Origin of the sequence: Tahibacter soli, from assembly GCF_025717065.2 — a bacterium.
Lineage (GTDB): Bacteria > Pseudomonadota > Gammaproteobacteria > Xanthomonadales > Rhodanobacteraceae > Tahibacter > Tahibacter soli.
In genome coordinates this window covers 287,234-344,904 of record NZ_JAOVZO020000020.1, presented here as the reverse complement: position 1 = coordinate 344,904, position 57,671 = coordinate 287,234, and the positions used below count along the sequence as shown (strand labels likewise).

The 57,671-nt window shown below is 68.9% G+C and carries 43 protein-coding genes, 1 tRNA gene and 1 pseudogene (2 of these 45 running past the window's edge); 29 read left to right on the top strand and 16 right to left on the bottom strand.

Annotated elements, in window-relative coordinates:
• The 3 genes in view from OD750_RS22430 to OD750_RS22420 are tightly spaced (at most 54 nt apart) and all read left to right on the top strand, a layout consistent with a single transcriptional unit that may run on beyond the window.
• Window positions 1-1,078: the 3' portion of a hypothetical protein gene (locus OD750_RS22430; RefSeq protein WP_263544316.1), read on the top strand. 182 nt of this gene lie to the left of the window's left edge; only the last 1,078 of its 1,260 coding nucleotides appear in the window; the start codon falls outside the window, past its left edge; the stop codon is at window positions 1,076-1,078.
• A 4-nt stretch (window positions 1,079-1,082) separates the two neighbouring features.
• Complete coding sequence (locus OD750_RS22425; RefSeq protein ID WP_263544315.1) at window positions 1,083-2,249, top strand: hypothetical protein; 1,167 nt, start codon at window positions 1,083-1,085, stop codon at window positions 2,247-2,249.
• Between the two features lie 54 nt (window positions 2,250-2,303).
• A complete protein-coding gene (locus tag OD750_RS22420; RefSeq protein ID WP_263544314.1) occupies window positions 2,304-8,822 on the top strand; it encodes an NHL domain-containing protein in 6,519 nt (2,172 codons plus the stop codon).
• A gap of 64 nt (window positions 8,823-8,886) precedes the next feature.
• Here OD750_RS22420 and OD750_RS22415 read toward each other — a convergent pair whose 3' ends face one another.
• A complete protein-coding gene (locus OD750_RS22415; RefSeq protein WP_263544313.1) occupies window positions 8,887-9,375 on the bottom strand; it encodes an anthrone oxygenase family protein in 489 nt (162 codons plus the stop codon).
• Between the two features lie 92 nt (window positions 9,376-9,467).
• Window positions 9,468-9,544, bottom strand: a tRNA-Pro gene (locus tag OD750_RS22410).
• Between the two features lie 150 nt (window positions 9,545-9,694).
• Here OD750_RS22410 and OD750_RS22405 point away from each other — a divergent pair.
• The 5 genes from OD750_RS22405 to OD750_RS22385 all read left to right on the top strand — a co-directional run bounded on the left by OD750_RS22405 (window position 9,695) and on the right by OD750_RS22385 (window position 17,801).
• On the top strand, window positions 9,695-10,954 hold the full coding sequence (locus OD750_RS22405) for an NAD(P)/FAD-dependent oxidoreductase (protein ID WP_263544312.1): 1,260 nt from the start codon (window positions 9,695-9,697) through the stop codon (window positions 10,952-10,954).
• 10 nt (window positions 10,955-10,964) lie between these two features.
• Window positions 10,965-12,755, top strand: coding sequence for a CocE/NonD family hydrolase (locus OD750_RS22400; protein ID WP_263544311.1), 1,791 nt, complete (start codon window positions 10,965-10,967; stop codon window positions 12,753-12,755).
• Window positions 12,755-13,546, top strand: coding sequence for an N-formylglutamate deformylase (gene hutG, locus OD750_RS22395; protein ID WP_263544310.1), 792 nt, complete (start codon window positions 12,755-12,757; stop codon window positions 13,544-13,546). The genes OD750_RS22400 and hutG overlap by 1 nt, the downstream gene beginning before the upstream one ends.
• An 89-nt stretch (window positions 13,547-13,635) precedes the next feature.
• Window positions 13,636-16,509, top strand: coding sequence for an ATP-binding protein (locus OD750_RS22390; RefSeq protein ID WP_263544309.1), 2,874 nt, complete (start codon window positions 13,636-13,638; stop codon window positions 16,507-16,509).
• Complete coding sequence (locus OD750_RS22385) at window positions 16,506-17,801, top strand: MFS transporter (protein ID WP_263544308.1); 1,296 nt, start codon at window positions 16,506-16,508, stop codon at window positions 17,799-17,801. Before OD750_RS22390 ends, OD750_RS22385 begins: the two co-directional genes overlap by 4 nt.
• Here OD750_RS22385 and OD750_RS22380 read toward each other — a convergent pair.
• Window positions 17,789-20,122, bottom strand: a complete 2,334-nt coding sequence (locus OD750_RS22380; RefSeq protein WP_263544307.1) for a TonB-dependent receptor — start codon at window positions 20,120-20,122, stop codon at window positions 17,789-17,791. The genes OD750_RS22385 and OD750_RS22380 overlap by 13 nt on opposite strands.
• A gap of 164 nt (window positions 20,123-20,286) precedes the next feature.
• On the opposite strand from OD750_RS22380, the gene OD750_RS22375 reads away from it, so the two are divergent.
• From OD750_RS22375 to OD750_RS22355, 5 genes are all read left to right on the top strand, one after another.
• Window positions 20,287-21,396 (top strand): SMP-30/gluconolactonase/LRE family protein, encoded by a 1,110-nt coding sequence (locus OD750_RS22375; protein WP_263544306.1) that lies wholly within the window; start codon window positions 20,287-20,289, stop codon window positions 21,394-21,396.
• A 37-nt stretch (window positions 21,397-21,433) separates the two neighbouring features.
• Window positions 21,434-21,643 carry a 2TM domain-containing protein gene (locus OD750_RS22370; RefSeq protein ID WP_263544305.1) on the top strand — a complete coding sequence of 70 codons (210 nt, stop codon included), beginning with the start codon at window positions 21,434-21,436 and terminating at the stop codon, window positions 21,641-21,643.
• 57 nt (window positions 21,644-21,700) lie between these two features.
• A complete protein-coding gene (locus OD750_RS22365; RefSeq protein WP_263544304.1) occupies window positions 21,701-22,543 on the top strand; it encodes a VOC family protein in 843 nt (280 codons plus the stop codon).
• A gap of 24 nt (window positions 22,544-22,567) precedes the next feature.
• Window positions 22,568-22,981 carry a putative quinol monooxygenase gene (locus tag OD750_RS22360; RefSeq protein ID WP_263544303.1) on the top strand — a complete coding sequence of 138 codons (414 nt, stop codon included), beginning with the start codon at window positions 22,568-22,570 and terminating at the stop codon, window positions 22,979-22,981.
• A gap of 193 nt (window positions 22,982-23,174) precedes the next feature.
• Window positions 23,175-24,941 carry a CocE/NonD family hydrolase gene (locus OD750_RS22355; protein WP_263544302.1) on the top strand — a complete coding sequence of 589 codons (1,767 nt, stop codon included), beginning with the start codon at window positions 23,175-23,177 and terminating at the stop codon, window positions 24,939-24,941.
• A gap of 606 nt (window positions 24,942-25,547) precedes the next feature.
• On the opposite strand, the gene parE is transcribed toward OD750_RS22355, so the two are convergent.
• The 9 genes from parE to OD750_RS22310 form a co-directional block, all read right to left on the bottom strand.
• Entirely contained in the window at window positions 25,548-27,437 is a 1,890-nt protein-coding gene (gene parE / locus OD750_RS22350; protein ID WP_263544301.1) for a DNA topoisomerase IV subunit B, read from the bottom strand.
• Between the two features lie 80 nt (window positions 27,438-27,517).
• Entirely contained in the window at window positions 27,518-30,271 is a 2,754-nt protein-coding gene (locus OD750_RS22345; RefSeq protein WP_263544300.1) for a TonB-dependent receptor plug domain-containing protein, read from the bottom strand.
• Between the two features lie 170 nt (window positions 30,272-30,441).
• Window positions 30,442-30,852: a group I truncated hemoglobin gene (locus OD750_RS22340; protein WP_263544299.1), complete on the bottom strand. Its 411-nt coding sequence runs from the start codon at window positions 30,850-30,852 to the stop codon at window positions 30,442-30,444.
• Window positions 30,852-31,721, bottom strand: a complete 870-nt coding sequence (locus OD750_RS22335; RefSeq protein ID WP_425508255.1) for a DUF3034 family protein — start codon at window positions 31,719-31,721, stop codon at window positions 30,852-30,854. The genes OD750_RS22340 and OD750_RS22335 overlap by 1 nt, the downstream gene beginning before the upstream one ends.
• 75 nt (window positions 31,722-31,796) lie before the next feature.
• Window positions 31,797-32,546 carry a class I SAM-dependent methyltransferase gene (locus OD750_RS22330; RefSeq protein WP_263544297.1) on the bottom strand — a complete coding sequence of 250 codons (750 nt, stop codon included), beginning with the start codon at window positions 32,544-32,546 and terminating at the stop codon, window positions 31,797-31,799.
• Entirely contained in the window at window positions 32,543-34,789 is a 2,247-nt protein-coding gene (locus OD750_RS22325; RefSeq protein WP_263544296.1) for a glycosyltransferase, read from the bottom strand. Before OD750_RS22325 ends, OD750_RS22330 begins: the two co-directional genes overlap by 4 nt.
• Window positions 34,786-35,868, bottom strand: coding sequence for a hypothetical protein (locus OD750_RS22320; RefSeq protein ID WP_263544295.1), 1,083 nt, complete (start codon window positions 35,866-35,868; stop codon window positions 34,786-34,788). The genes OD750_RS22325 and OD750_RS22320 overlap by 4 nt, the downstream gene beginning before the upstream one ends.
• 38 nt (window positions 35,869-35,906) lie before the next feature.
• Window positions 35,907-37,082, bottom strand: coding sequence for a non-hydrolyzing UDP-N-acetylglucosamine 2-epimerase (gene wecB / locus OD750_RS22315; protein WP_263544294.1), 1,176 nt, complete (start codon window positions 37,080-37,082; stop codon window positions 35,907-35,909).
• Between the two features lie 89 nt (window positions 37,083-37,171).
• Window positions 37,172-38,971, bottom strand: coding sequence for an aminopeptidase P family protein (locus tag OD750_RS22310; RefSeq protein ID WP_263544293.1), 1,800 nt, complete (start codon window positions 38,969-38,971; stop codon window positions 37,172-37,174).
• Window positions 38,972-39,118: 147 nt separating this feature from the next.
• Here OD750_RS22310 and pyrG point away from each other — a divergent pair, with 147 nt between their 5' ends.
• The 7 genes from pyrG to OD750_RS22270 all read left to right on the top strand — a co-directional run bounded on the left by pyrG (window position 39,119) and on the right by OD750_RS22270 (window position 46,054).
• Window positions 39,119-40,774: a CTP synthase gene (gene pyrG / locus OD750_RS22305; protein WP_263544292.1), complete on the top strand. Its 1,656-nt coding sequence runs from the start codon at window positions 39,119-39,121 to the stop codon at window positions 40,772-40,774.
• A gap of 57 nt (window positions 40,775-40,831) precedes the next feature.
• Entirely contained in the window at window positions 40,832-41,653 is an 822-nt protein-coding gene (gene kdsA / locus OD750_RS22300; protein ID WP_263544291.1) for a 3-deoxy-8-phosphooctulonate synthase, read from the top strand.
• Window positions 41,654-41,703: 50 nt separating this feature from the next.
• Entirely contained in the window at window positions 41,704-42,999 is a 1,296-nt protein-coding gene (gene eno, locus OD750_RS22295) for a phosphopyruvate hydratase (protein WP_263544290.1), read from the top strand.
• A 12-nt stretch (window positions 43,000-43,011) separates the two neighbouring features.
• Window positions 43,012-44,016 carry a 2-C-methyl-D-erythritol 4-phosphate cytidylyltransferase gene (gene ispD, locus OD750_RS22285; RefSeq protein WP_425508254.1) on the top strand — a complete coding sequence of 335 codons (1,005 nt, stop codon included), beginning with the start codon at window positions 43,012-43,014 and terminating at the stop codon, window positions 44,014-44,016.
• Between the two features lie 157 nt (window positions 44,017-44,173).
• The gene (gene ispF, locus OD750_RS22280; RefSeq protein WP_263544289.1) at window positions 44,174-44,647 is read left to right on the top strand and encodes a 2-C-methyl-D-erythritol 2,4-cyclodiphosphate synthase; all 474 of its coding nucleotides are present in this window, start codon (window positions 44,174-44,176) and stop codon (window positions 44,645-44,647) included.
• Entirely contained in the window at window positions 44,644-45,684 is a 1,041-nt protein-coding gene (truD, locus tag OD750_RS22275) for a tRNA pseudouridine(13) synthase TruD (RefSeq protein WP_263544288.1), read from the top strand. The genes ispF and truD overlap by 4 nt, the downstream gene beginning before the upstream one ends.
• A 136-nt stretch (window positions 45,685-45,820) precedes the next feature.
• Window positions 45,821-46,054 carry a hypothetical protein gene (locus OD750_RS22270; RefSeq protein WP_263544287.1) on the top strand — a complete coding sequence of 78 codons (234 nt, stop codon included), beginning with the start codon at window positions 45,821-45,823 and terminating at the stop codon, window positions 46,052-46,054.
• Window positions 46,055-46,134: 80 nt separating this feature from the next.
• Here OD750_RS22270 and OD750_RS22265 read toward each other — a convergent pair whose 3' ends face one another.
• Window positions 46,135-46,698, bottom strand: a complete 564-nt coding sequence (locus OD750_RS22265; RefSeq protein ID WP_263544286.1) for a Smr/MutS family protein — start codon at window positions 46,696-46,698, stop codon at window positions 46,135-46,137.
• A 114-nt stretch (window positions 46,699-46,812) separates the two neighbouring features.
• Between OD750_RS22265 and surE the strand changes: the two genes are divergently transcribed.
• The 5 genes from surE (at window position 46,813) to OD750_RS22240 (ending at window position 51,029) form a co-directional block, all read left to right on the top strand.
• Window positions 46,813-47,589: a 5'/3'-nucleotidase SurE gene (gene surE / locus OD750_RS22260; protein ID WP_263544285.1), complete on the top strand. Its 777-nt coding sequence runs from the start codon at window positions 46,813-46,815 to the stop codon at window positions 47,587-47,589.
• Window positions 47,586-48,266, top strand: a complete 681-nt coding sequence (locus tag OD750_RS22255) for a protein-L-isoaspartate(D-aspartate) O-methyltransferase (RefSeq protein WP_263544284.1) — start codon at window positions 47,586-47,588, stop codon at window positions 48,264-48,266. The genes surE and OD750_RS22255 overlap by 4 nt, the downstream gene beginning before the upstream one ends.
• Window positions 48,267-48,303: 37 nt before the next feature.
• A complete protein-coding gene (locus OD750_RS22250; protein ID WP_263544283.1) occupies window positions 48,304-48,909 on the top strand; it encodes a YqaA family protein in 606 nt (201 codons plus the stop codon).
• A gap of 11 nt (window positions 48,910-48,920) precedes the next feature.
• Window positions 48,921-50,024 (top strand): peptidoglycan DD-metalloendopeptidase family protein, encoded by a 1,104-nt coding sequence (locus tag OD750_RS22245; protein ID WP_263544282.1) that lies wholly within the window; start codon window positions 48,921-48,923, stop codon window positions 50,022-50,024.
• A gap of 96 nt (window positions 50,025-50,120) precedes the next feature.
• Window positions 50,121-51,029 carry a sigma-70 family RNA polymerase sigma factor gene (locus tag OD750_RS22240; protein WP_263544281.1) on the top strand — a complete coding sequence of 303 codons (909 nt, stop codon included), beginning with the start codon at window positions 50,121-50,123 and terminating at the stop codon, window positions 51,027-51,029.
• Between the two features lie 7 nt (window positions 51,030-51,036).
• Here OD750_RS22240 and OD750_RS22235 read toward each other — a convergent pair whose 3' ends face one another.
• Together OD750_RS22235 and yhbY are read right to left on the bottom strand one after the other, a co-directional pair.
• Entirely contained in the window at window positions 51,037-51,417 is a 381-nt protein-coding gene (locus OD750_RS22235; RefSeq protein ID WP_263544280.1) for an Mth938-like domain-containing protein, read from the bottom strand.
• 19 nt (window positions 51,418-51,436) lie between these two features.
• Window positions 51,437-51,733, bottom strand: coding sequence for a ribosome assembly RNA-binding protein YhbY (gene yhbY / locus OD750_RS22230; protein ID WP_263544279.1), 297 nt, complete (start codon window positions 51,731-51,733; stop codon window positions 51,437-51,439).
• A 123-nt stretch (window positions 51,734-51,856) separates the two neighbouring features.
• Here yhbY and rlmE point away from each other — a divergent pair, with 123 nt between their 5' ends.
• From rlmE to folP, 3 genes and pseudogenes are all read left to right on the top strand, one after another.
• The gene (gene rlmE, locus OD750_RS22225; protein ID WP_263544278.1) at window positions 51,857-52,477 is read left to right on the top strand and encodes a 23S rRNA (uridine(2552)-2'-O)-methyltransferase RlmE; all 621 of its coding nucleotides are present in this window, start codon (window positions 51,857-51,859) and stop codon (window positions 52,475-52,477) included.
• 11 nt (window positions 52,478-52,488) lie between these two features.
• Window positions 52,489-54,417 carry an ATP-dependent zinc metalloprotease FtsH gene (ftsH, locus tag OD750_RS22220; protein WP_263544277.1) on the top strand — a complete coding sequence of 643 codons (1,929 nt, stop codon included), beginning with the start codon at window positions 52,489-52,491 and terminating at the stop codon, window positions 54,415-54,417.
• 112 nt (window positions 54,418-54,529) lie between these two features.
• Window positions 54,530-55,297: pseudogene (gene folP, locus OD750_RS22215) on the top strand (dihydropteroate synthase); the annotation flags it as partial.
• A gap of 153 nt (window positions 55,298-55,450) precedes the next feature.
• On the opposite strand, the gene OD750_RS22210 reads toward folP, so the two are convergent.
• Window positions 55,451-57,262 (bottom strand): S8 family serine peptidase, encoded by a 1,812-nt coding sequence (locus tag OD750_RS22210; protein ID WP_263544276.1) that lies wholly within the window; start codon window positions 57,260-57,262, stop codon window positions 55,451-55,453.
• A 261-nt stretch (window positions 57,263-57,523) separates the two neighbouring features.
• On the opposite strand from OD750_RS22210, the gene glmM reads away from it, so the two are divergent.
• On the top strand, window positions 57,524-57,671 hold the start of the coding sequence (gene glmM, locus OD750_RS22205; protein ID WP_263544275.1) for a phosphoglucosamine mutase. It continues 1,199 nt past the right edge of the window; only the first 148 of its 1,347 coding nucleotides appear in the window; it begins with the start codon at window positions 57,524-57,526; the stop codon falls past the right edge of the window.

Genomic DNA, 57,671 nt, shown 5'->3' with positions numbered 1-57,671 from the left:
CCCTGTCTACGGCTCCGGTTTCGAGCCGTGCGAAACGACCGGCATTCCGACCGCCGATGCCGGCGACGATCGCGTTTCGGGGCTCGGACAAGAGGTCGTGCTCGACGGACGGCGCTCGTGCAGCCCGCGGCGCGAACCGCTGACGTTCCACTGGTTTCTCGCCGAAAAGCCCGACGGCAGCGTCGTGGCGATCGACGATGCGACGGCTGCGACCGCACGGTTGCGGCCCGACCTGCACGGCCGCTACGGCGTGCGCCTGATCGTCGACGACGGCACGAGCGCGAGCGAACCCGACGAGGCGGCGGTACGCGCGTTCCGCAACTTCGGCGTCGACAGCGACGAGGACGAACTGTCCGACGCGCTCGAACGCTCGCTTGGACTCGACCCGTACGAAGCCGACAGCTTCGGCGACGGCGTGCGCGATGGCAACCGCGATCTCGACGCCGACGGTTTGTCGATCCTGCAGGAACTGCTGCTCGCGACCGATCCGATCAACCCCGACAGCGATGGCGACGGCATCAACGACGGCAGCGAGGACTTCGACCGCGACGGCCTGAACAACGTCGACGAGTTCGCGCTCGGCACGGGACCGATGTTGCGCGACAGCGACGGTGACGGGTGGATCGACGGGTACGAACGTGACGGCGGCGGCAATCCGCTCGATCCGGCGGTCGTGCCGCGACTGTTCGTCGCGTCGGCGCCCGTCGCGTCGCACGAAGTAAAGCTGCCGCTCACGGCGCACGCGAGCGGCCTGCCGTACAACACGATCGCCGCGACGCCGATCGCGCCGCACGAGGCGAAGCTGCCGCTGACGGCACATGCGAGCGGCCTGCCGTTCAACACGATCGTCGCGAGCCCGATCGCGCCGCACGAGGTGAAGCTGCCGCTGACGGGACATGCGAGCGGCCTGCCGTTCAACACGATCGTCGCGACGCCGATCGCACCGCACGAGGTGAAGCTGCCGCTGACGGGGCATGCGAGCGGCTTGCCGTTCAACACCATCGGTGCCGAACCGCCGTCGGGCCACAGCGTGACGCGACCGAGCGCCGAGAAACGCAAACCGCCTGCGAAGGAGTAGCGCAATGTTTACACGTATCTTTTTGCTGATCGCCGTGCTGGCATCGACGGGGACGGGCGCGCAGACGTTCAACTCAGGGAGCACAGGGGCAGACGGGCCGATCGACGTCCCGTACGGGCAGACGATCACTTATACGGTGCCCCCCGACGGGATCATCAATGCCACGACGGTCACCGTTGGCGGCACGTTGCGGTTTACCTGCAACGCAAAAAACACACCGGTCTACCTGTTGGCGACAGGCGACGTCAAAGTAGATGCAACACTGTCAGGCCCTAGCACGATCTCGGTGTCTCCAACGGGCGTTGCCAGTGGTCTGCAAGGCCAGCCGGGCGGTTGCGGCGGCTTTGCCGGTGGCGAGCCGGGAGTGGGCGGCGTAGCGGCAGGTGACGGCTATGGCCCGGGCGCCGGAAAGGGCAAGACGCTCGCGGGACTCGGTGGCGGCAACGGCGCGTATGGAACCGCAAGCGGCGTATCTCCTCCTGCTCAACAAGGTTTGGCTTACGGCACGAACTTGCTTATCCCTCTCGTCGGGGGCTCCGGCGGCGGCGGCGGTGCTTTCTCGGGCGGCGGCGGCGGCGGTGGCGCCATTCTCATTGCAAGCAGTACGCGGATCGTTCTGGGCAATTCTTCCAGACGAATCGAAGCTGGCGGTGGATCGCGCGTAGACAACGACGCCGGGTCCGGTAGCGGTGGCGCCATCAGGTTGGTTGCACCGAGAATCGAAGGCATGGGAACTCTGAGTGTCGGTGGCGGTTCGCCCGGCGGCGGTCTGGGGCGCATTCGTATCGATACGCTCGATCGCTCAGGCTTCTTCCTTCAAGGACTGAATGCGGGAACCTATTCCATCGGTTCGTTTATGGAGGTATTCCCGGCAAATTCGCGGGCGCTCGATTTCACCGAAATCGCCGGCACGCCCATTTCCGACGGCAGCAACCCGGTCCCGGTCCTGCTGTCGCCAAGCGCTTCGCCGAATCAGTCGCTGACGCTGCGCGCGCGCAATTTCGAAACGACCGCGATCGTCCCCGTCCGCGTCGTCATCACGCCTCCGAGCGGCCCGCGCATCGTCCTCGACGACACCGTCGACATGGCCGGGCAGACCACCGCGACGAAGATGTTCAACTTCACGATGCAGCCCGACACGCTCTACCGCGTCCACGCGTGGACGCGCTGACCGTTTGCGCAAAGTAGCCGTATCCATATCGGGAAATCCGGGCAGGGACGTGTCATGAACCGACGTCGCTACGCGTGGCTCGCCGCCGCGCTTCTCGTTTCCGCCGCGATCGTCGCGGCCGGTTCGGGCTACCCGCTCGATCGCCTGTTCAAGAGCGGTTTCAACAACGCGCGGCCCGTCGCGGACGCGGGCGTCGACCGCTACGCCACGATCGGCGTGCCGACGGCGCTCAGCGGCGTCGGCGTCGATCTCGACAACGAACCGCTGCTGCTGCGCTGGCAGATCGTCGCGCAGCCGGCCGGCAGCGCGGTCGCATTGAGCGACGTCAACTCGCCGACGCCGTCGTTCACGCCGAGCCATCTCGGCGAGTACCGCTTCGGCCTCGTCGCGACCGACGGCGAAATGCCGAGCGCGCTCGACGAACAACTCGTCACCGTCATCGCGCAGGTGCTGCCGCCGGTCGCCGATGCCGGCGATGCGCTGACGGTGCGGCGTGGCAAACCCGTGTCTCTCGACGGCAGCGGGTCGAGCGATCCGCAGGCGCGACCGCTCGGCTACGCATGGACGCTCGTGCTTCAACCCGACGGCAGCGCCGCGGCGCTGACCGGTGCGAACACCGCGACGCCGCAGTTCGCACCCGAAGTCGCGGGCCTGTATCGCGCGCAGCTCGTCGTCAACAACGGCAGCCACGACAGCGAGCCGTCGCTCGTCGACGTCGTCGCGCTGGCGCCGCCGCCGAGCGAAACGGCGAGCGCGATCGACCCGACCGAGGTCACGCCGGTCGGCGCGTCGACGCAGTTCCTGTACACCGGCCCCGACGCGGTGCAGACCGGCGTCGCGCCCGACGCGATCGACGCCGAACGCGCCGCCGTGCTGCGCGGTCGCGCGGTCGACCGCGACGGCTTCGCCATCGCCGGCGCGACGGTGCGCGTGCTCGGCCGGCCCGAGTTCGGCGAAACGTTGACGCAGGAAGACGGCCAGTTCGATCTCGCTGTCGACGGCGGCGCGCGGCTCGTCGTGGAATTTTCGCGCGACGGGCTCCTGACGGTGCAGCGGCGCGTCGGCGCCGAGTGGAACGGCGCGCGGCGACTGGACGACGTGATGATGCTCGCGCCCGATCCGGCCGCGACGCGCGTCAACCTCGATCGCGCGAGCGGCATCAGCGTCGTGCGGGGCAGCGCGGTCGACGACGGCGACGGCCTGCGCCGCGGCACGCTGCTGGTACCGCCGTCGCTGCGCGCGCATATGCGCACGCGCGACGGCCAGCGCAGGGCGCTGTCCGGCACCGCGACGTTCCGCATCACCGACTACACCGACAAGCGCTACGGCACGCGCGCGATGCCGGGCGAACTGCCGCCAACGACGTCGTTCACGTATGCCGCGGAACTGAGTCTCGACGAAGCGCTCGCCGCGCGCGCGACGCGCGTCGACTTCGATCAGCCGATCCCGTTCTATATTGAAAATTTTCGGGAATTTCCGGTCGGCGGTGTCGTGCCGTTCGCGTACTACGATCGCGAAACCGCCGAATGGGTGCCGGCGGCGAACGGCCGCGTCGTCAAGATACTCTCGATAGCCGCGGGCCAGGCGACGCTCGACGTGACCGGCGCGGGCACGCCTGCGACGCCGGCGCAGCTCGCGGAACTCGGCATCGACGAGGCGGAGCTGACGCAGCTCGCGACGCTGTATCCCGCCGGCAGGAGCTTGTGGCGCACGCGCGTGGATCATTTTACGCCGTGGGACTGCAACTGGCCGCGCGTGCCGCCGGCAGGCGCGGCGCCGCCGCGACTGCCGGCGCCGGTCGTCGGCGCGAATCCGGCGCGCACGTCGCCGGACCGGCCGGCCGGACAGGAAGCGCCGGGCGAATGCGCGAGCGCGCCGGGCTCGGTGATCCAGTGCCAGAAGCAGACGATGCAGAAGGCGCTGCCGGTCGCCGGCACGCCGTACGCGTTGCACTACAGCACCGAGCGCACGGCGGGCTGGCAGGCGAACAACACGATCGAGATTCCGCTGACCGGCGCCGTCGTTCCGCCGGGCCTCAAGGGCGTCGAACTCGAGATCCGCATCGCCGGTCGCGCGATGGCGCAGGCGTTCGGAACCGCGCCGAATCAGACGCACACGTTCCCCTGGGACGGTCTGGACGCCTACGGACGCCGGCTCAGCGGCAGCCAGGAAGCGCAGGTGCGCGTCGGCTACACGTACGACGCGCTGTACTCGCAGCCAGGCGCGTTCGCGCAGGCGTTCTCGACGCTGAGCGGCGTGCCGATTACCGGCAACCGCGCGCGCAACGACATCACGCTGTGGCAGGAGTTTCGCTTCACCGTCGGCGCGCCGCTCGTCGCGCAGGTGTTCGGCATCGGCGGCTGGAGCCTGACGCCGCACCATTTCTACGATCCGAACCGCCGCACGCTGTTCCAGGGCGACGGCGAACTGCGCGAGGCGGCGGCGCTGGTCACCGATTTCTCGGTCAGCCGCTACGCCGGCGCCGCGGGCGGTTTCGGCGGCGACGGCGGCCCGGCGCTCGCCGCCGCGCTCGACAATCCGCGCGGCATCGCGATCGGCGCCGACGGCAGCGTATACGTTGCCGATTCGTACAATCATCGCATTCGCCGCATCTCGCGCGACGGCACGATCGCGACCGTCGCCGGCGGCGGCGCGACGCTCGGCGACGGCGGCCCGGCCGTCGCGGCGCGCCTGTATGCGCCGACCGACGTCGCGGTCGCGCGCGACGGCAGCCTGTACATCGCCGACTCGTACCAGCACCGCGTGCGCAAGGTCGCGCCGGACGGCACGATCGCGACGATCGCCGGCGACGGCATCGAAGGCTACGCCGGCGACGGCGGGCCGGCCACGGCCGCGCGCCTGGCATATCCGTCGGGTGTCGCGCTCGGGCCCTACGGCGACGTCTACGTCGCCGACACGTTCAACCATCGCATCCGGCGCATCGGCGCCGACGGCATTGTCACGACGACCGCCGGCACCGGCGTCGCCGGCTACAACGGCGACGCGCAGCCGGCGATCCAGGCGCAGCTGCAGTATCCGCTCGATCTCGACGTTTCCGCCGACGGCGAGCAGTACATCGTCGACAACGTCAACCATCGCATTCGCAAGGTGGACACCGGCGGCGTCATCGCCACCGCGGTCGGCAACGGCACGCAGGGATCGGCCGGCGACGGCGGCGCCGCGACCGCCGCGCAGCTCGCGTTTCCGCGCGGCGTCGCGCTGCTGGCCGACGGCACGCTGCTCGTCGTCGACGGTTCGAACCGGCGCGTGCGCCGCGTCGACGGCGAAGGCACGATCTCGACGCTGATCGGCGGCGGCACCGGCGTCGACGACGGCAGCCTCGGTTTGCAGTACCGCCTGCAGTTTCCGAGCGGCGTCGCGGTGGGGCCGGACGGGCGCGTCGTCGTCAGCGACACCGGCGCGCAGCGGCTCGTCGTCGGCGCGCGCTTCCTGCCGCAATACTCGTCGGACGAACTCGTCGTCGCGTCGAACGACGGCCTCGAGCTGTACCGCTTCGGCGCGACGGGCCGGCATCTGGCGACGATCGACACGCTGACGCGCGCGACTGTGTTCCGCTTCGAATACGACGAGGCCGGCCGCCTCGTCGCCATCGTCGACGCCGACGGCGATCGCACGACGATCGAGCGCAACGCGGCGGGCGTCGCGCTCGCCATCGTCGGTCCGTTCGGCCATCGTACGGCGCTCGGCATCGTCGCGGGGCAGCTCGCGAGCGTCACGAATCCGAACGACGAGACCGACACGTTCGTCTACGGCGCGGGCGGTCTGATCACGACGGCGACCGACGCGCGGCTGCACGCGTCGACGTACGCGTACGACGCGCGCGGTCGGCTGCTGACCGCGGCCGACGCCGCGCTCGGCGGCGTGACGCTCGCGCGTACCGCGTCCGCCGGCAGTTATACGGTCACGCGTACGTCGGCGCTCAATCGCGCGACGCGCTACGACGTGACGACGAACGCCGACGGCAGCCAGACGCGCAAGAGCACGTTCCCGGACGGGACGTACACGCAAAGCCTCGCGGCGCGCGACGGCAAGTACGCAAGCACGTTGCCGGACAATACCGAGCAGACGCATCGCGTCGCCGGCGATCCGCGCTTCGGATTGCAGTCGGCCTACGCCGCATCGAGCGAAACGAAGACCGGCGGCCGCACGCTGCGGATCGCCACGCGGCGGCAGGCGACGCTCGCCACGGCGAACGATCCGCTGAGCCTGACGTCGCTCGTCGAAACCGCGACCGTCAACGGCCGCACCGGCACCAACACGTACGACGCCGCGGCGCGCACTTGGACACAGCGCACGCCGCTGGCGCGCACCTCGACGACGACGCTCGACGCGCTCGGCAGGCCGGTGCGCGTCGCGACGCCGGGCCTTGCCGACACGGTGATGACGTACGACGCGCACGGCCGCCTCGACACCGTCGTCGCCGGCAGCGGCGCGGACGAGCGCCGTGTGCGCTACGGCTACGGGGCTGACGGTCATCTCGCCTCGGTGACGAACGCCGTCGACGAAACCGTGACGTTCGCGCGCGACGCGGTCGGCCGCGTCAAGTCGATCACGCGGCCCGATCTCGCGGTCACACTGTTCGACTACGACGCCGCCGGCAACCTCGTCGGCGTCACGCCGCCGGGCCGGCCGGCGCACACGTTCGAGCACACGCCGGTCGATCTCGTCGCGCGCTATCGGCCGCCCGTCGTTGCCGGCAGCGGCGCGAACGACACGGTTTACGGCTACAACCGCGACCGCCAGGCGACGACGGTGACGCGCGCCGACAATCGCCAGCCGATCTACGGCTACGACGCGTTCGGGCGCCTGGACACGCTCACGATCGCGCGCGGCACGTTCACGCTGTCGTATCTGCCGGCGACAGGGCAGGTGTCGCGCATCGTGGCGCCGGGCGGTTTGAACCTCGATTACGGCTACAGCGGCGCACTGACCACGAGCGTGGCGTGGACCGGCGGCGCTCGCGTCGACTACGGCTACGACGACGACCTGCGCGTCGCCTCGATCGGCGTGAAAGGCAACAGCGGCGCGACACAGACGATCTCGCTCGGCTACGACGACGACGGACTCGTCGTGACCGCCGGCGCGCTGTCGCTCGACTACGACGACGCGAACGCGCAGCTTACGTCCACGACGCTCGGCGCGACGAGCGACGCATACACGTACAACGCGTTCGGCGAGGTTGCTTCGTACACCGCGAAGCACGGCACGACGACGCTGTTTGCGGAAACGTATACGCGCGACAGGCTCGGGCGCATCGCCGCGAAGACGACGACGATCGGCGCCGTCTCGCACGCGTACGACTACGCGTACGACGCGGCCGGCCGGCTGCGCGAAGTAAAGACCGACGGCGTCGTCACGGCGACGTACGCGTACGACGCGAACGGCAATCGCCAGCCCGGCACGTACGACGCGCAGGACCGCATGCTCGCCTACGGCGGCGCGACGTACACGTACACGGCCGACGGCGAACTCGCGACGCGCGTCGTCGCCGGCCAGACGACGACCTACGATTACGACGAACTCGGCAACCTGCTGTCGGTGGTCAAGCCGGGCAGCCCGACGATCGCCTATCGTGTCGACGCGCAGAACCGGCGCATCGGCAGGCTCGTCAACGGCGTGCTGTCGCAGGGTTTCGTGTATCAGGACCAGCTGCGGCCGGCGGCGGAGCTGACGTCGTCGGGGACGATCGCCGCGCGGTTCGTGTACGCGGAGAAAGTGTCGACGCCGAGCTACATGGTCAAGAGCGGGCAGACGTACCGCTTCGTGACGGACCAGATCGGCAGCGTGCGGCTCGTGGTCGACACGACGAGCGGTGCGGTCGCGCAGCAGCTCGACTACGACGCGTTCGGCAACGTCACGCTGGACACGAACCCGGGGTTTCAGCCGTTCGGGTTCGCCGGCGGGTTGTACGACCGCGATACGGGGCTGGTGCGGTTCGGGGCGCGGGATTATGACGCGGGGGTGGGGAGGTGGACTTCCAAAGATCCGCAGGGATTTTCTGGCGGAACGAACTTGTACAGCTACGCGGAAGAGGATCCACAGAACGTCGTCGACCCGACGGGCAACTGCCCAGCGTGCGTCGGGGCTGTTGTTGGATTCGTTGTTGATCTCACAATTCAGCTGGCAACGACCGGCTGTATCGACGGTCGTCAACTGTTGCTGGCGACCGCTCTCGGGGCCGTTGGCAGCCTTGCCGGTGGGCCAGGTCTTGTGTACTTCATGAAGGGGTTGCCGAATTCTGTAAAGGGAAAAATAGGGGAAACTTTGTCATATGCAAAAAACCGCATGATTGGCAGCCGGATTAAAGACCCGAGCGCTCTTATCAAGAAGAAGAGGCTCACGACCATCGTCGACAGTGCTTGGAAGACCAAGTCCGGAACGTACTTCGTTGAGTCGAAATTTGGGAGCGCCAAATTGACAGGGCCACAGCGAGCGGCGGCAAAAAAACTGAAGGACGCATATCACGTCGAGCGTTGGGGATATCCGTTCTTTGAACGATTGGGGAACTACGGTGGTGGCGTGGCAGGAGCTGAAGCTGCTGATCATCCGTGACGTAAGGCGGAACGACATCGTTCGGGCGGCGGGTTTGGCGTGATCTTGGTTGGTGTCACTTGGTTCAGCTGCGCCAAATCAATGCCGAAACGAACAGAACACACGCTCCACCCGAAGCCACCGTCCGCACATGATTCCAAAACGTCCAGTCGACGAGATATTTCGACCATAGCGGCAACGCCGCCGGATCGTTCGCATCGAACGCCGCGAGCCCGTCGTTCAGCGGCACGTTGAACGCCATCGTGCAGCCGAACGAGCCGACGACGTAGACGATCGCGCCGGCGAGCATCGCAAGACTCGCGGCGCCGTTCCACGGCAGGAACGCGAGCACCGCGAGCGCGACGCCGGCGACGGCCGTGCCGACGAATACCGGAATGAAGGCCGAGCCGAGAATCGTCGTGTTGATCGCGTTCATCGCGGCGATGCCCTGCGCCGGTTCGATGCGCGCGAACGAGGTCATGACGAACGTCGAGAATGCGAAGAACGTGCCGGCGATCAGCGCGGAGCCGATCGTCGCCAGCCAAAGCAGGATCGTCGTCGCGGTGTCGGTCATGGCGGCTCCGTCGCATCGCAGATCGCGCAAGCATAGGACGGAGGCCTGAAACGACAAAGGCCCGCACGAGGCGGGCCTTTGTGGACCAAGATTGGTCGGGGAGACAGGATTTGAACCTGCGACTTCTACGTCCCGAACGTAGCGCTCTACCAGGCTGAGCTACACCCCGAAGGAGCTGCGCATGATAGCGGCGGTTTTTCGGGTTGGCAACAGGTTTGTCACGTTTCGTCCGACGGCTGCGCTCTCGTTCGCGCCCCCTCGACGAATGGCCGCGAGCCCGGGCGGCCACAGCGCGCGCGAAAGCCGCTAGCATCGCCGGATGTCCGATTCCCGCTCTCCCGACGTACTCGTTCTCGGCGCCGGCGTCGTCGGCCTTGCGTGCGCCTGGTATCTGCTCAAGGCCGGCCGCAGCGTCGTCGTGCTCGATCACGGTCGCGTCGGCGGCGGCGCGTCGCACGGCAACTGCGGCACGCTGACGCCGAGCCACGCCGCGCCGCTCGCGATGCCCGGCATGGTCGGCAAGGCGCTGCGCTGGATGCTGCGCAAGGACGCGCCGTTCCGCGTCGCGCCGCGCTTCGATCCCGAACTCCTCGGCTGGATGCTGCGTTTTGCACAACGCTGCAACTGGACCGACTTCGACGCCGCCAACCGCGCGAAGGCCGCGATCCTCACGCATTCGCGCGCGCTCATCGCGGGGCTCGTGCGCGACGAGGGGCTCGACTGCGACTACGCCGAACACGGCACGATCTACGCGTTTCGCGATTCCGCCGCGCTCGGCGCGTTCGGCTGGCACGCGCGCTCGCTGCGCGACGTCGGCATCGACGTCGTCGAGAAGACCGGCGACGAATTGCGCGCGCTGGAGCCGTGCCTCAACGACGAGATCGTCGGCGGCGTATTCCATCCCGGCGACGCGCAGGTGCGGCCGGACCGCTACGTCGCGGAACTCGCGCGCATCGTGCGCGCGGCCGGCGGCACGATCGTCGAGGATTGCGCGGTCGAAGGCTTCGCGGTCGATGCCGGTCGCGTCGCCGCGGTGCGCACGTCGCGCGGCGAGTATCGCGGTCGCGACGTCGTGTTCGCGCTCGGCGCGTGGTCGCCGGCGCTCGGCCGGCAGCTGGGCCTGCGCATTCCGGTGCAGCCGGGCAAGGGCTACTCGATCACCTACACGCGGCCGGCGTCGTGTCCGCGTACGCCGATCGTGTGCAAGGAGGCGAGCGTGTGCGTCACCGCGTGGGCCGACGGCTATCGCCTTGGCAGCACGATGGAGTTCGCCGGCTACGACACGAGCTTGAATCGCGTGCGCCTGGACGCCCTGAAGCGCGGCGCCGCGCTGTACCTGCGCGAGCCCGAAGGCGCTCATGTGCGAGAGGAGTGGTACGGTTGGCGGCCGATGACCTATGACGACCTGCCTATCCTCGGACGCGCGGCGTCTGCCGATAATCTGGTGCTGGCGACGGGTCACGGCATGCTCGGGGTAAGCATGTCGGCTGCGACGGGGCACCTCGTCGCCGCGCTCGTCGCAGGTTTGCAACCTGCTATCGATCCCGCGCCCTACGGTCCGACGCGTTTTCGGCTTTGAGGAGAAAGGCATGAGCAAGGCGATAGGGTGCGCGGCGCTTCTTGCGCTCGCGGCGGGCGCGACGACGACGGTTCGCGCCGCGGACGAGGCGGAAGCGACGCCGGTCGATTTCCAGTGGGGCGTGAAGATTCCGCTGCGCGACGGCGTCAAGCTGAACGCGACGCTGTATCGTCCACAAGGACAAAAAGACGCGCTGCCGTGCGTGTTCACGCTGACGCCGTACATCTCGCAGAGCTATCACGACCGCGGCATGTATTTCGCCGCGCACGGCTACGTGTATCTGACGGTCGACGTGCGCGGCCGCGGCAATTCCGACGGCGAGTTCACGCCGCTCCTGCAGGAAGCGCGCGACGGTCACGACATCGTCGAATGGCTCGCCGGGCAGCCGTACTGCAACGGCAAGACGAGCATGTGGGGCGGCTCGTACGCGGGCTACAACCAGTGGGCGACCGCGAAGGAGTTTCCGTCGCACCTGACCTCGATCGTGCCGGTGGCGTCGCCGATGCCCGGCGTCGATTATCCGATGCGCAACAACATTTTCTATCCGTACGACATGATGTGGCTGACGTTCGTCAGCGGACGCGCTTCGCAGGACAAGATCTTCGGCGATCGCGCTTTCTGGGCGAAGAAGTTCCGCGACGGCTACGAGGCGTACGAATCGTTCGCGACGCTCGACGCGCGCGTGGGCAATCCGTCGACACATTTCCAGACGTGGATTTCGCATCCCGCGCAGGACGCGTACTGGGACAGCTTCAGTCCGACGCCGGAGCAGTACGCGAAGCTGAATCTGCCGATCCTGACCGTCACCGGCCAGTACGACGGCGACCAGCCCGGCGCGTTCGCGTTCTACGACGCGCACATGAAATACGGCAACGCCGCGGCGAAGGCGCAGCACTATCTCGTCATCGGGCCGTGGGACCACGCGGGCACGCGCACGCCGCAGGCGGAAGTCGACGGCGTGAAGTTCGGACCGGCGAGCCTCGTCGACATGAACGCGCTGCACAAGGCGTGGTACGACTGGACGTTGAAGGGCGGCACGAAACCGGAGTTTCTCAAGGCGCGCGTCGCGTACTACGTCGCCGGCGAGGAAGCGTGGCGCTACGCGCCGACGCTCGAGGCGATCACCGCGGAAAAACGGCCGTACTACGTGGGCTCCAACGGCAACGCCGCGAACGACGTGTACGCGTCGGGCGCGTTGACGCCGGACAAGGGCGCCGCGCGCGCGGGCAAGTCGCGCTATGTCTACGATCCGCTCGACGTGTCGAGCGCCGACGCCGACACGGCCGACAACGGCGGCAAGGACCTGATCGACCAGCGCGCGCTGATCGCGCGCAACGGCAAGCAACTCGTGTTCCACACCGCGCCGTTCGAGAAGGACACTGAAATTTCGGGCTTCTTTTCGTTCAAGGGCTGGATCTCGCTCGATGCGCCGGACACCGACATCGGCATCGACGTCTACGCGATCGACGACGCCGGCGGCAGCCTGTTCCTGTCGAGCGATCTGATGCGCACGCGCTACCGCAACAGCCTGCGCGAGCCGAAGCTCGCCGTGCCGGGCAAGGTCGAGGAGTACACGTTCGACCGCTTCACGTTCGTCTCGCGCCTCGTCAAGAAGGGTTCGCGCCTGCGCGTCGTGATCCATCCGATCAACAGCCTGTACTCGGAAAAGAACTACAACTCGGGCGGCGTCGTGGCGCAGGAAACCAAGAAGGACGCACGCGCCGTGACGGTGACGCTGCACCACGACGGCGGCAAGCCGAGCGCGCTGTACGTGCCTATCGGCAAGACCGCGAAGGAATAATGTTGAACGTCTGCACCTTGCATCGCGGCACCGCGCCGCTCCTGGTCTCGCTGCCGCACGACGGCAGCGAGATTCCCGATGCGATCGCGCAGCGGCTCGTTCCGTACGCGCGGCGCGCGCCGGACACCGACTGGCACGTCAGCCGCCTGTATGCGTTCGCGCGCGACCTCGGCGCGTCGATCCTCGTACCGCGGTTCTCGCGCTACGTCGTCGATCTCAACCGCCCGCCGGACGACGTGTCGCTGTACCCGGGCCAGAACACGACGGGGCTGTGTCCGATCGTGCAGTTCAGCGGCGAGCCGGTGTATCTCGACGGACAGAACCCGGCGCACGAGGAAGTGCTGGCACGCGTCGAGACGTATTGGCGTCCATATCACGAGACGTTGCAGGCGGAGCTCGCGCGTATTCGCGCCGAGCACGGCCGCGTCGTGCTGTGGGAAGGGCATTCGATCCGCGCGGTCGTGCCGTTCCTGTTCGAGGGGCGATTGCCGGATTTCAATCTCGGCACGGCCGCGGGCGCGAGTTGCGGCGCGGAACTGCAGGCGCGGCTCGCGGCGATCCTCGCCGCGCAGAACGAATTCACGCACGTCGTCAACGGCCGCTTCAAGGGCGGCTACATCACGCGCCAATACGGCAAGCCGGACGAGGGCGTCGACGCGGTGCAACTGGAGCTGGCGCAGCTCAACTACATGGACGAGGACAGTTTCGACTACGTCGAGGAACGCGCGGTGCGCGTGCAGGCGCTGATCCGGCGGCTGCTCGAAAGCACGCTGCCGTCGGCGATGCGGTGATCGCGACGATGTAGCCGGCCGGCCGGACGGGCGTGTTCTCGTCGATCCGTTCGTGGCAAAGTGAACAACTCCGGTTTGCAGGAAAGCTTGTGACGGACGAACTCGTCCAGCGGCGTCCGCGGTCGTTCGCTTTCGGGCCGTTCGTTCTCGTTCCCGAGCGGCAGCTGCTGCTCAAAGACGAAGCGCCGGTCAGGATCGGCGGCCGTGCGCTCGACCTTCTGACCGTGCTCGTCGAACGTCCCGGCGAGCTCGTGAGCAAGCGCGAGCTGCTGTCGCGCGCCTGGCCGAGCACGGTCGTCGAGGAGGCGAACCTCAAGGTCAACATGGCCGCCTTGCGTCGCGTGCTCGGCGAGGGGTCGGGCGCGGAGCCGTACATCGCGACCGTGGTCGGCAGGGGCTATCGTTTCGTCGCGCCGGTGCAATTTTCCTACGCGGCGGGACCGCTCGCGGATACCGCTGCCGCGTCTTCGCCCGGGCACAATCTTCCGGTCGGCATCGTGCGCATCGTCGGCCGGGCGGACGCGATCGACGCCGTCGGCCGGGAGCTTGCGGAATCGCGCCTCGTCTCGATCGTCGGACCCGGCGGCATCGGCAAGACGACCGTCGCGCTCGCCGTTGCCGAACGGGCCGTCGGTTCGTGCAGGAACGGCGTCTGGCTCGTCGATCTGGCGCCGCTGAAAGATCCCTCGCTCGTCCCCAACGCCGTCGCGACCGCGGTCGGCCTCGCCGCGCACTCGGCGAACATGCTCGCCACACTGTGCGCGTTCCTGCGCGGTCGCGAGATGCTGCTCGTGCTCGACAGCTGCGAGCACCTCGTCGAGAGCGCCGCCGTGTGCGCGAGCCGGATACTCGCGGATGTCGAAGGCGTGAAGATACTGGCAACGAGCCGCGAGCCGCTGCGCGTCAAGGGCGAGCGCGTGCGCCGGCTGGCGGCGCTGGGCACGCCGCCGCAGACCCGCGGTCTCACGGCGGACGAGGCGCTGCGGTTTCCGGCGATCGAACTCTTCGTCGACCGGGCGACGCAGCGGCTCGAATCGTTTCGCCTCGACGATGCCGGCGCACCGGTGGTCGCGCAGATCTGTCGACGGCTGGACGGGCTCGCGCTGGCGATCGAACTCGCCGCCACGCGCGTCGACGCGTTCGACGTCGTCGAACTGCTGGCGCAGCTCGACGACCGGCTCGGGCTGCTCGCGGGGCATCGCGGCGGCGTCGAGCGACATCGTACGCTGGCGGCGACGATCGACTGGAGCTATGCGCTGCTCTCGGACAGCGAGCGCACGATCATGCGCCGTCTCGCGATCTTCGCCGGCGGATTCAGCCTCGCGTCGGCCTGCGCGGTCGCCGACGGCGAAGGCCTTTCGCGGGCGCAGGTCGTCGAGGACGTGGCGAGTCTCGTGGCGAAGTCGCTGCTCGCGACCGAACCGCGCGACGTCGGGATGGAATACCGGTTGCTGGATACGACGCGCGCCTATGTGCTCGAACGGCTGGCGGTCGCCGGCGAGACCGCGGACGCCCGGCTGCGGCACGCGCGGCATCTGCTCGACCTTGCGAGGCAGGCGGGCGCCGATGCGGGCGCGCTGCCGAGGGACGAGTGGCTCGGCCGCTACGCGGCGAGGATCGACGATCTGCGCAGCGCGCTGGCCTGGACGTTCGACGGCATGGCCGACGTCGCACTCGGACTGGCGCTCACGGTCGCGGCGATTCCTTTCTGGGAACAGCTGTCGTTGCTGGAGGAATGCAGGGTCGCGGTGGCGCTGGCGCTCAAGCGCCGTTTCGACGCGCATCGCGACGAGCGCCAGGCGCGCGCCCTGTGGCTCGCCCTGGGCGCGTCGCTGCTCTACACCCGCGGTCCGCTGCCGGAAGTGAAATCGGCGCTGACGAAGGCGCTCGAGATCGCCGAACGCACGAATGACGCCGGCAGCCAGCTCGAATGCCTGCGCGGACTTTCCGAATACGAGCTGTGGAGCGGCAACACGCGCGCGGCGCTTTCCGCGTCCGACGCGATGCGTTCGATCGCCGCGGCCAGCGGCGATGCGAAGGCCGTCGAGAACGCCGATGCGCAGGCGGGATCGGCGCTGCGCTACCTCGGCGATCTCGCCGCGTCGCAGCGGCATCTGGAGCGCATCGTCGAGCACCCGCCGTGCCGCGGCTGGCGCTCGGCCGCGTCGCGCTTCGAGTTCGACCAGCATCTGGCGGCGCGCGGCTCGCTCGCGTCGGTGCTCTGGCTGCGCGGATTTCCCGACCAGGCCGTGGCGATGGCGGCGCGCCAGCGCGAGGAAGCCGAGGCGTCGCATCACGCGGTGCCGCTGTGCTCGGCCATCATCCACACGACCGTCGGCATCGCGCTGTTCGTCGGCGATCTCGACGACGCGGACCGGCTGCTGCGCTTCATCGAGCACTACGCGACCGAGCACCGGCTGACCGTCTGGCGCGCGATGGCGACGTGCATGCGCGGGCGCTGGCTGCTCGACCGCGGCGAACCTTTTCAACTCGTGCCGTTTCGCGAAGCCGTCGCAGAACTCTACGATCACGGCCTGCGCATGCGCTATCCGTCGTACCTCGCCAATCTCGGCGAAGGACTCGCGCAGCTCGGCGACATCGACGGCGCGCATGCGAGCATCGACCGCGCGCTCGCGCTGTCGCAGAGCAGCGGCCAGGTCTGGGGCATGTCGGAGATCCTGCGCATGAAGGGGAACCTGCTGCGCCTCGAAGGGAAGCCCGGGTCGCTCCACGACGCCGCCGATCGCTACGCCGAATCGCTGCGCTGGGCGCGCGAACAGGGCGCGCTGTCGTGGGAGCTGCGCACCGCGGTGAGCCTTGTGGAATTGTGGCGCGAAGCCGGCGGCAACGCGCAGGCCGAAGCGATACTGTCCGATGCCTGGCGGCGTTTCGAAGAAGGTTACGAAACGCGCGACCTACGGCGCGCACGGACACTGCTGACCGATATCGGGAGCGGCCCGTGAGCGATGCCGCCGCGACCGGCGCGTCGGCGCGCCGGCGCTGGTGGACCCTTGCGGTGCTGGCCCTCGTCGCGTTCATCGCCACGGTCGACCGCCAGGCGTTCGTCGTGCTGCTCGTACCGATCCAGAAGCAGCTGCAGGTCGGCGATGCGGCGATGGGGTTTCTCATGGGCAGCGCGTTCGCGCTCGCGCAGGCGGCGTTCAGCCTGCCGATGGGACGGCTGGTCGACCGCACGAACCGGCGCAACCTGCTCGCGCTCGCACTGGCGGCGTGGAGCCTCGCGACCGCGCTCGGCGGCCTTGCGAGCACGTTCGCCGCGCTCGTCGTCGCGCGGCTCGTCGTCGGCGCCGCCGAGGCCGCGCAGACGCCCGCGACCGCGAGCCTCGTCGGCGATCTGTTCGATGCGAACCGGCGCGGCGCCGCCTTCACGTTCTGCTCGGTCGGCATGGGCCTGGGCGTTTCGTTCGGCGCGTACGCCGGCGGCAAGCTGAGCGATCTGTACGGCTGGAACGCCGCGCTGTTCGCGGTCGGCGCTCCGGGCCTCGTCGTCGCGCTGATGCTCTACCTGACCGTTCCCGAGCCGCGCCGTGCCGGGGCGCTCGATACACGTCCGGCCGTCGCGTTGTCGCAGATGCTGCGGGCGTGCCTGGCGATCCGCACGCTGCCGCCGTTCGTCGTCGCGTTCGCGGCGCTGCAGGGCGCCGTGTTCGCGTGGTTCGTCTGGTTTCCGGTGCTCCTGATGCGCGTGCATGGCTTGAGCGCCGCGCAGATGGGTTCGATCTTCGGCACGGTCGTGTTGTGCGGCGTCGCGTCGGCGTTGTGGATCGGGCCGGTCAGCGACGTCTTCGCGCGCCGCGGCGCGCGTCGGCGCGTGCAGTTCCTCGTCGCGATCGCGGCGCTGTCGGCGCCGCTGATGCTCGCCTCGGCGCTCGCGCCGTCGCTGCAGGCCGCGACGTGGTGCGCGATCGGCTTCACGTTGATTGCCGGCGGACATCATCCCGTCGCCATGGCGACGTATGCGTCGCTGTCGCCGCCGCGCGTGCGCGGCTCCGTCGCGGCGGTCGTGTATCTCGTCGTGACGCTCGCCGGCGGCGCCGGCGCGCCGTTCGTCTTCGGCCTCGTCAACGACGCGCTGAGCGCGCGCTACGCGGAGCAGACGGTGCGCTACACGCTGCTGCTCGCGCCCGTGCTGCTGGCCGTCGCGGCCGTCTTCTTCCGCATCGCCGCGCGCACGGTGGACGACGACACGGCCGCCGCTGAGAGACCGGAGCCCGGGCGGATTCAGTTGCTGTAGCTCAGCAGGATTCCGTACGTCGCCGGCCTTGCCGCGTAGGCGTTGAACGTATCGCCGACCCGCATCGCGGTGGTCGCGTAGTACGCGTCGGTGACGTTGTTTCCCCACAGCGTGACCTGCCAGCGGTCGTCGCCGGATCCGATGCCCGCGCGAAGATCGAGCGTCGCCCAGGCGTCGATGTCCGCGGGCCGGTCGCGGCCGAGAAAACCGGACGTGCGGCTGCGCCACGCGATATCCGCGCCGGCGAACGCCTTGAGGCCGCCGCGCAGGTTCCATTCGTAGCGGCCCGCGACGTTCGCGGACCAGGGCGGGCTGAACGGCAGCGTCTGACCGGCGAAGTCCTCGGTCCGGCCGTAGAGGTTCACGCCGACGAATTCTTTCACTTCGGTATCGAGCCACGCGACGGCCGACTGCAGCGTCAGGCCCGGCAGCGGCGATGTTTCGAGATTGAATTCCGCGCCCGTGACGACCGAGCGCGGAATGTTCACGAGCTTCGACAGGTTGCCGACGACGGGATCGAGCACCCGACCGCGAAACTGCTTGTCGCGATAGTCGTAGCGGAAGAACGCGCCGTGCACGCGCAGACGCCGGTCGAACGCCGCGGCGTTGAAGCCGGTTTCGACGGCGTCGACGCGCTCCTGCGTCGCGGGGTCGTATCCCGGCGCGAATACGGTCGACAGCGTCGGGAACGAACCGGCCTTGTAGCCGCGCGAGAAGCTTGCGTAGACGAGCGAACGATCGGTCGCCTTCACGTTGAGCTGGCCGCGGAACGCGACGTTGTCCTCGACGAGGCGGCCTTCGACGATGCCCGGCGTGAACGTGTCGGTCGACAGCGTGACGCATTCGCCGGCACCGATCGGCGGCAGCGGCGGCAGTCCGAACTGCGCGCGGTACGTGTTCGACAGATAGGTGTAGACCGCGGACGTCTCGCCGTCGCCGTCGTCGCAGGTCGATCCGGAAAAATCGCGTTGGTCCTTTGTATACCGGACGCCGGCCAGCGCCGACAAGCGCGGCGTCAGGCGCAGTTCCGCGTCCGCGAATGCGGCGTGGGTCTTCACGTTCTGCGCCGACCAGAAGTCGACCGTATTGAGCTTCATGCCCGCGATGAACGTGTTGGTCGCGCGGCTCACGTCGGCCGACTGGAAATCGCGGGTGCGGTCGCGGCGGAAGTTGCCGCCGGCGCTCCACGCCATCGCGGCGGTGTCGTCCGACACGCGCAGTTCCTGATACGTCGATTCGATGCGTCCGGTCGTCGCGAATTCGAAGTTCGCGGGCGCCATGCCGTCGCGATCGTTGAACGCGCGCGTGTCGTAGTCGGAATAGGCCGTGATCGACGTCAGGGTCGTGCCGGCGCGCAGGTCGTAGGCGACCTTCAGCGACATCTGACGGAAACGGTCGTCGCGTGCGTAGTCGCGGTCCGGATTCCAGTTCGCGGCTCCTGCGTCGGCGGGCGGGATCGGCGACGAAAACACGTCGGGCACGCGCGGCGCGTTGGCGGCCACCTGCGGGCGAAACGCGACGATCTGCGTGGCCTGCGTGTCGGAGCGATCGACCCATCCGTTGATGGCGAGATCGACGTCGAGCCGGTCGTCGGGCCGCCAGTTCAGCAGCGCGCGCGTCGCGCCTTTGTCGACGCGGCCGAGCGCATCGTCGCGCGTGAAGTTCTTCTGCCACGCGCCGCCCTGCGTCGCGCCGACCGCGACGCGCGCCGTGAGCGTGTCGCCGACCGGAACGTCGACGTAGCCTTCGCCGGCGACGCCGTCGAAACGCGCAAGGCCGAGGCTGCCGCCGAACGACGCGGCGTCGCCCGGCCGGTTGGCGACGTAGTTGATCGCGCCGCCGGTCGCGTTCTGCCCGTAGAGCGTGCCCTGCGGCCCCTTGAGCACTTCGATGCGCCGCATGTCGAGGATCCGTCCCTGCGACATCGCCGCGTACGGCAGCGGCACCTCGTCGACCGATATCGCGACGGTCGAATTCGACGCGAGGCTCGGATCGTTGAGCCCGATGCCGCGGATCGAGTACGCCGGCACGTTCACGCCGGTGTCGGCAGCGGTGAGTCCCGGCACGAGCTTGTGCAGGTCGGCCGTCGACGTCACGCCGCGCGCCTTGAGCGACGCGCCGTCGAGAACGTCGACGGAAGCGCCGACGTCGTCGGCCGGCTGCGCGCGGCGGTTCGCCGTCACGACGATCTCGTCGAGCTGCGCCGCGCCGCGCTCGCCGTCCGCATCCGCCGCATCGGCGGCATTGTGCGCGTTTGCCGCAAATGTCGCGGAGACGACGAGCGATGCGCAGCGGATGAAACGACCGGCAGTGGCTCGCATCGGGTGCCTCTCGAGGTGATCGCTTTCGCCCGGCGGCGGTACGGCACGCGGCGGGCGCCCTACCGTTTTTTACCACGCTTGACTCGCGCCGCCGACCGCCCGCGCGGAATCTATGCCGCACGGTCGCAGACCCGCATTCGCTCGCACGGCGCCAGGCAACGGACATGAGATTCCTCCGAAAACTCGTCGGCATCGCGGCACTGGTCCTCGCCGGCATCGTCGCCTGGCTGTGCTTCTGGCCCGTGCCCGCCGAGCCCGTGGCATGGCCCGCGCCGACACCGCCCGGCTACGTCGGCGCGCATGCGCCGAACACGCGGCTGGCCGACCTGCGCACGATCGACCTCGGCGGCGACTTCGGCCCCGAGCACATCGCGTTCGGACCGGACGGCAAGCTGTACGCGGCGATGACGAGCGGCAACGTGCTGCGCATGGATGCCGACGGTACGAACCGCGAGATCTTCGCGAAGACGGGCGGTCGCGTGCTCGGCTTCGATTTCGACGCGGAGGGCCGCATGGTCGCCGCGGACGCGATGATCGGACTGCTCGTCATTTCAGCCGAAGGGCGCATGCGCGTTCTCGCCGATCGCGTCGGCGCCGACGATCCGGTTCGCTACGCCAATTCCGTCGTCGTGGCGGCGGACGGGACGATCTACTTCACCGACGCGTCCGCGCGCTTCTCGCCCGCGCAATGGGGCGGCACCTACGAAGCGAGCGTGCTCGACATCCTCGAGCAGGCGGCGACCGGCCGCGTGCTCGCCTGCGACCCGGCGACCGGTAACACGCGCGTCGTCGCGCACGGCCTGTCGTTCGCCAACGGCATCGCGCTGTCGTCCGACGGGCGAGCGCTGTTCGTGGCCGAGACGGGGCGCTACCGCATCTGGAAGATCGACGCGGCGGCGCGCGACGTCGACGTGCGCGGCGGCTCGCCGCAGGCGCGCGCGCTCATCGAGAATCTGCCGGGTTATCCCGACAATCTGATGCGCGGGCGCGACGGCCGCGTGTGGGTCGGGTTGTTCCGTCCGCGCAACCCGGCCGCGGACGCGCTCGCGCAACGGCCGTTCCTGCGCAAGGTCCTGCTGCGGCTGCCGCGCGCGATGCTCCCGACCGGCGCGCCTTACGGCCACGTCTTCGCGATCGACGAAGACGGCCGCGTCGTCGAAGACCTGCAGGACCCGCGCGGCGCCTATCCCGAGACGACCGGCGCGACCGAGACCGCGGACCGCCTTTACATCCACAGCCTGCATGCGCGCGTCATCGGCTGGCTGCCGCGATGACGCCGCGTGCCCACGACCACGATCCAGGGCGAACGCCATGAAAAACGCCACGCCGGCGCAGAAGCAACTCGGGTTCCGGATTCACGCGATCGCGTTCGTGCCGACGCTCGTCGTGCTGGCGATCGTCAATCGCCTGACCGGGCCGCCGTACTGGGTGCTGTGGGTGCTGCTCGGCTGGGGCGTCGGCCTGTTCTGCCACTGGTTCTTCGTGCTCGGCCCCGGCGCACGCACGAGCGAGACGTCGTGACGCGACCGCCGGTCGCAGCGACACGCGGCACTTTGTGTTCATTCCAGGAGACGCGATGTGAGCAACCACAGAAATATCGACGGTACGGATCTCGATCGGCGCGGCGCGCTGCAGCTCGGCGGGCTCGCGCTGGTCGCCGGGCTGGCAGTGCCGGCGCTGGCCGGTACCGCCGCCGCGCAACCCGCGACGCGCAGCGGCGCATCGCTCGGCGCGCGGCTGCAGGGCGTGCAGCATTTCGGACTGACCGTGCAGAACATGGATCGCGCGTTCGCGTTCTACACCGAGGTGCTGGGCGGCACCGAAGTGATGCGCGACGGCGACTTCCAGGGCGAGCGCATCCACAACACGCTCTTGACCGACCAGGAGATCGTCGCGCGCGAACGCCGCGTCAATCCGCGCACGCTCGGCGTTCCCGATCTCAAGGGCGGTGCGCAGCGCCTCGACGTGCGCTTCATCCAGTTCGACAACGTCGTGATCGAGCTTCTGCAGTATCGCGACGCCGAGCAGCCGATGGGCAGCGGCGCCGCATTCGCCGAGCCGCTCGATCACATGAGTCCCGCGTTCCCGCGGATGATGCATATCTGCTTCCACATTCGCGACGACGTCGATTTCAACCGGTTCATCGCCGATCTCGAAGCCGAGTCCGCACGGCGCGGCATGACGCAGGTGCGCGCCAATCGCGTGCTCACGGTGACGACGGAGAAGGACCGCCTGGCCGCGCCGCTCGATGCGAACAGCAACGGGATCACCGAGGGCAAGTCGAACGGCTGGCGGCTGATCTACTGCAAGGGCCCGGAAGGCGAGCAGCTCGAATTCGTGCAGGCGCTGGGGCCGGTGAAGCGGACGTTCGACGACGCGCGCGAAGCGCGCCGCCGCGCGGTAGCCGCGAAGACTTCCTGAGTGACAAAGCCGAGGAGACGAGTCATGCGTCGTTCGTTGTCGTTCCTTTTTGCCAGTGTTCTCGCCGGCGCGGGGCCGGCCGTGGCGCGCGATGCCGCCGGCGTCGCGTATCGCGACATTCCCGCCGACGCGTATGCGGTGGTCGCCGAAGTTCGCGCGAAGGCGGGCAAGGCGCAGGCGCTGCGCGAAGCGACGCTGCCGCTGGTCGCGCAGGTGCGCGCCGAGCCGAACAATCTTGCGTACTTCCTGCACGAAGATCGCGAAGCGCCGGGCCACTTCGTGTTCTACGAGATCTTCGCGAGCCAGGCCGACTTCGAGGCGCACAACGCGACGCCGCACGTACAGGCGTGGTTCGCGAAACTGCCGGAACTGGCCGACGGCGGAGTCAAGGTGATGCGGATGGGGATACTCGGCAATCGGGCGCCGTCGCGGCCTTGAGTCGCGAACCTCGGTTCCTCGTCGGGCCGGTTCGAAGCGTGGCGCATCGACAGGCGTTCGATCCGCCGTAAACGTTTCGCGTATGCGCTCGCATCGGACGTCGAGCGGGATGCCGATCTGCGCCGATACGATGCGCGTGGATCGCGAGCATCCCGCTCGCCTCCCGACCGTAGCGCAACCCGAGGTCCCAACGATGAGCTTGCCGCGCCTGTGCATCGCGTTGTTCCTGTTTCTCGCTTCGGCCGCGTTCGCCGAAGAGACGCTCGCCCCGATCGAGGTCAGGATCGACGTCGCCGTCCCGCTGCGCGACGGCGTCGAACTCAAGGCGACGGTGCACCGCCCGCAGCGCCAGGCGCAGCCGCTGCCTTGCCTGCTCACGATGACGCCGTACAACGCGCAGGACCTGCACGACGTCGGCGCGTACTTCGCCGCGCGCGGCTACGTGTTCGCCACGGTCGACGTGCGCGGTCGCGGCAATTCCGGCGGCACGTTCACGCCGTTCGCGCAGGAGGCCGACGACGGCTACGACGTCGTCGAGTGGCTCGCGCGTCAGCCGTGGTGCAACGGTCGCGTCGGCATGTGGGGCGCCTCGTACCTCGGCTACGCGCAGTGGGCCGCGGCGAGCCGCGCGCCGCCGCATCTGGCGGCGATGGCGCCGTCGGCGTCGCCGATGCCGGGCCTCGACTTTCCGATGCGCCACAACATCTGGCGGCCGTACGTCGTGCGCTGGCTGATGCTCGTGGCCGAACGCACGGCGCAGGTGCGGCTCTTCTCCGATCACGCGTACTGGAATCCGCGTCTCGCGGAAGCGTTCACGGCGCACGCCCCGTACGCCTCGCTCGACACGCTGTTCGGCAGCGCGAATGCGACGTTTCAGGAATGGATTGCGCACCCGCTGCTCGATGCGTACTGGCGCGGTTTTCGTCCGAGCGACGCGCAGTACGCGCGCATCGACCTGCCGGTGCTGACGATCACCGGGCAGTACGACGCCGACCAGCCCGGCGCGCTGACGGCGTATCGCGAACATCTGGCGAACGCGACGCCGCCCGCACGCGCGAAGCACTGGCTCGTGATCGGCCCGTGGGATCACGCGGGCGTCGCCGAGCCGCAGGCGAAGGTGCGCGGCGTCGACGTCGGCCCGGCCGGCGTCGTCGACATGAACGCGCTGCATCGCGCGTGGTACGACTTCACGCTGAAGGACGGCCCGAAGCCGGAATTGCTCAAGGCGCCGGTCGCGTACTACGTCGGCGGACTGGAACAGTGGAAATATGCAGAGTCGCTGGCGGCGATCGGCGACGAGCCGCAGGCATGGTATCTGTCGTCGGCGAACGGCCGCGCGAACGACATCTACGCGTCGGGCGATCTCGTCGGCGAACGCGCGAAGCGCTCGGGCGCCGACTGCTACGTCTACGATCCGCTCGACGTTTCCGACGCGGCGCTCGATCCGCTCAATACGCCCGAGCGCGAATTCGTCGACCAGCGGCGCGTCGCGTTGCGGGGCGGCAAACAGCTCGTCTATCACACGGCGCCGTTCGACGCGGACACGGAAATCGCGGGGTTCTTCCGTCTGAGTGCCTGGATCGCGATCGACCAGCCGGATACCGATATCGAAGCGGCGGTGTACGCGATCGCGCCGGACGGCGGCAGCATCCTGCTGAGCTTCGACCGCGTACGCGCGCGGCATCGCGGCGGTTTGCACCAGGCGACGCTCGCGACGCCGGGGAAGGTCGAGCGGTACGATTTCGAGCGCTTCGCCTTCGCGGCGCGCGTGGTGCCGAAGGGCGCGCGGCTGAGACTGGTCGTGGGGCCGGTGAATTCGCCGCACGTGCAGAAGAACTACAACAGCGGCGGGGAAGTGTCGCGCGAGACGGCGAAGGATGCGCGGAAGGTGCGGGTGACGGTGTATCACGACGCGCGGCGTGCGAGTGCTTTGTATGTGCCGGTTGCGGCGAGGCCGTGATTGGGGGCACGAGAGGGTGCAGACCGAGCCGGTGCGGCGTTGCGCTCGTCTCGCGACGAAAACCGGAACTCGACGTGCCGTGGTCGCCGCCCCCTCATCCCGGCCTTCTCCCCCAACGCGGTTGGGGGAGAAGGAGCCGAGGGTTCCGGCGTTGCGGCGCGTGCTTTGGAGAACGGAGCGACATTTCAACGTCGGCACGCAATTTCTTTAGCCCTCTCCCCCAAGCTCGCTTGGGGGAGAGGGTTGGGTGAGGGGGCGACACCGAGGTTTTCGTTGCGCCCGCAGCGGAAGACCGCGCGGTCGTTGCGCGCCACGCAGCCGCAACCGCTCAAACCTCCAAAGAAGCCAGGTCGCCCTTCTCTTCGAGCCAGCTCATCCCGGCCTTCTCCCCCAACGCGGTTGGGGGAGAAGGAGCCGAGGGTTTCGACGTTGCGGCGCGTGCTTTGGAGAACGGGGCGACATTTCAACGTCGGCACGCAATTTCTTTAGCCCTCTCCCCCAAGCTCGCTTGGGGGAGAGGGTTGGGTGAGGGGGCGACACCGAGGTTTTCGTTGCGCCCGCAGCGGAAGACCGCGCGGTCGTTGCGCGCCACGCAGCCGCAACCGCTCAAACCTCCAAAGACGCCAGGTCGCCCTTCTCTTCGAGCCAGCTCTTGCGATCCGAAGCGCGCTTCTTCGACAGCAGCATGTCCATCACCTTGTTCGTGCCGTCGTCGTGCTCGACCGTCAGCTGCACGAGCCGGCGCGTATCGGGATGCACGGCCGATTCGCGCAGCTGGCTCGGGTTCATTTCGCCCAGGCCCTTGAAGCGCGTGACCGACACCTGTCCCTTGATCTTCTCGCGCTCGATCTTTTCGAGCATCGCGCGCTTTTCGTCCTCGTCGAGGCAGTAGAACACCTGCTTGCCCACGTCGACGCGGAACAGCGGCGGCATCGCGACGAACACGTGGCCCTGCCGCACGAGCGACGGGAAGTGCTTGAGGAACAGCGCGCACAGCAAAGTGGCGATGTGCAGTCCGTCGGAGTCGGCGTCGGCGAGCACGATGACCTTGCCGTAGCGCAGGCCGTCGATGCGATCGACGCCGGGATCGCAGCCGATCGCCACGGCGAGATCGTGCACTTCCTGCGAGCCGAGCACCGAGCCCGATTCGACTTCCCAGGTGTTCAGGATCTTGCCGCGCAGCGGCAGGATCGCCTGGAAATCCTTGTCGCGCGCCTGCTTGGCCGAACCGCCGGCCGAGTCGCCTTCGACGAGAAACAGTTCGGTGCGCGACAGGTCGCTCGACGCGCAGTCGGCGAGCTTGCCCGGCAGCGCGGGGCCTTGCGTGATCTTCTTGCGGACGATCTGCTTTTCGGCTTTCAGGCGCGCCGACGCGCGCTCGATCGCGAGCTGCGCGATGCGCTCGCCGAGTTCGACGTGCTGGTTGAGCCACAGCGAAAAGCCGTCGTGCGCGATGCCTTCGACGAAGCCGGCGGCGTTGCGCGACGACAGGCGTTCCTTCGTCTGACCCGAGAACTGCGGGTCCTGCATCTTGAGCGACAGCACGAACGAGAGGCGGTCCCACACGTCTTCCGGCGCGAGCTTCACGCCGCGCGGCAGGAGGTTGCGGAAGTCGCAGAACTCGCGCAGCGATTCGGTGAGACCCGAGCGCAGGCCGTTGCAGTGCGTGCCGCCTTGCGCCGTCGGAATGAGGTTGACGTAGCTTTCCTGGACCAGCTCCCCCTCGGGCACCCACGCGATCGCGAATTCGAGGCCTTCGGTTTCGCGCTGCACCGAATGCACGTACAGATCCGGCGGCAGGCATTCGTTGCCGGCGAGCATCGAGCGCAGATAGTCGGAAAGACCGTCTTCGTAGTACCACTGATCGGTTTCGCCGCTCGCCTCGTCGGTGAGGCGCACCGTGAGGCCCGAGCACAGCACGGCTTTGGCCTGCAGGAGGTGCTTCAACTTCGACAGCAGAATCTTCGGCGTGTCGAAGTATTTCGGGTCGGGCCAGAAGCGCACGGTCGTGCCGGTCTGCTTCTTCGGCACGGTGCCGATCGATTCGAGCTTCGTCGCGCGATCGCCGTTCTTGAACGTCATGCGCCAGATCTGCGCGTCGCGGCGGATCGTCACTTCCACCTTCGTGGACAGCGCGTTGACCACCGACACGCCGACGCCGTGCAGGCCGCCGGAGAACTGGTAGTTCTTGTTCGAGAACTTGCCGCCCGCGTGCAGGCGCGTGAGGATCAGCTCGACGCCGGGGATGCCTTCCTCGGGATGGATGTCGACCGGCATGCCGCGGCCGTCGTCGGTGACCGTGACCGAACCGTCGCCGTGCACGATCACTTCGACGGTTTTCGCGTGGCCCGCGAGCGCCTCGTCGACCGAGTTGTCGATGACTTCCTGCGCCAGATGGTTCGGACGCGAGGTATCGGTGTACATGCCGGGCCGGCGTTTGACCGGGTCGAGGCCGGACAGAACTTCGATATCGGCGGCGTTGTAGCGACTGCTCATGGACGGATCACGCGATGAAGTAGCCGCCCATGGTGGCCGGAACGGCCGCGGCAATCAAGCCGCGGCCGTTCCGGCCGCGGTCAACCCCGGCCCGCGCCGAATCGGTAGTTGAACTGCACCCAGTACTGCCGCCCGAACGCGTCGTACCACGCGCTCGAATAGTTCGGCCAGCCCGCGCTCTTGTCGACCGGCGACGAGTTGCGCAGGTTGTTGACGCTGACCAGCACGTCGGCGCGCTCGTTCAGGCGGTAGCCGACCGAGCCGTTGACCAGCGTGTACGGACGCCGGCGGCGATCGCCGCTGTTGTCCGGAATGCCGGCGTAGCGCGTGCCGTCGAGCGTCGCGCTCCAGTCGCCGTTCTGCCATGACACGGACGCGTTGATCTTCTTGCCCCAGTCCGACTGGTACGCGGTGTCGTTGAGATAGTCGTAGACCGGGTCGCCCGGAAACTGCTGGTACTTGTGTTCGAGCACGTGCGTGTACGCGCCGCGCACCGAGAACCGGCCGATGCCCTCGAGCGCGAAGCGGTAGCTCGCGCTCAAGTCGATGCCCGACGTGACTTCGGTCGCGGCGTTGACCGGATTGACGCGGATCAGCGTCACGTCGTTCGGATTGACCGGCGCGTTCGCCGCGTTGCGCACGACGCGCGCGAACGCGTCGCGGCAGATCGACGAGTTCGCGTCGACCGGCGAACCCGAGAGCGTCTGGCCGATGCGGCAGTCGGCTTCGGTGCGCAGGATCTGCTGCTCGTCGAGGCTCGTCACCTGGTCGGTGATGCGGATGCGGTAGTAGTCGGCCTGCACGTCGAAGTCGGCGCTCGGCGACCAGACGAAGCCGTAGGTGAACGAGCGGCCGCGCTCGGGCTTGAGCTGCGTATTGCCGCCGCGCGTGAAGTCCATGTTGTAGAACTCGTCGCAGCTCGAATACGGCTGGCCGGTGAGGCGGCACTGGTAGTAGTCGGTCACGCCCGGGTAGTAGCCGCGCGTGTTCTTCGCGAACAGGTACGTCATGTCCGGCGCGCGGAACGACGTCGCGAGCGTGCCGCGCAGCAAGAGGCTGTCGACCGGGCGGTATTCGAGACCGAGGTTGTACGTGCTCTTGCCGAGCGATTCGCCGGCGTAGCTGTAGCGATCGTAGCGGCCGGCGCCGGTCGCGGTGAGGCTCGAGAGGATCGGCACGTTGAGTTCGAAACCGGCGGCGTAGCGATCGCGTTCGCCGTTCTCGACGTTCGCCTGCGCGGTGTTCCAGTACGCGCCTTCGTTGATGCGCGGGTCGGGCGTGTTGGAGAAGCCCTGGCTGCCCGCCTCGACGACGCCCGCGAAGCCGACCGTGCCGGCCGGCAGTTCGAACAGATCGCCATTGACGCTGGCGCTCACATCCTGCGTCCAGGCCTTGTCGTGCTTGACCGACTTTGCGGTCAGACGGCGGAAGTCTTCGGGCGTCAGCGCCGTTGCCAGGCGCGCAGGATCGGCGCTGTACGACGGAAACAGCGTGCCCTGGTAGTCGTGCGTGCCGGTGCGCTGGCCGAGGAAGAACGCGTCGACGCCGGTGAGGAAACGGATGCGGCCCTGGTCGCTTTCGTAGTCGGAGCGGTTCGCGACCACTTCGTAGCGCCAGCCGTGCGTGCCGAGATCGCCGCGCACGCCGACCGTCGCGGTCGTCGAGCGCTGCAGATAGGTGCTGTTGTCGGCGTCCTTCCCGCCGGTTTCTTCGGGCGTCAGCACGCGCGTCCAGTTTTCGAGGCGGCCGGTCGCGTCGTTCCAGAACGCGCCGCCGGGCGCCGACCACGTCGTCGAGCGCACGTTGTTCTCGATGTCGGAGAAGCCGAACATGAAATCGCCGAACAGCTCGGTGGTGTCGTTCAGCGCGTAGGTGAGGTTCGCGTAGCCGGTCGCGAGTTTCTTCGCGGTCTGGATAGTGCGGTTGTTGTAGTAGCCGTCGCTGCTGCAATACGTGCCGTCGTACGCGGGATTGCGATACGCGCGCAGCGTGCCGCCCAGGAGATGCGACAGCGCGTCGCAGCCGCCGGGCAGGTCGTAGTAGTCGCCCGACGCCGGATCGCGCAGCGCGACGATCGCGCCGGGCCGGCGGTTCGGCGCGTACTGCGAAAAGCTGTTGGTCAGGCGCCGGTCGCCGTAGCGGATCGGATCGCGCTGCGTGAGTTCGAGGCCGAACACGCCGGAGAAGTCGCCGCGCGTCGTGCCGCCGATCAGCTGCACGCGCTGGTTCGCGCCGCCGCCCTGCTGCGTCGTGCCGACCTTCACCGACAGGTCGACGCCTTCGTGTTTTTTCTTGAGCACGATGTTGACGACGCCGGCGATCGCGTCCGAGCCGTACACGGCCGACGCGCTGCCGGAGAGAATTTCGATGCGGTCGATCATCACGCTCGGGATGTTCGCGAGGTCCACCGCGCCGACCGAGCCGTTGTAGGCGACCGGATAGTCGGCGACGCGATGGCCGTTGACGAGAACGAGCGTGTGATTGGGGCCCAGGCCGCGCAGGTTGATGACGTTGGCGGCCGGCGTGAACGTGCTGCCGAAGTCCTCGCCCTGCACGAGGCCGACGTTCTGCGAGATCGAACTGACGATGTCGAACACGCTGCGGAAGCCGCCGGTGTCGATTTCTTCGGCCTTGATCACGGTGACCGGCGCGGCCGTTTCGATGTCGGCGCGCGGGATGCGCGATCCGGTGACGGTGATCGCTTCGAGTTTGGCGGCTTCTTCGTCGCCGTCGGCGGTCGACGCGGGCGTCTGTGCGAAGGCGGAACTGTGGAGCGCGAATGCGACGGCAAGAAACAGCGGTGATGCGGTACGGCGACGAACGTGAGCTTTCATGCGGACTACCGGGAGGAGGAGGGCGCGAACCTTCGCATCGCGGGGCCGGCGCCGACAATGGCGCGGCCATGACGATTCGGTTCGTACTTATGCCTACTCGGAAGTTCGCGTGCGTACGCGCTGTGTAGAAAGGTCGGAATGTTCAGCGCGTTGTGTGACCCGTGTTGCGGTTACTGATCGATGATTTCGGCGCGCATCGGCGCGAAGTGCTTGAGCATGCGGTTCTGCGTGCGCGTCGGCAGGTCGAGCGCTTCCATCGCGTCGACGAGATCTTCGACGAACGCGTCGAACTCCTTCGCCTTGATCGCAAGGCCGCTGTGCGTGTCGGTCATGCTGCGGCCGGTGTATTCGCACGGTCCGCCGGTCTCGTGGCAGAAATGCTCGCCGACGAGCCGCGCCAGGTCGGGCCGGTCGACGTGCTTGAACAGGTCGTTGATGCGCGGGTCGGCGTAGACGCGATCGAGCAGCGCGTCGACGAGCCGCGCGATGCCTTGCTTCTCGCCGAGCGCGCGGTACAGCGAGTCGTCGGGCGAGGGCGCTGCGGCCGCGAGCGCGAGCAGCATCGCGAAGATCGTGCGCATCAGAACGCTCCTTGCACCGAGAGGTACCAGCCGGTCTGGTCGGGCAGCGTCGCGACGGTGCCGAGATCGGCGTACGCGACGACGACCGACACGTGCCGGTTCGGAAACCATGCGACGAACAGGTCGCGCCACGCGCTTTCGCGCACCGCGTCGAGGCTGCCGGACTTGCCGCGATACTCCGCGCCGATCGCGAAGCGGCGCGACAGCAGCACGCCGCCCGACGCTTCGAGCGCGACGCGCCGGCCGTTGCGGCCCTCGCCGCCGAAGCCGAGCAGCCCGGTTTCGTTCGCGCGCGTCAGCCGCGCGGTGCCCGACAGAAACGCGTTGTAGCCGCCGACGCCCGCGAGAAACACCTTCGTGGCGGAGAGGTAAACGTCGACGTCGGCGTCGTCGCGCGCGCCGAGCGCGCGTGCCAGCGCGAAATCCTGCTGCTTCTTGTACTGCACGCCGAGCGCGATCTGCGGCATGCGCGTGTACAGCACGTCGCCGGCGAGGCGCACCTTGGCGCCGATCACGTGCTGGCGCAGATGCGCGCCCGGCAGTCCGAGCGCGGGGCCGAGCGCGACGAGGTCGAGTTCCTGTCGCGACGCCGACAGTTCGATGCGGTTGAACAGGCCGACCGCGGCGCCCTGCACGTCGAGGCGGTAGTCGCCGGTGTTGATGCGCGTGGCGAATGCCGTCGCGCCGATTTCCTCGCGTGCCCCGTAGCCCGTGATCGCCGCCCACGGCACGAGCCCGCCGCCGGCGCCGCCTTCGATCGTGCTCGCGCCGCCGGTCGCGAGCTGGCGCGAGCCGGCCGCGTGCGCCGCCCCGCCGGCGGCGAGCGCCAGCGCCAAAGTGAATCCTTGGATTTGTCGAAACGATCGCATCGCGGCTCTTCCCCTCGATCGACGCATACGCGTGCACGGCGGCGCGCGGATGCGGTGCGGCGAGTGTAGCGCGCGTCAGCGCAGCACGAAGCTTGCGAACTTCGCGTTCGTGCGGTCGGCGCTCGCGCCGTAGTCCCACGCCGTCGCGTGCACGCGCCAGCCGGCGGCTAGCGCCAGTTCGACCAGCGCCTCGGGCGCGTACGGCCGCACGGTTTCGTCGGTCAGGAATTCGTCGACCGGCGTGCCGGCGGCGTCGAGCACGCGGTAGCGCCGCTCGATGCGGTTCGTGCCGTCGGCGTTCGCCGCGATGCGCTTGGAACGTTCGAGCGTGCCGTCGCCGTGCGCGCGGCGGTAGTCGAGGCGGAAGTCGGCGAAGCTCGCGACCGGCTGCGGCACGAACGCGTCGAGCACGAGCGAGGCGTCGGCGGCCGCGAGCGCGCGCAGCTGCGCGAGCACGCGCACGGCGACGGCGGGGTCGACGAGGTAGGTGATCAGCGAATACGGCAGCAGCATCACGTCGAACCGCGCATCGAGCGCCAGCGCGGCGAGGTCCATCTGCGCGAGCGGCGCGGCGAGCCCGCGCGCGGCCGCGTCGGTCTTCAGGCGCTTCAACATCGGCAGCGAGCGGTCGACGCCGAACGCGTCGACGCCGGCCGCGACGAGTTCGATCAGGATGCGCCCGGTGCCGCAGCCGAGTTCGAGCGCACGGCCGCCGTGCGCGAGACAGACGCCGCGATACCAGCCGACATCGTCGAACGGCATGCTGCGGCCCATGTCGGTCGCATAGACGTCGGCGATCGCGTCGTACGACCAGGTGCCGCTCACGACGCGGCCTCGACGTGGGTGCGCGGCGCCTGCGGCGCGGGCGACGCGCCGTTGCCGTTCGGGCCGAGCAGCTGGCGGTACAGCGCGAGCTGGCGGTCGGCCATCGCGTCCCAGGTGTAGCGGTCCAGGCGTTCGTCGTCGGCGCGTTCGCGGCGGTGCCGCTCGGCGTCGTCGAGCACGAGCCTTGCGATCGGTTCGGCCATCGCGGCGATGTCCGGCGCGGTCGCGAGGCCTTCGAAGCAGGCGTTGGCGAAGCCGCGCGCGCCGTCGGCCGTGCTGACGCAGACGCGGCCGGCGAGCAGCGATTCGATCAGCTTGATCGACGAGCCGCGGATGTCGATCTGCGGATTGATCGTCAGCGTCGCGCCGGCGAGCCACGGTTCGGGATCGACGAATTCGCTGACCACCGTGACGCCGGGCTGCGCGAAGCGCGCGTCGTCGCGCGCGATCGCGGCCGATTCGGCGCCGCCCAGTATCGTCAGCCGCAGGTCGGGAATGCGCGCTTTGAGCGCGGGCCATGCGCGGTCGAGAAACTCGCGGATGCCGGCGAGGTTCTGCGCGTAGCGGAACGGTCCCATGAACAACAGGTGCGCATGCGACGGCGACGGCGTGCGGCGCGCGCGGCGGTCGACCGCGCCGTTGCCGATCAGCGCGACGTGCGGATGCGTCAGCAATGCCGCGTCCTCGGCCGAGCAGGCGGTGACCGCGTCGTAGCGCGCGATCGCCGCATGCTGGATCGCGTCGGTCCACGCGTAGTCGGGCGTGCCCGTGAGGTACACGTCGTGCAGCGCGAGCAGGCGCCGCGCGCGGCCGGTGTCGACTTCCGCGAGGCGCGCCAGTTCCATGAATTCGACCTGCACGATGTCGATGTCGTACAGCGCGGCGAGGCGCGCGACTTCGCCGCGCAGGCGCGGCCACGCGTGGCTGTCCATGCGCTGCACGAGGCCGCTCGGCGTCGCGTCGCCGCCGCAGCGGCCGCGGCCTTCGATCAGATGCGTCGCGTACAGCTTCTCGAACCACGGCTCGGACGCCGCCGAGTACAGCGAGCGTTCGTCGCCGAGCAGCACGAAATCCACTTGTGGCGAAAGCCGCTGCACGAGTTCGGCGATGCGCCGCGCGCCGCCGTGCGCGGGCGGGAACAGCGCGAACGGCGACACGAGCAGCACGCGCGGCCGGCGTGCGGCCGGCGCCGGCGGGGGCGCGTAGTACTTGTCGGTGGCGATATGCGCGAACGCGAAACCGCGGCGCTGCGCGCGCCGCGTCGACAGGCGCGCCCTGAACGCGCGCCAGGCGAGGCCCGGGCCGCGCAGTTCGGCCTGCGTCGCGGCGTCGCACTGCGCGATGCGCGTGAGCAGCGCGCGCGCGCCGCGGCCGGTCCAGCCGTGGCGCAGGTCGAACAGCAGCGCGTTGCGATGGATCACGCGCTCGACTTCGCCGGGTTCGTAGTAGCGGTTGACCGTGCCGCGATGGCGATGCCACGCGTGCGATGCCGGGCAGAACAGCACTTCGTAGCCGTCGCTCCAGGCGCGGATGCCCCAGTCGGCGTCTTCCCAGTAGAACGGCGCGTAGTCGCGCGAACCTTTGACGTAGCGGCGCAGCGGCGCGGTGCGGCACAGCGACGAGCCGCCGCCGGGATACAGATTGCCGCGCGCGAGCGTGCCCGGCTCGGGCGTGCGTTCGTAGACTTCCGGCGCGTAGGCGTTCGCATGGAAGTCGGACCAGCCGGTTTCCTCGCGCCGCCGCGCGGGATCGGCGAAGAAGATCTGCGAGGTGATCGCGAACACGTGCGCGCGGCGGTAGCGCATCGCTTCGGCGAGCGCGTCGGGGTCCAGGCGCATATCGCTGTTAAGGAGGTACGTCCAGTCGTGGCGTACCGCCTTCAAGCCGTCGTCGATCGCGCCGTTGTAGCCCAGAGGCCGGTCGTGGAAGCGCCATTCGACGGCCGGATGGCGCGCGGCGAGTTCGCGGTAGTCGTCCCGCGGCGCGCCGTTGACGACGACGATCGTCTGGTGCGGCTCGTCGATGCGGGCGAGCGCCGCGGCGAGCGCGGCGAGCGTTTCGTCGAGGAGATCGGGCGTGCCGCGTTCGGGCACGATCACCGAAATGCCCGGCTGCGCGCCGTCGTCGCGCGGCCGCGCGCGCCAGCGGCCCGGAAAAAACCGTGCGATCACGCTTGCCGCATTCGTCGCAAAGTACAGCGGTGCAAAAGGCAGCAGTTTCGCGAGCATCGCGAGGCGGCTCATACGAGGCCCTCGGCAGCCGGCAGCGGCAGTCCGCGGCGCGCGCGCGCATGCCACCGCAGCGCCTGTTCGGCGAACATCGCGCACCAGGCGTTCGGCTGCGGGTCGGGCACGTCGGGGCGGAACGGCAGCGTGCCGTCGGCGCGCACGCGCGCGACGAGCGCCGCGGCGAGGCGATCGAGCGTCGCCTCGTCCGGTGCGCCGTCGACGCCGCGCAGCAGCAGGCCCACGCGCAGCGCCTGCGCGATGATGTCGCTGCGCGGCACGTCGGAATCCTCGGCTTCGGGCAGGCTGCCGTCGACGCGCGCGAGCCGCAGCAGCCGCGCGAGCAGCGCGGCGATCGCGGGCGCCGCGTCGGGCTCCGCCACGAGCATGCCTTCGGCGAAGTACAGCGTCGGATGCAGCATGTCGAGCGGTATCGCCGCGGCGGTGTCGACGTAGCCGGCGGCCAGATTTCGGCAGGCCTCGGCCAATGCGGCCGGCAGCGCGACGTGGCGCGCCGCGAGCGCGGCGCGCGAACTCGCCTTGACCTCGAACGGACCGCCGAGCGTCGACCAGCGCCGCGGCAGACGCGCGTCCGCCGCGAGCGACCGCGCCGCGACGATGCCGCCGTCGGCGTCGACGAAGCGCGCCAGCTCCTCGACGAGCCGCGCGATCGCGCGCGAGGGCGTCGCCACGACGCCGGCTTCGGCCACGGCGCACAAGCCGCGCACGAGCATCGCGAGGTCGAAGAAGAACACGGCGTCGTTGCGCCAGTCGCGTTCTTCGTCGGCGACGAGATACGCGCGCGTCGCCGGCACGCGGCCGTCCGCGAGCACGCGGTCGGCCCAGTCGGCGGCGGCCTGCGCCGGCGCGCGGACGCGTTCGACGCCGGTCTCGTCCGAGACTTCGGCGAGCCAGTGCAGGTAATAGCCGGTGATTTCGGGATAGACGTAGCGCGCGCGGCCGTCGGCGGCGATCGCGCCGACGATGCCGCCGGCATGTTCGCCGCCGGCGCATTGCACGGCGCCGCCGAGCAGCCAGTCGCGCAGGCGTTGCGCGGCGGCGGCGGTGTCGTCGGCCGTCACGGGGGCGGGATTCATTCCGGTGGATTCCTTGGTGGGAGCCGCGGCGAACGCGATCAGGCGGACACAGGCGACGGCCGGCCGGCGCGCATCGTCGCAGGGGCGCACAGGCGTTCGACGAGAATCGATGCGATGCGCTCGCCGCTGCGCCCGTCGCCGTACGGCGCCTCGGGCGTGAACGGCAGGCGTCGCGGCGCCGGCAGCGCGAACAGGCGCTGCGCTTCGGCGACGATGCGGTCGGCCTTGAGCGGCACGAGCGTCGCCGCGCCGATCGCGACGCTTTCGGGCCTTTCGGTGTTTTCGCGCACGACGAGCACGGGCGTGCCGAGGTACGGCGCTTCTTCCTGGATGCCGCCCGAATCGGTGATCGTCAGGCGCGACTGCGCGAGCAGCGCGATGAACGGCCGGTAGTCGAGCGGATCGACGAGCGCGATGCGCGCGCGGCGGGCGAGGTGCCGGCGGATGCGGCTGCCGACCGCCGGATTCGGATGCACCGGACAGACGACGCCCAGGCGCGGCCGCTGCCGCACGAGTTCGAGCACGGCCTCGCACACGACGTCGAGGCCGCGGCCGTAGTTTTCGCGGCGATGCAGCGTCAGCGTCACCAGCTCGTCGGTGTCGGGCAGGCCGTCGTTGGCGAGAAACGGCAGCAGCAGCGGGCGCGTGTCCTCGAGCTGCGCGCGCAGGAGGTCGACGACGGTGTTGCCGGTGCGGTGGATCGCCTCGGGCGCGATCCCTTCGCGCAGCAGGTTGCGTTCGGCGCTCGCCGTCGGCGCGAAATGCAGCTGCGCGATCGGCGCGATGCGGCGGCGGAACAGTTCTTCCGGAAACGGCCGGTACGGATGGTCGGTGCGCAGGCCCGCCTCGACGTGCGCGAGCGGCAGGGCGAGATCGCGCGCGGCGAGCGACGCGGCGTAGGCGCTCGAGGTATCGCCCTGCGCGACGATCAGGGACGCGCGGCGTTCGGTCGCGATCGCGCGCAGGCGTTCGCGCAGGCTCGTCAGCGCGTGCGACAGCGATGCCGGATCGATCGGGCCGGGCGCGACGTCGGTCGTCATCTCCAGATGCGCGAACGTGCGCTCGACCATCGCGTGATGCTGGCCGCTGTTGACGAGCAGGGTTTCGACTTCGCCGCGCGCGCGCAGCGCCGCGACGAGACTGGCGAGCTTCAGGCACTCCGGCCGTGTCCCCGCGACGATGAGGATGCGAGGACGTTGGGAAACTGGAAACATGGATACGCCGCCCCGGACGGCGTCTGACGTGAATGGAAGCGCGAACGGAGACGGCCGGAAGCCGTCGGGCGTTGCAACGACGGCGCAGCTTACAGCGGCGCGCAGCGCCGGGCCAGCCATTCGCGCTCGTGGTCGTCAAGGAGCGGCGAGAGCCGTTCGCGCACGGTCGCGTGGTACGCGTTCAGCCAGCCGCGCTCGGCCGCATCGAGCGCGTCGGCGACGATCGGCCGCCCGTCGATCGGGCACAGCGTCAGCGTCTCGAAGCGCAGGAACTGCCCGAACTCGCCGTGCGCCGCGGGCGTCGCGACGATCAGGTTTTCGATGCGGATGCCGTGGCGGCCCGGCCGGTACAGGCCCGGCTCGTTCGACACGATCATGCCCGGCGCGAGCGGTTCGGCCGTTTCGCCGGCGAGCGGCGGCCGGATCGCCTGCGGACCTTCGTGCACATTGAGAAAAAAGCCGACGCCGTGACCGGTGCCGTGGCCGTAGTTCAGGCCGTGCGCCCACAGCGGCGCGCGCGCGAGCGCGTCGAGCTGCTGGCCGGTCGTGCCGGCCGGAAACCACGCGCGCGACAGCGCGATCATGCCCTTGAGCACCAGCGTGTAGTCCAGGCGCTGCTGCGCCGTCGTTTCGCCGAGCGCGATCGTGCGCGTGACGTCGGTCGTGCCGCCCTCGTACTGGCCGCCGGAATCGACCAGCAGCAGGCCCTCGGGCGCGAGCGCCGCGTGGTGGTCCCCGGTCGCGCGGTAGTGCGGCAGCGCGCCGTTGGCCTGGTAGCCGGCGATCGTCGCGAAGCTCGCACCGGCGTAGTCGGGCTGCGCGCCGCGCAGTTCTTCAAGTTTCGCGGCGACGTCGAGTTCGGTCAGTCGCCGCGTACCGACGGTCTCTTCGAGCCAGATCAGAAACCGCACGAGCGCCGCGCCGTCCTTGCGCATCGTCCCGCGCACGTGGGCGAGTTCCGCGTCGGTCTTGGCCGCCTTGAAGCGCTGGCTCGGGTTCGGCGCGCGCACGAGCGCGACGCCGGCCGGCACGGCGTCGGCGAGCGCCTTGACCGTGCGCTGCGGATCGACGAGCAGCCGCGCGCCGGCCGGCAATGCCGCGAGCGCGGCGCCGGCCTCGGCGTAGCCGGCGAGGTCGATGCCGTCGGCGGCGAGGCGCGCGGCGAGTTCCGCGCCGATCTTGTCGGTACCGATCTTGTCGGCACCGACGAAGAGCGTCGCGCGTTCCGGCGACAGCAGCAGATGCGCGACGAACACCGGGTTGTACGGCACGTCGGTGCCGCGCAGCGACGCGATCCAGGCGATGTCGTCGAGCGACGAGACGAGGTGATGTGTCGCGCCGGCCTGCGCGATCGCCCGGCGCACGCGCGCCAGACGCTCGCCGCGATCGCCGGCGAATTCCGGCCGGTGCTCGCGCACCGGCGAGTCGGGCAGCGGCGGCCGGTCGGTCCAGACGCAGCCGGCGAGGTCGAGATCGGTGCGCAGGACGATGCCGGCCGGTCCGAACCGCTGTTCCAGCGCCGCCTGCTGGGCGAGCGACAGCACGTCGCCGGCGACCGCGACGACGTCGCCGCGCGCGAGCGTCGCGGCGAGCCGGTCGTAGTGCTCGGGCACGCCGGGGCGCGCCAGCTTGAAAAGGTCGATCCCGCTGCCGGCCAGTTCGCGCTCGGCCTGCTCGAAATAGCGCGAATCGGTGGCGAGGAACGCGGTTTCGTGCGTCACCACGAGCGTGCCGGCCGAGCCGGTGAACCCGGACAGGCGCTCGCGCGTCTTCCAGCGCGCCGGCAGGTATTCGGACGAATGCGGGTCGGCCGACGGCACGACGACGGCGGCGACGCCGTGTTCGCGCATCGCCGTGCGCACGGCGTTCAGGATGGCGCAAATCGGCATGGCGTCTGGGCTTGCATCGCGAAAGGACCATCCAAAATACCAGCGGCGGCCCGCCGGCCGCCACCGCGCCGCGGCTTTTCGCTCGCCGAACACGGGTCGCATGCGTAAAATGCCGGCTTTACCAGCATAGGCAATGCTGCGCACACCATGACTCCCTTGATTTTCGTTACCGGCGGCGTCGTCTCTTCCCTCGGAAAAGGCATCGCGGCCGCTTCGCTCGCGTCCATCCTCGAAGCGCGCGGTCTGCGCGTGACGATGATGAAGCTCGACCCCTACATCAACGTCGATCCGGGCACGATGAGCCCGTTCCAGCACGGCGAGGTGTACGTCACCGACGACGGCGCGGAAACCGACCTCGACCTCGGCCACTACGAGCGCTTCGTGCGCACGCGCCTGACCGGCCGCAACTCGGTCACCACGGGCAAGATCTACGAGGCCGTGATCCGCAAGGAACGCCGCGGCGACTATCTCGGCGCGACCGTGCAGGTGATTCCGCACATCACCGACGAGATCAAGCACACGATCTACGAGGCCACGCGCGGCTACGACGTCGCGCTGGTGGAGATCGGCGGCACGGTCGGCGACATCGAATCGCTGCCGTTCCTCGAGGCGATCCGTCAGATCCGCATCGAACACGGCGCCGAGAAGGTGATGTTCATGCACCTGACGCTCGTGCCGTACATCAAGGCCGCCGGCGAAATCAAAACCAAGCCGACGCAGCATTCGGTCAAGGAGCTGCGCACGATCGGCATCCAGCCCGACGTGCTGCTGTGCCGCTGCGAGCAGCCGCTGCCGGAAGCCGAGCGCCGCAAGATCGCGCTGTTCACGAACGTGCCCGAGCGCGCGGTCATCAGCGCGATGGACGTCGACACGATCTACCAGCTGCCGCTGTGGCTGCACCAGCAGGGCCTCGATCGCCTCGTGATCGACCACCTGCGCCTGGACGCCGGCCCCGCCGACCTGTCGTCGTGGGAGCGCACCGTCGCCGCGGTCGAAAATCCGAAAGACGAAGTCACGATCGCGATCATCGGCAAGTACGTCGAGCACAAAGATGCCTACAAGTCGCTCGGCGAAGCGCTGCGGCACGGCGGCATCAAGCAGTCGACGCGCGTGAACCTCGAGTGGATGGAGTCCGAGCAGATCGAAGCCGAAGGCGGCGACGTGCTCGCCGGCGTCGACGCGATCCTTGTCCCGGGCGGCTTCGGCAAGCGCGGCTTCGAAGGCAAGATCGCGGCGGCGAAGTGGGCGCGCGAGAACAAGGTGCCGTATTTCGGCATCTGCTACGGCATGCACGCGGCGGTCGTCGATTTCGCGCGGCACATCGCGGGCCTGGAAGGCGCCAATTCGAGCGAGAACGAAAAGAACTGCGCGCATCCGGTGATCGCGCTGATCACCGAGTGGACCACCTCGGCCGGCGACGTCGAAAAGCGCACCGAGGAATCCGACCTCGGCGGCACGATGCGTCTGGGCGCGCAGGAGTGCCGCCTGAAGGCCGGCACGCTCGCGCGGCAGCTGTACGCGCAGGACGTGATCCGCGAGCGCCATCGCCACCGCTACGAGTTCAACAATCTTTATCGCCAGCAGTTCGAGGACCTCGGCCTCACGATCGCCGGCAAGTCGATGGACGACCTCCTGGTCGAAATGGTCGAACTGCCGAACCATCCGTGGTTTCTCGCGTGCCAGTTCCACCCCGAGTTCACGTCGACGCCGCGCGACGGCCATCCGCTGTTCATCGGCTTCGTGCAGGCCGCGCGCGAATACAAGGCCGTGCGGACGGCGCCGCGCCTCGCGGCCGCCGGTTGATGTTTGTCCCGGAAAGCGCCCCCATCTGGGGCGCTTTCCCGATGGAAGGATTGCGTGATGAAACTCTGCGGTTTTGAAGTGGGGCTCGACCGGCCGCTGTTCCTGATCGCCGGACCGTGCGTGATCGAGTCGGAACAGCTCGCGCTCGATACGGCCGGGCAGCTCAAGGAAATCACCGGCAGGCTCGGCGTGCCGTTCATCTACAAGTCGAGCTTCGACAAGGCGAACCGCACGTCGGTGTCGGGCCATCGCGGCCCCGGCATGGAAGAAGGCCTGCGCATCCTGGCCGAGGTGAAGCGCCAGATCGGCGTGCCGGTGCTCACCGACGTGCACGAATACACGCCGATGCACGAAGTGGCGGCGGTGGTCGACGTGCTGCAGACGCCGGCGTTCCTGTGCCGCCAGACCGATTTCATCCAGAACGTGGCGAGGGCCGGCAAGCCGGTCAACATCAAGAAGGGCCAGTTCCTCGCGCCGTGGGACATGAAGCACGTCGTCGACAAGGCCAAGGCCACCGGCAACGACGACATCATGGTGTGCGAGCGCGGCGCGAGCTTCGGCTACAACAACCTCGTTTCCGACATGCGCTCGCTCGCGGTGATGCGCGAGACGCACTGCCCGGTCGTGTTCGACGCGACGCATTCGGTGCAGCTGCCGGGCGGGCAGGGCGGCAAGTCGGGCGGCCAGCGCGAATTCGTGCCGGTGCTCGCGCGCGCGGCCGTCGCGGTCGGCATCGCCGGTCTCTTCGCCGAGACGCATCCCGATCCGGACAAGGCGCTCAGCGACGGGCCGAACGCGTGGCCGCTCGGCAAGATGGCGGCGCTGCTCGAGGCGCTGGTCGAACTCGATCGCGTTGCCAAAAGACACGGTTTCGAATAGCCGTTGAAGATTTCATTCTGTCTACAATTGCCCATCGGCCCGGAAAACTCATGACCACGATCACCAAGATCCACGCCCGCGAAATCCTCGACTCCCGCGGCAATCCCACGCTCGAAGCCGAAGTGACGCTCGACAGCGGCCACACGGGCCGCGCCGCCGTGCCGTCGGGCGCGTCGACCGGTTCGCGCGAGGCCGTGGAACTGCGTGACGGCGACAAGACGCGCTATCTCGGCAAGGGCGTGACGCGCGCCGTCGGCAACGTCAACACGACGATCGCCGATGCGCTGAAGGGCTTCGACGCCGCCGACCAGGCCGGGCTCGACCGCAAGCTGATCGCGCTCGACGGTTCGCCGAACAAGAACCACCTCGGCGCGAACGCGCTGCTCGGCGTGTCGCTCGCGAACGCGCACGCGGTCGCGGCGGCCAAGGGGCTGCCGCTGTGGAAGCACTTGGCCGGATCGCGCGCCGCGCGCCTGCCGGTGCCGATGATGAACATCGTCAACGGCGGCGCGCACGCCGACAACAACGTCGACATGCAGGAATTCATGGTGCTGCCGATCGGCTGCGCGAGCTTCTCCGAAGCGCTGCGCTGCGGCACCGAAATCTTCCATGCGTTGAAGAGCGTGCTCAAGGGCCGCGGCCTGTCGACGGCGGTCGGCGACGAGGGCGGCTTCGCGCCGGATCTGAAGTCGAACGAGGAAGCGATCGAAACGATCCTCGAAGCGATCGGCAAGGCCGGCTACAAGGCCGGCGAGGACGTATGGCTCGGCCTCGACGTCGCGAGCTCGGAATTCTTCGAGAACGGCAAGTACAACCTCTCGGGCGAAGGCAAGCGCCTGACCTCCGAACAGTTCGCCGACTTCCTCGCCGACTGGAGCGCGCGCTACCCGATCGTCACGATCGAGGACGGCATGGCCGAGGGCGACTGGGACGGCTGGAAGTACCTCACCGACAAGCTCGGCAAGAAGGTGCAACTCGTCGGCGACGACCTGTTCGTGACGAACACGGCGATCTTCAAGGAAGGCATCGCCAAGGGCATCGCGAACTCGATCCTGATCAAGGTCAACCAGATCGGCACGCTGACCGAAACGCTCGAAGCGATCGCGATGGCGGACGCGGCGAAGTATTCGTCCGTCGTTTCGCACCGTTCCGGCGAAACGGAAGACACGACGATCGCCGACATCTCGGTGGCCACCACCGCGACGCAGATCAAGACCGGCTCCCTGTGCCGCAGCGACCGCGTGGCGAAGTACAACCAGCTGCTGCGCATCGAAGAAGCGCTCGGCGCGCAGGCGGTCTACGCCGGCAAGCACGCGTTCCCGAACCTGCCGGGCATGTTCGCCTAAGCCCGTGCCGACGTGCTGCGCTACGCCGCCCTGATTCTCCTGATCCTGCTGATCGGTCTGCAGCTCAAGCTATGGACCGGCGCCGGCGGCGTGCGGGAGGTCGAGCGGCTGCGCGCGACCGTGGCCGAGCAGAAGCACGAGAACGAAACCCTGCGCGCGCGCAACGAAGCGCTCGCGGCGGAAGTGCGCGACCTGAAGGAAGGCCGCGAGGCGATCGAAGGCCGCGCGCGTTCGGAGCTCGGCCTCGTCAAGCCCGGCGAGACGTTCTACCAGGTGGTCGAGCCGACGCCGGGCGCGGGCGCGAAGCCGGCCGCGGCCGACAAGGAAAAAGTGAGCGGGCACTGGTGCGTCGTGCCGGCCGCCGGCCGCGGGCGCCGTTTCGGCGGCGACACGCCGAAACAGTACCTGCGCATCGGCGACAAGCCGCTCGTGACGCATACGCTCGAACGGCTCGCGGCGCATTCGCGCGTCGCGGGCTTCGTGCTCGTGCTCGCGCCCGACGACGCGACGTGGACGCGCGGACTGATCGAAGTGCTCGGCAAGCCGCTGCTCATCGCGAACGGCGGTGCCGAGCGTGCCGATTCCGTGTTGGCCGGACTGCGCGCGCTGCCTGCGTCGGTCGCGATGGAGCATTTTGTACTCGTGCACGACGCGGCAAGGCCGTGCGTGCGCGCCGAAGACGTGACGCGGCTGATCGAGCGTGCGGTGCCGGCAGGCGGCGGGCTGCTCGCCGCGCCGCTGCGCGACACGTTGAAGCGCGCCGACGGGCAGGGACGGTCGAACGGCACCGAGCCGCGCGAGTCGCGCTGGCGCGCGCTGACGCCGCAGTTGTTCCGGCGCGGCGAACTCGATGCGGCGCTCGCCGCCGCGCTCGCGGCCGGCGTCGCGATCACCGACGAGGCGATGGCGATGGAACGCGCGGGACACGCGCCGCTCCTGGTCGAAGGCGCGGAAGACAATATCAAGGTGACGACGCCGGCGGATCTGGCGTTGGCGGAGTTTTTGTTGAGTCGTTGATTTTCTCCCTCTCCCCCAACGTCGTTGGGGGAGAGGGTAGGGGTGAGGGGGCGACGCCGGATTCTGCCTCGACCTCGACGCAGCGCGTGCGTCGCCCCCTCACCCAACCCTCTCCCCCAAGCGCGCTTGGGGGAGAGGGCTTGAACCAAAGGAACTTATGCGCATCGGCCAAGGCTACGACGTCCACGCATTCGGCCCCGGCGACCACGTCGTGCTCGGCGGCGTGTCGATTCCGCACGACCATGGCGTCGTCGCGCATTCCGACGGCGACGTCGCGATTCACGCGCTGTGCGACGCGATTCTCGGCGCGCTCGCGCTCGGCGACATCGGCAAGCATTTTCCGCCGAGCGACGAGCGCTGGCGCGGCGCCGACAGCCGCGTCTTTTTGCGTCACTGCCGAATACTGATGCGCGAACGCGGCTATGCGCTCGGCAACGCCGACGTCACCGTCGTGTGCGAACGTCCGAAGGTCGGTCCGCACGCCGAGCGCATGCGGGCGCTGCTCGCCGACGATCTCGGCGTCGAAGCCGACGCGATCAGCGTCAAGGCGACGACGAGCGAAAAGCTCGGATTCACCGGCCGCGGCGAAGGCATCGCCGCGATGGCCGTCGTCTTGCTGGTGCGCGCATGAGCGACGCGCCCTACGCCCACGGCGGCCCGCCGCTGACCGCGCGCCTGCGCGCCACGCCCGAAGACTTCGTTGTCGACGAGGACCTCGGCTTCGCGCCCGACGGCGCCGGCGAGCACGTATTCGTGCGCGTCGAGAAGCGCGGCGCGAACACCGACTTCGTCGCGCGCGAACTCGCCAGATATGCCGGCGTGACGACGGACGCGGTCAGCTACGCCGGCATCAAGGATCGCCACGCGCTCGCGCGGCAGACGTTCTCGGTCGCCGTGCCGATCAAGCGCGAGGTCGACTGGCCGGCGCTGACGCACGCCGAATTCCGCGTGATCGAGGCGCGCCGGCACGGCCGCAAACTCAAGCGCGGCGCGCTCAAGGGCAATGCGTTCGTCATCGTGCTGACCGACGTCGTCGGCGATCGCGACGCGGCCGGGCGCGTGCTCGCGCGGATCGCCGCGCACGGCGTGCCGAACTACTACGGCGAGCAGCGGTTCGGCCGCGATGCCGGCAACGTCGAACGCGCCCGCGCGATGTTCGCGGGACGACGCGTGCAGCGCCACGAGCGCAGCCTGCTGCTGTCGTCGGCGCGCTCGCACCTGTTCAACGAAGTGCTCGCGCGCCGCGTCGCCGACGGCGACTGGAATCGCGCGCGCGACGGCGACGTATTCATGCTCGAGGGCAGTCACAGCATCTTCGGACCGGAGCCGGCCACGCCCGAACTCGTCGCGCGCATCGACGGCCGCGACGTGCATCCGACCGGCCCGCTGTGGGGCCGCGGCGCATTGCGCACGCAGGGCAACGCGGAAGCGCTCGAACGGTCCGTCGCCGACGCCGGACGCGAACTCGCCGACGGTCTCGAACGCGCCGGGCTCGATCAGGAGCGGCGCAGTTTGCGACTGTGTGCACAACGCCTCGAATGGGAATGGGTTGCCGAATCGGCGTTGCGCATCGCGTTCGCGCTGCCGGCCGGCTGCTATGCCACGACGATCCTGCGCGAACTGGCGCGCCACGACCTCGGCGAGGCGATCGCGGCTATGCAGGAATAGCCGCCAGCGGGCGGCGCTGTGGCGGAAATCGCGAGTTGGCGCGTCCGGCGTTCCGCGGTTGGCGGGGCTTCCTATACTGAATTCGTGGGCCGCGCGGCGAGCGCGTGACGCCCGCACTCAACCATAGGAGTCCGCCATGAAACGTGTTCTCGTAACGGCTGCCGTGCTGATCGCCGGGGTTGCGCTGGGCGGTTGTGCCGCGTCCGGTGGCGCGCGCACCCATACCGCGGCGTCGGTAACGAAGTACGACAGCGACGTCGACTACAGCAAGGTCGTCTCGGTCAACCGCTGGGCCACGATGCGCGGTTACGGCGTCGAATGGGTCAATCTGCCGCGCAAGTCGAAGGCGCAGAAGACCAAGGACGACTGAGCGCGCGGCGCCGGACGGCAGCGGTGGCGAACCCGGGGGACGCCACCTCGCCGGCATTTCTCCCCGGTTCCCGCGCCACGCTAGCCCCGATAGCGCAGCAGCACCACGGTCGCGCCGGTTCCGCCGTGTTCCGAACGCGCCGACGCGAAACCGACCACGTCGTCGCGCTGGCGCAGCATCCTGTCCACCAGCCGCTTGATCACCGGACCGCCCGCGCGCGAGCGCAGGCCCTTGCCGTGGATCAGCTTGATGCAATGCAGGCCGCGCCGTTTGGCCTCGCCCATGAATTCGACGATCGCCGAGCGCGCGACCTCGGCGTTCATCTGGTGCAGGTCGATCTCGTCCTCGATGCTGAAATGGCCGCGCTTGAGGCGCTTGAGCAGGTCGGGCCGATAACCGTCGCGCAAGTACGACAGTTCTTCGCCGACTTCCATCTCGCCCGGGTCGATCGGCATGTCGAGCAGTTCGTCGCGCACGCGCGCCTCGTCGAGCAGAAACTGCCGCGGCTCCGGCGCGGGCTTGTCGATCGTATTGGCCGGCGCCGTATCGTCGACATGCCGGCGCACCGGGCCGATCGCCTCGTGAAACAGGCGGATATCGTCGTCGCTGACGGGATCTGGCGGTCGGGCGGGGCGCTTGCGCATCGGGCGTCATCGTAACCGACGATCGCGTCATGCAGCGGTGCGCCGGCGGATTCCGCTAAACTTGCGGCTTGCCTCGCGTTTCTCCGCGCGACCCTGCAAGGATTCATACGTTCGATGCGCGTTCTGGTTTCCAATGACGACGGCGTGGACGCGCCGGGCATCCGTGTTCTCGCCGACCGCCTCGCCGCGGTCGGCTCCGTGACGATCGTCGCGCCCGACCGCGACCGCTCCGGCGCCAGCAATTCGCTGACGCTCGACGCGCCGATCCGCGTCGCGCGGCTCGACGACGGCCGCTACCGCGTCGCCGGCACGCCGACCGACTGCGTGCACCTCGCGCTCGCGGGCCTGCTCGACTTCCAGCCCGACATCGTCGTCTCCGGCATCAACAACGCCGCGAACCTCGGCGACGACGTGATCTATTCGGGCACCGTGTCGGCCGCGATGGAAGGCCGCTTTCTCGGCCTGCCGGCGATCGCCGTGTCGCTCGTGAGCCGCGATCACGATCCGCAGCATTTCGAGACGGCCGCGAACGCCGCGCTCGTGATCATGCAGCGGCTGCTCGTCGACCCGCTGCCGGCCGACACGATCCTCAACGTCAACGTGCCCGACCGCCCGTGGCACGAATTGCGCGGCTTCGCGGTCACGCGCCTGGGCCGCCGCCATCGCTCGGCGCCGTGCATCCGGCAGCACGATCCGCGCGGCCGACCGATCTACTGGATCGGCCCGCCCGGCGAAGCCGAGGACGACGGCCCCGGTACCGATTTCCACGCCGTGCGCGAAGGCTCGATCTCGATCACGCCGATCCAGGTCGACCTCACGCGCTACCAGGCGCTCGAGAAGGTGGCCGGCTGGGTCGAAACCCTGCCCATCATCGGCGGCGAACCCGCATGACGGCGTATTCGCGCCTGACGCCCGAAGCGCGCGGCCTCGGCATGACGTCGCAGCGCGCGCGCGACCGTCTGATCGAGCGCTTGAAGGCCGACGGCATCGCCGACCGGCGCGTGCTCGACGTGGTGCGGCAGCTGCCGCGGCATCTGTTCGTCGAGGAAGCGCTGGCCACGCGCGCCTACGAAGACACGGCGCTGCCGATCGGGCAGGGCCAGACGATCTCGCAGCCGTGGGTCGTCGCGCGCATGACCGAGGCGCTGCTCGAACACGGCGTGCCGGCGCGCGTGCTCGAAATCGGCACCGGGTCGGGCTATCAGGCCGCGGTACTCGCGGCGCTGGTCGAAAACGTCTACACCGTCGAGCGCATCGAGGAACTGCTGCGCAACGCGCGCCGCCGCTTCCGCAAGCTCGGCATCGACAACGTCCGTTCGCGCCACGACGACGGCCGCCTCGGCTGGCCCGACGAAGCGCCGTTCGACGCGATCGTGCTGACCGCCGCGGGCGCCGAACTCGAGCAGGCATTGCTCGCGCAGCTCGCGCCCCACGGCGTGCTCGTCGCGCCGGTCGGCCCGGCGGGACGCCAGCAGCTCGTGCGCATCCGTCCGGGCGCCGACGGCGCGCGCATCCGCGAAGTTCTGTGTCCGGTGAGTTTCGTGCCGCTGCTCGGAGGTACGCTGTGACCGGCTGCACCGTGCGTTTCCAGGGAAGGACCATTCCGTGAAGCTGTTCAAGCCGCTGTACGAAAAAGCGCTCGCCTGGGCCGCGCATCCGAAGGCCGAAGCGCTGCTCGGGGGCCTGTCGTTCATCGAGGCGATCATCTTTCCGGTCATGCCCGAGGTGATGCTCGCGCCGATGACGCTGGCGAAACCGCACCACTGGTTCCGCTACGCGACGATCAGCATGGTCTGCTCGGTGATCGGCGCGGTGGTCGGCTACGCGCTCGGCCACTACGCGTTCGACGCCCTGCGGCCGCTCCTCGAGGCGCTCGGCTGGCTGCCGCGCATCGACGCGCTCGTGGCCGAACTGCGCGCGACGGTCGCCAACAGCGCGTGGACCGCTTTCTGGCTGCTGGTTCTGGCCGGGTTCATGCCGGTTCCTCTCAAGATCTTCACGTGGGCATCGGGCATCGTCGGCGTGCCGATGCTGGCGTTCGTCGCGAGCATGGTGGTCGGGCGCGGCAAGCGCGTGTACCTCCTCACCGGCCTGATCCGCCTCGGCGGCCCGAAGGCCGAAGCGGCGCTGCACAAGTACATCGAGTGGGTCGGCTGGATCGCAGTCGTGCTGGTGCTGGGCCTGATCGCCTGGCTGAAATTCAGACATTGAGGTCGAACGGCGTGGAGTACGGACGAGGCAAGGCGAAGGAACGGACGGGTCGGCGCGCAAGGCGCGCGTGGCCGCTGCTCGCCGTCCTTGCCGTCCTCGCCGGCTGCGCATCGACGCCGCCGGCGCCGGTCGAAGACATCGCGATCGACGATCGCGCGCCGCCGCCGCGCGTCGTCGAACGCGTACCCGCGCCGTCCGCCGCGACGCATCGCGTCGTCGCCGGCGACACGCTGTACTCGATCGCGTTCAAGAACGGCCTCGACTTCCGCGAGATCGCGCGCATCAACCGCATCGAGCCGCCGTACCGCATCTATGTCGGGCAGGAACTCGCGCTCGCCGATGCGCGTGTCGAGCGCGAACCGGTCGCGAGCGCGCCGCCGCCGGTGGCGCCGCCTGCCGCACCGTCGCCGGTCGCGTCGTCGCCGCCTGACGCGAATCCGCGCTTTCGGGTCGAAGAACTGCCGCCCGATTCGAGCCGGCCGGTGGCGAGCGCGTCGCCGTCGCCCGGCAAACTGCTGCCGCCGGCGCCGCCCGCACCGGACAAAGGCACGCCGATCGCGAAACCGCCGCAGCAGAGCGCGAGCGTCGCGCCGGTACCCGGTGCGGTGCCGCCCGCGCCGCCGCCGGCCGTGCCGCCGCCGTCCGCCGCCACGGTCGAACCGAAGACGCCGGCGCTCGCGCCGGGCGCGAACACCGCGGCCGTCGCCGCGCCGGGACCGAGCGCGCCGACGCTCACGAGCGGCGGCATCACCTGGCGCTGGCCCGCGTCGGGCAAGGTCGTCGGCACGTTCGTCGGCGGCGACCAGACGCGCCAGGGCGTCGACATCGCGGGCAACGCCGGCGCGCCGGTGCTCGCCGCGGCCGACGGTTCGGTCGTGTACAGCGGCAACGGCCTGCTCGGCTACGGCGAACTCATCATCGTCAAGCATTCGTCGGCGTTCCTGTCCGCGTACGGCCGCAACCGCAAGCGGCTGGTCAAGGAAGGCGACACGGTCAAGGCCGGCCAGCCGATCGCCGAGATGGGCTCGTCGGGCACAAACCGCGACATGTTGCATTTTGAAATTCGCCGCAACGGCAAACCCGTCAACCCGCTCGAATTCCTGCCTGCGCGCTGACCCTGCCGCGGCCACACAGTTTTACGATGCGGGTTTGACGCGTCGTTGCCGCGCGTGCAGCATGCACGCGCACGATCCCGCGCCGAACCACCGGCAATGACCCAGCCTCGCGAAGACTCGCCGCTCGACACCGACGACATGCTGGCGCTGCTCGATGCGATCGAGCCGCCGCAGGGCGACGACGCGCGCAATTCGACCAGTGCGTACTTGAACGAGATCGGCCTGATCCCGCTGCTCGACGCGCCCGGCGAACGCGATCTCGGCGAGCGCGTCGCGCACGGCGATGCCGACGCGCGCCGGCAGATGATCGAGGCGAACCTGCGGCTCGTCGTGGCGGTCGCGCGCAACTACGTCGGCCGCGGCGTGCCGCTGCTCGACCTGATCGCCGAAGGCAACCTCGGCCTCATCCGCGCGGTGGAAAAGTTCGACCCCGCGCGCGGCCTGCGCTTTTCGACGTACGCGAGCTGGTGGATCCGCGAATCGGTGCAGCGCGCGCTGATGCAGCAGGGCCGCACCGTGCGCGTGCCCGTGCACGTGCTGCGCGAACTCGCGCACGTGCTGCGCGCGCGGCGCGAACTCGTGATGGGCCTGGGGCGCTATCCGACGCAGGAAGAACTCGCGCACGCGGTGCACAAACCGGTGACCGACGTCTCGGCGCTGTTCTGCGTCACCGAGGAAATCCGCTCGCTCGACGCGCCGATGTCCGACGACGACGACCGCGCGCTGGTCGAACAGATTTCCGCCGAGACCGACGCGTCCGGCGTCGGCGGCGGCTTCGCCGAACTCGCCGGCGGACGCCTGCCCGACTGGCTCGCCAAGCTCACGCCGCGCCAGCGCATGGTGGTGGAGCGGCGCTACGGTCTGGCCGGCCACGCCGTGCAGACGCTGGCCGAGATCGCGGCAGAACTGGGCCTCACGCGCGAGCGCGTGCGCCAGATCCAGGTCGAGGCGCTGGCGCGCCTGCGCCGGATCGGCGAATCCGAAGGCGTGGGGCGGAAGAACTAGGCCGGAGTCAGGCAGCCAGCGGCAGCACGAACGCGGCGACCACGCGCCGGCCTTCGCTGACGAGCACGTTGTACGTGCGCGCCGCGGCGGCGTTGTCCATCACTTCGATGCCGATGCCGCGCTTCAGGAATTCCGCGAGCACGGCCTGCGACGGAAACACGATGCGCGGGCCGCTGCCGAGGATCACGACGGCCGGCGCGAGTTCGAGGATCGGCGCGATCGCCGCCGCGTCGATCGCCGCGACATCGTTGACCGGCCAGTTTTCGATCGCGCGGTCGGGCGCGAGCACGAAGCTGCGGTCGAGCGGACGGTCGACGACGGTGATCGCGTTCGCGCCGACGGCGCGTACGAACAGGTATTCGCCGGGTCGGTTGAGCGTGAGCTGCATATCGGTGTTCCGGACGGCGCTACTTCGGCAGCGCGATCTTCGGCTCGTCGGCGTTGCGGCGGAAGAACACCGCGGTGCGGCCGATCGTCTGTACGGTTTCGGCCTTGGCGGCCTCGCCGAGCTGGCCGGCCTGCGCGGCGAAATCCTCGCGGTCTTCGGCCGGAATGCGCACCTTGACTAGCTCGTGCTGGTCGAGCGCGTTGCCGAATTCGGCGATCAGGGCTTCGGTGACGCCCTTGGCGCCGACGAGGATGACGGGTTTCAAATCGTGCGCGAGGCCGCGCAGGTAACGGCGCTGGCTATTGGTCAGAGGCATCGGATTTTTTCGCTGGACGGAACGTCGCGGGGCGGCCTTGAGCCGCAAGACAAGCCGACAGGGTATCATGCGGCCATGAATCCGACGATTTTATCGGCTGCCGAGCCGGGCCGCGAGTAAGCCATGGCCCGCAGCAAAAGCAGTACGCGCTGGTTGCAGGAGCATTTCAGCGATCCCTACGTCAAGCGCGCCCAGGCCGAGGGGTATCGCTCGCGCGCGGCGTTCAAGCTCGACGAGCTGATCGAGCGCGACCATTTGCTCAAGCCGGGCATGGCCGTGGTCGATCTCGGCGCGGCGCCGGGCGGATGGTCACAATTGGTGAACGAGCGGCTGCGCGGCAACGGCCGGGTCGTGGCGCTCGATATCCTGCCGATGCAGGGCATCAGCGGCGTGACGTTCATTCTCGGCGATTTCCGTGAAGAAAGCGTTTTAAAGCAACTGGAAGAGCAACTTTCCGGTGCCGAAGTGGATCTTGTTCTGTCGGACATGGCCCCCAACATGAGCGGAGTCGACCTCGTCGATCAGACGAGGGCGATGCACCTGGCGGAGCTGGCGCTCGATTTTTCGAAGAACTGGTTGAAACCCGGCGGCAATTTCCTGATCAAGCTGTTCCAGGGCGTCGGATTCGACGAGTATGTGCGGAGCTTGCGGGCGGCCTTCACGCGCGTGAGCATCCGTAAACCCAAGGCTTCGCGGGCGCGGTCCAACGAAGTCTATGCGCTGGCCCAGGGCAAGCGCGCGTGAGGAGTGATTGAATGAACGACATGGCCAAGAACCTGCTGCTCTGGCTGATCATCGCGGTCGTGCTGCTGACCGTGTTCCAGAGCTTCAACCCGCGCAGCGGTGGGCCGCAGGATCTCGCCTTCTCCGATTTCATGGACAAGGTGCGTCGCAACAGCGTCTCGGAAGTGCTGGTGCGCAACGACCGTCCGCCGACGATCGAGGCGAAGCTCAAGGACGGCACGAAGGTCCGCACGACCTCGCTCCTGACCGACTCGAACATCGCCGAGATCGAAAAGAACGTCGAGAAGCTCAGCGTCGAGCCGTCGGACAACGGCGTGTCGGTGATCGGCATACTCGTCAACTGGCTGCCGTTCCTGATCTTCATCGGATTTCTGATCTACGTCATGCGCCAGATGCAGTCCGGCGGCGGCGGTCGCGGCGCGATGAGCTTCGGCCGTTCGCGCGCGCGCCTGCAGGGCGAAGACCAGGTGAAGGTCACGTTCGCCGACGTCGCCGGCTGCGACGAGGCGAAGGAAGAAGTGAAGGAACTCGTCGACTTCCTGCGCGACCCGGGCAAGTTCCAGAAGCTCGGCGGCAAGATTCCGCGCGGCGTGCTGATGGTGGGTTCGCCGGGTACCGGCAAGACGCTGCTCGCGAAGGCGATCGCCGGCGAGGCGAAGGTGCCGTTCTTCACGATTTCCGGTTCCGACTTCGTCGAAATGTTCGTCGGCGTGGGCGCCGCCCGCGTGCGCGACATGTTCGAGCAGGCGAAGAAGCACGCGCCGTGCATCATCTTCATCGACGAAATCGACGCGGTCGGCCGTCATCGCGGCGCCGGCCTCGGCGGCGGTCATGACGAGCGCGAGCAGACGCTCAACCAGCTGCTCGTCGAGATGGACGGCTTCGAAGGCAACGAAGGCATCATCGTGATCGCCGCGACGAACCGTCCGGACGTGCTCGATCCGGCGCTGCTGCGCCCGGGCCGCTTCGACCGCCAGGTGGTCGTGCCGCTGCCGGACGTGCGCGGTCGCGAGCAGATCCTGAAGGTGCACATGCGCAAGGTGCCGGTCGCGGCCGACGTCGAGCCGATGGTCATCGCACGCGGCACGCCGGGCTTTTCGGGTGCGGATCTGGCGAACCTCGTCAACGAGGCGGCGCTGTTCGCCGCGCGCGAGAACACGCGCGAAGTGACGATGAGCCACTTCGACCGCGCCAAGGACAAGATCATGATGGGCGCCGAGCGCCGCTCGATGGCCATGAGCGAGGACGAGAAGCGCAACACGGCGTATCACGAAGCCGGTCACGCGATCGTCGGCCGCCTGATGCCCGAGCACGATCCGGTGCACAAGGTGACGATCATCCCGCGCGGCCGTGCGCTCGGCGTGACGATGTTCCTGCCCGAAGGCGACCGCTACAGCTACAACCGCACGTACATCCACAGCAACCTGTGCTCGCTGTACGGCGGGCGCGTCGCCGAGGAGCTGATCTTCGGCATCGAGAAGGTGACGACGGGCGCGTCGAACGACATCAAGCGCGCGACCGAAATGGCGCGCAACATGGTCACGAAGTGGGGCCTGTCGGACGAGCTCGGCCCGATCGCGTACGGCGAGCAGGACGAGGAAGTGTTCCTCGGTCGTTCGGTCACGCAGCACAAGAGCGTGTCGGACGAAACGGCACGCAAGATCGACGAGGTGGTGCGCTCGATCCTGGACAAGGCGTACGCGCAGGCGACGCAGATCCTGACCGACAACCTCGACAAGCTGCACACGATGGCGAAGCTGCTGCTCACGTACGAAACGATCGACGCGCAGCAGATCGACGCGATCATGGAAGGCCGCGAACCGCCGCCGCCGCGCGACTGGACGTCGAACGGCAAGAGCAGCGGCGGCGGCGCGCCGACCGGCGGCCGCGGCGAAAGCCCGATCGGCGGCCCGGCCGTGACGCGCGATTCGCTGGATTGAGCCGACCGCAATGCGTTACAAACGAAGCCGCCGCGAGGCGGCTTTGTTTTTTCTCTTCAAGCCCTCTCCCCCACAGGCTTGTGGGGAGAGGGAGCGGGCCAAGGAGTAGCCGATGATCCATCCCGTCCTCAACTGCAACGGCCGCGAACTCGTCCTCGACCGCCCGCGCGTCTGCGGCATCGTCAACGTCACGCCCGATTCGTTCTCCGACGGCGGCGCCTACGTCGACCCGCAGGCCGCCATCGCGCACGGCCTCGCGCTCGTCGCGCAGGGCGCCGACCTGATCGACGTCGGCGGCGAATCGACGCGCCCCGGCGCGCAGGCCGTCGGCGCCGAGGAAGAATGCGCGCGCGTCGTGCCGATCATCGAGGCGCTCGCGCAGCGCACGAACGTGCCGATCTCGATCGATACGTCGAAGCCGGCCGTCATGCGCGCCGCGGTCGCGGCCGGCGCGGGCCTCATCAACGACGTGCGTGCCCTGCGCGAACCCGGCGCGCTTGACGCCGCGGCCGAGCTGACCGACGCCGCGATCGTGCTGATGCACATGCAGGGCGAGCCGCGCTCGATGCAGGATGCGCCGCACTACGACGAAGTCGTCGCGGACGTGAAACGGTTTCTCGCCGATCGCGTGTTTTCGTGCGAGCTCGCCGGCATCGCGAAGAAACGCCTCGCGGTCGATCCCGGCTTCGGCTTCGGCAAGACGCTCGAGCACAATCTCGCGATCTTCAAGGCGCTCGAAGAATTCGCCGGACTCGGCGTGCCGCTGCTCGTCGGACTCTCGCGCAAATCGATGCTGGGCGCGCTGACCGGCCGCGACAAACCCGCCGACCGCGTGCACGCGTCCGTCGCCGCCGCGCTCGTCGCGGTGCAGCGCGGCGCGCAGATCGTGCGCGTGCACGACGTCGCCGCGACGGTCGATGCGCTCAAGGTCTGGGCCGCGGTCGGCGATCGCAAGCCCGCGAAAAGCCGTCGCCGCCCGGCTTGCGCTGGGGCGACGACGACTGAATCGCGTTCGTTGAAGAACGCGCGATTATTACAGCGGGAAGAAAATGCTCGGGAAGCCGATGCTCCACGAGTCGATGTTGACGTTGGCGGCCGAACCGCTGTTCGTCACGCGCAGCTTCCACAGGCCGTCGGCGATTTCGCCGCTCGCGTTGACGGTCTGCGTCGTCACGAATGACGCCGTGTTGTTGTGCAGCACCTTGACGACGGAGCCGTCGGCGGCGATCAGTTCGATCTTGAACTTCGTCGCGTCGACGAGGCCGCCGCCGCGCACGAGCAGCTTGTATTTCACGGTCGTGCTCGACGCCGCATTCGCGCCGTACTGGCCCCAGACCGTATTCGGCGACGTGACGTTGCCGTTGGCCGGAACCGCGTAGTTGTTCGTGTTCTCGAAGAACGTCGGCTTGACGTAGTTCGCCGGGCTCGGACTCACCGCGACGTTGCCGTTGTAGCCGCTGCCGACCGCGCGCAGCGTGTGCAGCGCGTCGATCAGGCCCCAGCCGCACGATTTGACCGCGTCGAACGCGCAGTCGAGCGCCGCGGTGCCGTTGTACTTCATGAGGTTCTCGACCTGCGCCGGCGTGAACGGACCTTCGGCGAGGATCATCGCCGCGAGGCCGGCGACCTGCGGCGCGGCCATCGACGTGCCCTGATAGCTCGCATAGCCTTCGGCGACCTGCACCGTCGTGCCGGTGTTAACCGTCGAGACGATCGTGCCGGGCGCGGCGACGTCGATCTTGTCGCCGAAGTTGGAATAGCTCGCGAGCGAGCCGGTGCTCGAAAGCGCGGCGACCGCGACGACGTTGTTGCAGCGCGCGGGCGTCGCGGTCGCGACGTTGACGGCGTCGTTGCCGGCCGCGACGACGACGACCGCGCCGTTGCCGACCGCCGTATTGATCGCCGTCTGCATCGAAGAGGCCGCGGTGCACGTGCCGGGGCCGCCGAGCGAGAGGTTGATCACCTTCGCCGGATTCGGATTCGCCGGCACGCCCGCAACCGCGCCGCCGGACGCCCAGATGATAGCCTCGGCGACGTCGGACAACGTGCCGCCGCATTTGCCGAGCACGCGCACCGGCACGACCTTCGCGTCGTACGCGACGCCGGCCGAGCCCTTCTTGCTGTTGTTCGTGACGGCCGCCGCGATGCCGGCGACGTGCGAGCCGTGCCAGCTCGACGGCGCGCCGGTCGGGTCGCCGCACTCGCCGTCGTCGTACCAGTCGCCTTCGTCGTTCGGGTTCGCGTCGCGGCCGTCGCCGTCGCGCGCCGTCGTGGCGCTCGAGATGAAGTCGTAGCCGCCGACGATGTTCGCGTCGAGATCGCCGTGCGGCGTGATGCCGGTGTCGATCACCGCGATCTTGACGCCGGCGCCGGTCGAGTAGTGCCACGCGCCGGCCGTGTTCGTGCCGAAGCGCGACTTGTAGTACGCCCACTGATCGGGATATTTCGCGTCGTTCGGCGTGAACGTGTGCTTGAGCAGGCGATCGGGTTCGACCGAACGCACCGCCGGATTGCGCGCGATCTCGAGCATTGCCAGCTCGGCCTCGTCGCGCGACAGGGCGGCTTCTCGCTTCGCGTCGCCGCGCGATTCGACCAGCCAGCCGCCGGTCGCGAGCCGGCGCACGGTTTCGAGGCGGCGGCCGACCGCCGAGCCTGCGCGATCGAGGTCCGCGCGCAGCGCCGATTCGTTCGAGGCGTCGTCGAGCGTGACGATCAAGCGCGTGACGTTCGCGTCGAGCGCGCTCGTGTCGACGCGGTCCGACGCGTCGCTCGCGGCGTGCGCCGCGGCGCCGAGCGCAAGGACGACGGCTTGCGCGAGCGCAAGTTTCAACAGCGACTTCTTCATTGAAAAACCCTCCGATTGGACAACGCCGGTTCCTGCCGCGGAATGCGGCGGCTTCCTTTGCCGATGCGGTGCGTTGCGATCGGAAATAACGCCGGTTTCGGAAAAAAGCGAACAATGTGCGCTTCTTGCCGTGTCGGTCGTTTGGCCTGCTCGCTGGCGACGGAAAACCCGGAAAGTGGCCGGCGCGGCCGTAATCTGGCAACCTGCGCGGCCCGGTTTCCGCGCGCCGGCGCGCGCGGGCCGCACGAAACGGCAGACGCAATGAGCGAACGCAAGTATTTCGGTACCGACGGCATCCGCGGCCGCGTCGGCGAATGGCCGATCACGGCCGAATTCATGTTGAAGCTGGGCCGCGCGGCCGGCGCGGTGCTCAAGGACGCCAGCGGCGTCGCGACCGTGCTGATCGGCA

Bases quoted from the DNA above. Each gene is read 5' to 3' on its own strand.
- wecB (WP_263544294.1), bottom strand. From the start codon at position 37,082: ATGTTTCCAGTTTCCCAACGTCCTCGCATCCTCATCGTCGCGGGGACA.
- OD750_RS22345 (WP_263544300.1), bottom strand. From the start codon at position 30,271: ATGAAAGCTCACGTTCGTCGCCGTACCGCATCACCGCTGTTTCTTGCC.
- OD750_RS22265 (WP_263544286.1), bottom strand. From the start codon at position 46,698: ATGCGCAAGCGCCCCGCCCGACCGCCAGATCCCGTCAGCGACGACGAT.
- OD750_RS22235 (WP_263544280.1), bottom strand. From the start codon at position 51,417: ATGCAGCTCACGCTCAACCGACCCGGCGAATACCTGTTCGTACGCGCC.
- OD750_RS22425 (WP_263544315.1), top strand. From the start codon at position 1,083: ATGTTTACACGTATCTTTTTGCTGATCGCCGTGCTGGCATCGACGGGG.
- OD750_RS22255 (WP_263544284.1), top strand. From the start codon at position 47,586: ATGACGGCGTATTCGCGCCTGACGCCCGAAGCGCGCGGCCTCGGCATG.
- yhbY (WP_263544279.1), bottom strand. From the start codon at position 51,733: ATGCCTCTGACCAATAGCCAGCGCCGTTACCTGCGCGGCCTCGCGCAC.
- kdsA (WP_263544291.1), top strand. From the start codon at position 40,832: ATGAAACTCTGCGGTTTTGAAGTGGGGCTCGACCGGCCGCTGTTCCTG.
- OD750_RS22340 (WP_263544299.1), bottom strand. From the start codon at position 30,852: ATGCGCACGATCTTCGCGATGCTGCTCGCGCTCGCGGCCGCAGCGCCC.
- OD750_RS22355 (WP_263544302.1), top strand. From the start codon at position 23,175: ATGAGCTTGCCGCGCCTGTGCATCGCGTTGTTCCTGTTTCTCGCTTCG.
- OD750_RS22240 (WP_263544281.1), top strand. From the start codon at position 50,121: ATGACCCAGCCTCGCGAAGACTCGCCGCTCGACACCGACGACATGCTG.
- OD750_RS22405 (WP_263544312.1), top strand. From the start codon at position 9,695: ATGTCCGATTCCCGCTCTCCCGACGTACTCGTTCTCGGCGCCGGCGTC.
- pyrG (WP_263544292.1), top strand. From the start codon at position 39,119: ATGACTCCCTTGATTTTCGTTACCGGCGGCGTCGTCTCTTCCCTCGGA.
- OD750_RS22415 (WP_263544313.1), bottom strand. From the start codon at position 9,375: ATGACCGACACCGCGACGACGATCCTGCTTTGGCTGGCGACGATCGGC.
- OD750_RS22320 (WP_263544295.1), bottom strand. From the start codon at position 35,868: ATGAATCCCGCCCCCGTGACGGCCGACGACACCGCCGCCGCCGCGCAA.
- OD750_RS22420 (WP_263544314.1), top strand. From the start codon at position 2,304: ATGAACCGACGTCGCTACGCGTGGCTCGCCGCCGCGCTTCTCGTTTCC.
- surE (WP_263544285.1), top strand. From the start codon at position 46,813: ATGCGCGTTCTGGTTTCCAATGACGACGGCGTGGACGCGCCGGGCATC.
- ftsH (WP_263544277.1), top strand. From the start codon at position 52,489: ATGAACGACATGGCCAAGAACCTGCTGCTCTGGCTGATCATCGCGGTC.
- OD750_RS22375 (WP_263544306.1), top strand. From the start codon at position 20,287: ATGAGATTCCTCCGAAAACTCGTCGGCATCGCGGCACTGGTCCTCGCC.
- OD750_RS22360 (WP_263544303.1), top strand. From the start codon at position 22,568: ATGCGTCGTTCGTTGTCGTTCCTTTTTGCCAGTGTTCTCGCCGGCGCG.
- OD750_RS22210 (WP_263544276.1), bottom strand. From the start codon at position 57,262: ATGAAGAAGTCGCTGTTGAAACTTGCGCTCGCGCAAGCCGTCGTCCTT.
- OD750_RS22370 (WP_263544305.1), top strand. From the start codon at position 21,434: ATGAAAAACGCCACGCCGGCGCAGAAGCAACTCGGGTTCCGGATTCAC.
- OD750_RS22325 (WP_263544296.1), bottom strand. From the start codon at position 34,789: ATGAGCCGCCTCGCGATGCTCGCGAAACTGCTGCCTTTTGCACCGCTG.
- hutG (WP_263544310.1), top strand. From the start codon at position 12,755: ATGTTGAACGTCTGCACCTTGCATCGCGGCACCGCGCCGCTCCTGGTC.
- ispF (WP_263544289.1), top strand. From the start codon at position 44,174: ATGCGCATCGGCCAAGGCTACGACGTCCACGCATTCGGCCCCGGCGAC.
- OD750_RS22335 (WP_425508255.1), bottom strand. From the start codon at position 31,721: ATGCGATCGTTTCGACAAATCCAAGGATTCACTTTGGCGCTGGCGCTC.
- OD750_RS22310 (WP_263544293.1), bottom strand. From the start codon at position 38,971: ATGCCGATTTGCGCCATCCTGAACGCCGTGCGCACGGCGATGCGCGAA.
- OD750_RS22400 (WP_263544311.1), top strand. From the start codon at position 10,965: ATGAGCAAGGCGATAGGGTGCGCGGCGCTTCTTGCGCTCGCGGCGGGC.
- OD750_RS22380 (WP_263544307.1), bottom strand. From the start codon at position 20,122: ATGCGAGCCACTGCCGGTCGTTTCATCCGCTGCGCATCGCTCGTCGTC.
- parE (WP_263544301.1), bottom strand. From the start codon at position 27,437: ATGAGCAGTCGCTACAACGCCGCCGATATCGAAGTTCTGTCCGGCCTC.
- rlmE (WP_263544278.1), top strand. From the start codon at position 51,857: ATGGCCCGCAGCAAAAGCAGTACGCGCTGGTTGCAGGAGCATTTCAGC.
- eno (WP_263544290.1), top strand. From the start codon at position 41,704: ATGACCACGATCACCAAGATCCACGCCCGCGAAATCCTCGACTCCCGC.
- truD (WP_263544288.1), top strand. From the start codon at position 44,644: ATGAGCGACGCGCCCTACGCCCACGGCGGCCCGCCGCTGACCGCGCGC.
- OD750_RS22270 (WP_263544287.1), top strand. From the start codon at position 45,821: ATGAAACGTGTTCTCGTAACGGCTGCCGTGCTGATCGCCGGGGTTGCG.